Origin of the sequence: Paenibacillus herberti, from assembly GCF_002233675.1 — a bacterium.
Taxonomy (GTDB): Bacteria; Bacillota; Bacilli; order Paenibacillales; family Paenibacillaceae; genus Paenibacillus_O; species Paenibacillus_O herberti.
In genome coordinates this window covers 1,644,855-1,688,736 of record NZ_NMUQ01000001.1, presented here as the reverse complement: position 1 = coordinate 1,688,736, position 43,882 = coordinate 1,644,855, and the positions used below count along the sequence as shown (strand labels likewise).

Annotated in this window: 39 protein-coding genes and 2 pseudogenes; 28 read left to right on the top strand and 13 right to left on the bottom strand. The window is 50.7% G+C overall.

What is annotated here, in order from left to right; all coding sequences use genetic code 11:
• Window positions 1–144: 144 nt before the first annotated feature.
• A complete protein-coding gene (locus CGZ75_RS07750) occupies window positions 145–531 on the bottom strand; it encodes a YwhD family protein (RefSeq protein ID WP_425436477.1) in 387 nt (128 codons plus the stop codon).
• Between the two features lie 120 nt (window positions 532–651).
• Here CGZ75_RS07750 and CGZ75_RS07745 point away from each other — a divergent pair, with 120 nt between their 5' ends.
• Window positions 652–957, top strand: a complete 306-nt coding sequence (locus CGZ75_RS07745; protein ID WP_089523636.1) for an ArsR/SmtB family transcription factor — start codon at window positions 652–654, stop codon at window positions 955–957.
• A gap of 123 nt (window positions 958–1,080) precedes the next feature.
• Window positions 1,081–2,013 carry a zinc-dependent alcohol dehydrogenase family protein gene (locus tag CGZ75_RS07740; RefSeq protein WP_217900048.1) on the top strand — a complete coding sequence of 311 codons (933 nt, stop codon included), beginning with the start codon at window positions 1,081–1,083 and terminating at the stop codon, window positions 2,011–2,013.
• A 33-nt stretch (window positions 2,014–2,046) separates the two neighbouring features.
• On the opposite strand, the gene CGZ75_RS07735 is transcribed toward CGZ75_RS07740, so the two are convergent.
• The 3 genes from CGZ75_RS07735 to CGZ75_RS25115 form a co-directional block, all read right to left on the bottom strand.
• Complete coding sequence (locus tag CGZ75_RS07735) at window positions 2,047–2,595, bottom strand: hypothetical protein (RefSeq protein ID WP_089523634.1); 549 nt, start codon at window positions 2,593–2,595, stop codon at window positions 2,047–2,049.
• Window positions 2,596–2,872: 277 nt separating this feature from the next.
• The gene (gene asd, locus CGZ75_RS07730; protein WP_089523633.1) at window positions 2,873–3,958 is read right to left on the bottom strand and encodes an aspartate-semialdehyde dehydrogenase; all 1,086 of its coding nucleotides are present in this window, start codon (window positions 3,956–3,958) and stop codon (window positions 2,873–2,875) included.
• Between the two features lie 156 nt (window positions 3,959–4,114).
• The gene (locus CGZ75_RS25115) at window positions 4,115–4,285 is read right to left on the bottom strand and encodes a hypothetical protein (protein WP_176444723.1); all 171 of its coding nucleotides are present in this window, start codon (window positions 4,283–4,285) and stop codon (window positions 4,115–4,117) included.
• A 226-nt stretch (window positions 4,286–4,511) separates the two neighbouring features.
• On the opposite strand from CGZ75_RS25115, the gene CGZ75_RS07725 reads away from it, so the two are divergent.
• Window positions 4,512–4,922, top strand: coding sequence for a MarR family winged helix-turn-helix transcriptional regulator (locus tag CGZ75_RS07725; protein WP_089523632.1), 411 nt, complete (start codon window positions 4,512–4,514; stop codon window positions 4,920–4,922).
• Between the two features lie 189 nt (window positions 4,923–5,111).
• On the opposite strand, the gene CGZ75_RS07720 is transcribed toward CGZ75_RS07725, so the two are convergent.
• The 3 genes from CGZ75_RS07720 to CGZ75_RS07710 all read right to left on the bottom strand — a co-directional run bounded on the left by CGZ75_RS07720 (window position 5,112) and on the right by CGZ75_RS07710 (window position 7,317).
• Window positions 5,112–5,879, bottom strand: a complete 768-nt coding sequence (locus tag CGZ75_RS07720) for an RluA family pseudouridine synthase (RefSeq protein WP_176444722.1) — start codon at window positions 5,877–5,879, stop codon at window positions 5,112–5,114.
• Window positions 5,880–5,884: 5 nt separating this feature from the next.
• Window positions 5,885–6,748 (bottom strand): class I SAM-dependent methyltransferase, encoded by an 864-nt coding sequence (locus CGZ75_RS07715; RefSeq protein ID WP_089523630.1) that lies wholly within the window; start codon window positions 6,746–6,748, stop codon window positions 5,885–5,887.
• A 230-nt stretch (window positions 6,749–6,978) separates the two neighbouring features.
• Window positions 6,979–7,317 carry a helix-turn-helix domain-containing protein gene (locus CGZ75_RS07710; protein WP_342745654.1) on the bottom strand — a complete coding sequence of 113 codons (339 nt, stop codon included), beginning with the start codon at window positions 7,315–7,317 and terminating at the stop codon, window positions 6,979–6,981.
• A gap of 194 nt (window positions 7,318–7,511) precedes the next feature.
• Here CGZ75_RS07710 and CGZ75_RS07705 point away from each other — a divergent pair, with 194 nt between their 5' ends.
• From CGZ75_RS07705 to odhB, 3 genes are all read left to right on the top strand, one after another.
• Complete coding sequence (locus CGZ75_RS07705; protein ID WP_425436448.1) at window positions 7,512–8,960, top strand: aldehyde dehydrogenase family protein; 1,449 nt, start codon at window positions 7,512–7,514, stop codon at window positions 8,958–8,960.
• 338 nt (window positions 8,961–9,298) lie between these two features.
• A complete protein-coding gene (locus CGZ75_RS07700; RefSeq protein WP_089523629.1) occupies window positions 9,299–12,154 on the top strand; it encodes a 2-oxoglutarate dehydrogenase E1 component in 2,856 nt (951 codons plus the stop codon).
• Between the two features lie 6 nt (window positions 12,155–12,160).
• Entirely contained in the window at window positions 12,161–13,423 is a 1,263-nt protein-coding gene (gene odhB, locus CGZ75_RS07695) for a 2-oxoglutarate dehydrogenase complex dihydrolipoyllysine-residue succinyltransferase (protein ID WP_089523628.1), read from the top strand.
• A gap of 67 nt (window positions 13,424–13,490) precedes the next feature.
• On the opposite strand, the gene CGZ75_RS07690 is transcribed toward odhB, so the two are convergent.
• Window positions 13,491–13,763, bottom strand: coding sequence for a hypothetical protein (locus CGZ75_RS07690; RefSeq protein WP_089523627.1), 273 nt, complete (start codon window positions 13,761–13,763; stop codon window positions 13,491–13,493).
• Window positions 13,764–14,195: 432 nt separating this feature from the next.
• Between CGZ75_RS07690 and CGZ75_RS07680 the strand changes: the two genes are divergently transcribed.
• The 4 genes from CGZ75_RS07680 (at window position 14,196) to CGZ75_RS07665 (ending at window position 17,436) form a co-directional block, all read left to right on the top strand.
• A complete protein-coding gene (locus CGZ75_RS07680; RefSeq protein ID WP_089523625.1) occupies window positions 14,196–14,654 on the top strand; it encodes a Fur family transcriptional regulator in 459 nt (152 codons plus the stop codon).
• 189 nt (window positions 14,655–14,843) lie between these two features.
• Window positions 14,844–15,551 (top strand): metal ABC transporter ATP-binding protein, encoded by a 708-nt coding sequence (locus CGZ75_RS07675; protein ID WP_089523624.1) that lies wholly within the window; start codon window positions 14,844–14,846, stop codon window positions 15,549–15,551.
• The gene (locus tag CGZ75_RS07670) at window positions 15,497–16,393 is read left to right on the top strand and encodes a metal ABC transporter permease (protein WP_089523623.1); all 897 of its coding nucleotides are present in this window, start codon (window positions 15,497–15,499) and stop codon (window positions 16,391–16,393) included. The genes CGZ75_RS07675 and CGZ75_RS07670 overlap by 55 nt, the downstream gene beginning before the upstream one ends.
• Window positions 16,394–16,419: 26 nt before the next feature.
• Window positions 16,420–17,436, top strand: coding sequence for a metal ABC transporter substrate-binding protein (locus CGZ75_RS07665; RefSeq protein WP_089523622.1), 1,017 nt, complete (start codon window positions 16,420–16,422; stop codon window positions 17,434–17,436).
• Window positions 17,437–17,776: 340 nt separating this feature from the next.
• Here the strand turns inward: CGZ75_RS07665 and CGZ75_RS07660 are convergent, their stop codons facing one another.
• Window positions 17,777–18,862 (bottom strand): CobW family GTP-binding protein, encoded by a 1,086-nt coding sequence (locus CGZ75_RS07660; RefSeq protein WP_089523621.1) that lies wholly within the window; start codon window positions 18,860–18,862, stop codon window positions 17,777–17,779.
• Window positions 18,863–19,092: 230 nt separating this feature from the next.
• On the opposite strand from CGZ75_RS07660, the gene wsfD reads away from it, so the two are divergent.
• The 8 genes from wsfD (at window position 19,093) to CGZ75_RS07620 (ending at window position 28,413) form a co-directional block, all read left to right on the top strand.
• Window positions 19,093–20,619, top strand: coding sequence for a glycan biosynthesis hexose transferase WsfD (wsfD, locus tag CGZ75_RS07655; protein WP_089523620.1), 1,527 nt, complete (start codon window positions 19,093–19,095; stop codon window positions 20,617–20,619).
• Window positions 20,571–21,413 (top strand): GGDEF domain-containing protein, encoded by an 843-nt coding sequence (locus tag CGZ75_RS07650; protein WP_089523619.1) that lies wholly within the window; start codon window positions 20,571–20,573, stop codon window positions 21,411–21,413. Before wsfD ends, CGZ75_RS07650 begins: the two co-directional genes overlap by 49 nt.
• Entirely contained in the window at window positions 21,406–22,902 is a 1,497-nt protein-coding gene (locus CGZ75_RS07645) for a hypothetical protein (protein ID WP_089523618.1), read from the top strand. Before CGZ75_RS07650 ends, CGZ75_RS07645 begins: the two co-directional genes overlap by 8 nt.
• Before the next feature lie 4 nt (window positions 22,903–22,906).
• Complete coding sequence (locus CGZ75_RS07640) at window positions 22,907–24,169, top strand: glycosyltransferase family 2 protein (RefSeq protein ID WP_089523617.1); 1,263 nt, start codon at window positions 22,907–22,909, stop codon at window positions 24,167–24,169.
• A gap of 10 nt (window positions 24,170–24,179) precedes the next feature.
• Window positions 24,180–26,360 (top strand): cellulose biosynthesis cyclic di-GMP-binding regulatory protein BcsB, encoded by a 2,181-nt coding sequence (locus CGZ75_RS07635; protein ID WP_176444721.1) that lies wholly within the window; start codon window positions 24,180–24,182, stop codon window positions 26,358–26,360.
• 14 nt (window positions 26,361–26,374) lie between these two features.
• Window positions 26,375–27,457, top strand: a complete 1,083-nt coding sequence (locus CGZ75_RS07630; protein WP_089523615.1) for a glycoside hydrolase family 113 — start codon at window positions 26,375–26,377, stop codon at window positions 27,455–27,457.
• A 158-nt stretch (window positions 27,458–27,615) separates the two neighbouring features.
• The gene (locus CGZ75_RS07625) at window positions 27,616–28,161 is read left to right on the top strand and encodes a hypothetical protein (RefSeq protein WP_089523614.1); all 546 of its coding nucleotides are present in this window, start codon (window positions 27,616–27,618) and stop codon (window positions 28,159–28,161) included.
• A gap of 42 nt (window positions 28,162–28,203) precedes the next feature.
• Window positions 28,204–28,413, top strand: coding sequence for a hypothetical protein (locus tag CGZ75_RS07620; protein ID WP_089523613.1), 210 nt, complete (start codon window positions 28,204–28,206; stop codon window positions 28,411–28,413).
• Window positions 28,414–28,895: 482 nt separating this feature from the next.
• Here the strand turns inward: CGZ75_RS07620 and CGZ75_RS25745 are convergent.
• A pseudogene (locus tag CGZ75_RS25745) lies at window positions 28,896–29,063 on the bottom strand (zinc ribbon domain-containing protein); the annotation flags it as partial.
• A gap of 14 nt (window positions 29,064–29,077) precedes the next feature.
• On the bottom strand, window positions 29,078–29,341 hold the full coding sequence (locus CGZ75_RS07610) for a serine hydrolase (protein ID WP_089523612.1): 264 nt from the start codon (window positions 29,339–29,341) through the stop codon (window positions 29,078–29,080).
• 356 nt (window positions 29,342–29,697) lie between these two features.
• On the opposite strand from CGZ75_RS07610, the pseudogene CGZ75_RS07605 reads away from it, so the two are divergent.
• A pseudogene (locus tag CGZ75_RS07605) lies at window positions 29,698–29,892 on the top strand (NUDIX hydrolase); the annotation flags it as partial.
• Between the two features lie 120 nt (window positions 29,893–30,012).
• Here CGZ75_RS07605 and CGZ75_RS07600 read toward each other — a convergent pair.
• Entirely contained in the window at window positions 30,013–30,267 is a 255-nt protein-coding gene (locus tag CGZ75_RS07600; protein WP_089523611.1) for a hypothetical protein, read from the bottom strand.
• A gap of 228 nt (window positions 30,268–30,495) precedes the next feature.
• On the opposite strand from CGZ75_RS07600, the gene CGZ75_RS07595 reads away from it, so the two are divergent.
• From CGZ75_RS07595 to CGZ75_RS07585, 3 genes are all read left to right on the top strand, one after another.
• Window positions 30,496–30,762 (top strand): DNA mismatch repair protein MutT, encoded by a 267-nt coding sequence (locus tag CGZ75_RS07595; protein ID WP_245850740.1) that lies wholly within the window; start codon window positions 30,496–30,498, stop codon window positions 30,760–30,762.
• A gap of 120 nt (window positions 30,763–30,882) precedes the next feature.
• A complete protein-coding gene (locus CGZ75_RS07590) occupies window positions 30,883–31,794 on the top strand; it encodes an ABC transporter ATP-binding protein (RefSeq protein WP_089523610.1) in 912 nt (303 codons plus the stop codon).
• Window position 31,795: 1 nt separating this feature from the next.
• Window positions 31,796–32,548 (top strand): ABC transporter permease, encoded by a 753-nt coding sequence (locus CGZ75_RS07585; protein ID WP_089523609.1) that lies wholly within the window; start codon window positions 31,796–31,798, stop codon window positions 32,546–32,548.
• A 474-nt stretch (window positions 32,549–33,022) separates the two neighbouring features.
• On the opposite strand, the gene CGZ75_RS07580 is transcribed toward CGZ75_RS07585, so the two are convergent.
• On the bottom strand, window positions 33,023–33,586 hold the full coding sequence (locus CGZ75_RS07580) for an acyltransferase (RefSeq protein ID WP_089523608.1): 564 nt from the start codon (window positions 33,584–33,586) through the stop codon (window positions 33,023–33,025).
• 210 nt (window positions 33,587–33,796) lie between these two features.
• Here CGZ75_RS07580 and CGZ75_RS07575 point away from each other — a divergent pair, with 210 nt between their 5' ends.
• The 6 genes from CGZ75_RS07575 (at window position 33,797) to CGZ75_RS07550 (ending at window position 43,045) form a co-directional block, all read left to right on the top strand.
• On the top strand, window positions 33,797–34,384 hold the full coding sequence (locus CGZ75_RS07575) for a GNAT family N-acetyltransferase (protein ID WP_089523607.1): 588 nt from the start codon (window positions 33,797–33,799) through the stop codon (window positions 34,382–34,384).
• Window positions 34,385–34,522: 138 nt separating this feature from the next.
• Complete coding sequence (locus CGZ75_RS07570; RefSeq protein ID WP_176444719.1) at window positions 34,523–35,362, top strand: DegV family protein; 840 nt, start codon at window positions 34,523–34,525, stop codon at window positions 35,360–35,362.
• A 240-nt stretch (window positions 35,363–35,602) separates the two neighbouring features.
• Window positions 35,603–36,913, top strand: coding sequence for a small-conductance mechanosensitive channel (locus CGZ75_RS07565; RefSeq protein ID WP_089523605.1), 1,311 nt, complete (start codon window positions 35,603–35,605; stop codon window positions 36,911–36,913).
• A 20-nt stretch (window positions 36,914–36,933) separates the two neighbouring features.
• Window positions 36,934–40,917: an ATP-binding protein gene (locus CGZ75_RS07560; RefSeq protein ID WP_176444718.1), complete on the top strand. Its 3,984-nt coding sequence runs from the start codon at window positions 36,934–36,936 to the stop codon at window positions 40,915–40,917.
• A gap of 291 nt (window positions 40,918–41,208) precedes the next feature.
• Window positions 41,209–42,357, top strand: coding sequence for an IS4 family transposase (locus tag CGZ75_RS07555; protein WP_089522625.1), 1,149 nt, complete (start codon window positions 41,209–41,211; stop codon window positions 42,355–42,357).
• 211 nt (window positions 42,358–42,568) lie between these two features.
• Window positions 42,569–43,045 (top strand): hypothetical protein, encoded by a 477-nt coding sequence (locus tag CGZ75_RS07550; protein ID WP_089523603.1) that lies wholly within the window; start codon window positions 42,569–42,571, stop codon window positions 43,043–43,045.
• The last annotated feature ends 837 nt before the right edge of the window (window positions 43,046–43,882 follow it).

The window sequence follows — 43,882 nt, the reverse complement described above, 5'->3', positions numbered from 1 at the left end:
TTGGATTTCCGAGCCACAATTCCGCTTCTCAAGTAACTTCGACTACTTGCTTCGGATTTCCGAGCCACAATTCCGCTTCTCAAGTAACTTCGACTACTTGCTTTGGCTTTCCGAGCCACAATTCCGCTTCTCAAGTAACTTCGACTACTTGCTTTGGCTTTCCGAGCCACTTTCCCGCTTACTCCAACATATCCAACAAAAAATGGTGTCCCAAAGGCAGGCTGCAGCCTGCAGCCTGCTATTAGGACACCATTTATTTATGCTCCCAGCTAATCCTCCAGTGTCTGGGAGAATGCTGCCACCACTCACTGTGGTGGGAAATGAGCAGTTCGCGTAGTGTCTGCTTTTCCTCGTCGGAAGCCCATCCAATACGAAACGACGCTTGATCGCGTAGTCGAGATTGTTGACATGCTGCGCGAGAATCTTCCAGCCGCGTTGCACCTCGGTGTCCACGAGCATCGGACAGGCTGTCACCCCCGCACAAAAAGACCCCTCATCGTCCCGGTCGACCGAGACCCAAATGATCCACACCGGACGGCCGTTCGGCACGTCCTCTTTGTTAGGAATGAACTTGATGCTTTTTCCACTTTGTTCTGCTGCTCAAAACAAAGATGACATTGACATATCGGAAAATTCCGATATAATCAAGTTATGGACCTACTCGAAATATTCAAAGCTCTCTCTAACCGTACACGCCTTGAAATCTTGAAAGGTTTGAAGGATCCCGCGAAAAACTTCCCTCCGCAGGATGAAGGTGACGTTCTTACAGTGGGAGTCTGCGTCAGCAGTATTCAAGAAGGCGTCGGATTGTCGCAGTCAACGGTGTCTGATTATCTTGCAACTCTGCAACGAGCGGGCTTGGTTGAAGTCAGACGCATCGGTCAGTGGACCTACTACAAGCGGAACGAAGCAACCATCCGTGCTCTTGGTGAGATTATAGGGAAAGGAGGTTTGTAATTTTTTTTACCACACAATATCGAAAATTCCCGATATTTCTTTTTAACGAAAAGAGGAGGATTTACTATGAAAGCGATCATACTTAAATCATTTGGCGGCCCGGAATCGTTCGAACTTTGCGACGTGCCCAAACCTGTGCCGCACGCGGGGCAAGTCCTGGTCCGGGTACATGCAACCTCCATCAATCCGTTGGATTACCAGGTCCGACGTGGCGATTATCCCGACTTGGTGCCACTGCCAGCCATTACCGGACACGACGTATCTGGCGTTGTTGAAGAAGTCGGGCCGGGTGTAACAATATTCTCTCCAGGAGACGAAGTCTGGTACACCCCGCAAATATTTGACGGGCCAGGAAGTTATGCTGAGTACCACGTTGCTGCCGAAAGCATTATCGGGAAGAAGCCTTCCTCGCTGAGCCACCTTGAAGCGGCAAGCCTGAGCTTGGTTGGCGGGACGGCGTGGGAAGCGCTGATCGTTCGTGCGGGGCTAAGAGTGGGGGAAAGCATTCTCGTACACGGCGGCGCGGGAGGAGTCGGTCATGTGGCGATTCAGCTCGCAAAAGCCATGGGAGCAAAGGTGTTCACGACCGTGCGCGAAGCAAACTTTGAGTTCGCTCGGAGTTTGGGTGCCGATGTAGTCATCGACTACAAAAAGGAGGATTATGTCGACGTCATCATGCGGGAAACGGGCGGCCTCGGAGTTGATGTCGTGTTCGATACCATCGGCGGCAACACATTGTCGCGCAGCCCCGATGTGCTCGCACAACTTGGCCGCGTGGTCACGATCGTGGATATTGCACAGCCACAAAACCTCATTGAGGCTTGGGGTAAAAATGCGAGTTATTACTTCGTCTTCACAAGACAAAACCGCGGCAAGCTGGATGAGTTGAGCGCATTGGTAGAGCGCGGTCAGCTGCGGCCGCATGTTGGCGCCGTCTATTCGCTTGCCGACATTCCGCTCGCCCATGCTCGGCTGGAGAGTCCCAACAACGGAGTCCAAGGAAAAATCGCGATTGCAGTCGAACCGTCGGCTCATCTGGTAAGTGCGTACTCTTAAATCGTTGAACTTACGTTAAAGGAACGCCATGATTTATTTGGGATAGGCTCTTAGTCTGCTCATGAATAAAATCCGTTGCAAATAACGTGATTTCAGTTCTTCAAATGCTTGTCTTAGTTGAGTTATTTCCTGATCTTTTTTAAGCTGCTTAGGCAGTGTGTCTAGAATTAGAGTAAGATCTTCATTGATTTCGCCAAGTCGCTTTTTATCGAGGTCGTTACCGCTAAGTTTATCTGCAAGGACCACATATGAGAAAAGTTTCGCATTATTTAAAAGAGGATGAAAGCTCTCGTAAGGAATATCTTTTCGCTGCAAAAATTTTATCAGGCTAAGATAATCCATGTAGGAATCATCAAGATATGCACTGGCTTGATGCAGCAAAAGCTCACTGTTTTGATTCTCTTGAAGTGCTAGTGAAATGTTGTTTCGGGCAAAAGCTATTCGTCCCATCATAGGCTCATAGGAGATTACCATTTCTTTTACCGTTGTCTTAGTGTTGTTTTTTACTTTTTCTGTCACCAAAATAATATTCAGAAGTAAAAAAATAATCAATATAAAAGTAAAAAACCTCCTGCATGTCATCTAAGTTCCCCTTCTCTAGTACGGTAATTCTTTGTGCTTGGAGCTTCATCATATCTCCTCATAAAAACAATAGTAACAAGTAATTTTTACCATGTGGCGAACCAACTCAATGGGAAAAGAACGCTACGCAATGCGAGTGGGCGGTACGTAATCCGAGCGAAGGTATCCTGTCCATAACGCATCCATAAACGAAAAAACAGCCCGCCCCAGTTGGGGGCGGGCTGTTTGGGTTCATCGCGCTATAAAGCGCTGGAAGAACCGCTGATCAACAATTACATTAGCGTGCGACGATGTAACCTTCCGCTTTGAGCAGCTCGGCGATCAGCACCGCGCCGCCAGCAGCTCCGCGCAGCGTGTTATGCGACAGGCCGACAAACTTGTAGTCGTACAAGGAATCTTCACGAAGGCGGCCGGCAGAGATGCCCATACCTTTTTCGATATCGCGGTCGACGCCCGTTTGTGGGCGATTATCTTCCTCGAAATACGTGATGAACTGCTTTGGCGCGCTTGGCAGCTCAAGCTCTTGTGGGCGGCCCCTATAGGCGTTCCAACGATCGAGAATTTCCTGTTTGCTAGGTTTTTTCTCAAAGTTAACGAACACAGTCGCCAGATGGCCGTCAGCAACCGGAACGCGGATGCATTGGGTCGTAATAAGCGGAGTTTCCGCTTTGACGATGACGCCGTCTTCTACTTTGCCCCAGATGCGAAGCGGCTCCTGCTCGCTTTTCTCTTCCTCGCCACCGATGTAAGGAATCACATTATCGATCATTTCTGGCCACTCCGTGAAAGTTTTACCGGCGCCGGAGATCGCTTGATACGTGCTGGCGACAACTTGGGTCGGACCGAATTCTTTGAGTGCGTTCAACATCGGCACATAGCTTTGGATCGAGCAGTTCGGTTTAACAGCGACGAAGCCAGTTTCCGTACCGAGGCGTTTACGCTGATGCGCGATAGCTTCAAGATGCTCCGGATTGATTTCGGGAATGACCATCGGGATGTCCGGAGTCCAGCGATGAGCGGAGTTGTTGGAAATGACCGGGACGCCAGCTTTCGCATACGCTTCTTCAAGCTCCTGAATTTCGTTTTTTTTCATTTCGACGGCACAGAAGATGAGATCCAGTCCAGCAGCGACTTCCTCGACCTTTGAGGCGTCCTGTACCGGAATTTGTTTTACGCTGTCCGGCATAGGCGTATCAAGCTTCCATCTGCCCTTGACGGATTCTTCATACGTTTTGCCTGCGGATTTTGCGCTTGCCGCGATGGCGGTTACTTCGAACCAAGGGTGATTTTCCAGCAGGGCGATGAAGCGTTGGCCAACCATTCCAGTACCCCCAACGATACCGGCTCTGAGTTTTTGTGTCATGTAATTACTCAACCCTCTCTCTATCAAACGGAATAAATGTATTGATTATACCAAGCAAGTCAGGCAAGGTTCAATGATTTATGCAAAAAAAGACGGCCCAAATGCCGCCGGCATCCAATTTGGAGGTTTCCAGCGGCAGCGGATCGCAGCTTTAGCTCAGTCATATGGACGGTCATCTGTGGGTTCAAGCCGGTCGATAACCTGCAGGATCGCATCGAGCAGCACCCACAACGGAACGGGCTCATCCGGTTTTTCCAGCAACAGCGGATCCTTGATGATGCCATAAGCCCGGATTTTGCGGATGACGGATTCTTTATGCCCCTCCACGATTATCACCCTTTCGCCTTATCTCGAACATCTATGGTGCAGTCTATGTCAGCATCTGTCTAAAGGTTCGGAATTGAATCGATTAAGGTCTATAATTATTAATCTAATTAACCTTTCTTTCGACAATTTCGGATGGTATAATTAGGAATTAGATGGAACAGCCGCTGGGGATAATCGGTCTTAGAACCGAACACATAAGACTAATCTGAGAAAGCAGGTGCCAGCATTGATAACCGAGGATTTTGCCAGACTGTGGATGAAAATTTCAAAAGATTGGAAAAGTCATCTGGAGGACGAGCTGTTGCCTAACTTGACGGAAGGCCAGCTGAACGCATTGGAGCTGCTGCAAAAGTATCAGCCGATGAAGCCTTCCGAGTTGTTGAAGTATTTGCAGACGACTCCAGCAGCGATCACGACGCTTCTGGATCGGATGGAGAAAGGCGGCTTGATCGAGCGTAGCCGTGATTCCTCCGACCGCCGCATCGTGTGGGTGACGGTAACGGATCATGGAGAGAATGAAGCCAAGCGCGGAATCGAGATTCGGGAATTGTTCCTGCAAGGAGCGTTGGATCGAATTTCCTCCCATAACCAGCAGCTGCTCGTGTATCTGCTTGGCAAAGTAGCTAACGCCGGCTGATCTCGCAGAACGATAACCGCTTGCTCGTCAACGTACAAGAAGCGCCCATTCCGCCAAATGCGGACAGGGGCGCTTCTTATTTTTCGTACTGGAATCGATTTTTCGCTGCTGCTTAGCTTCTCATCGTCCCACGGCGGATTCGCCCAAGAGGGCGGTTGCCGTAATACTTGTCCAAAAGGATTAGTTCGCTCAGATCGGCATGTCATCCATAGAAAGTCCTGTCGAAGCTTGCTCCAGCTGTTCCAGCGTCCAAGCTGTCCAAGGCTGAAGGTTCGGCGGCATCGACTGGAATTCCATCCATTCTTTCGTCACGGGATGGGGGATACCGGCTCGCGCCGACCAGAGGGCGATATCGCCATGAACCCCTTTAGAGGTAGATCCCCCTCGATCGGATGCGCCGTACTTGAGATCGCCGATCAGCGGGCAACCGATGGCAGAAAACTGCACGCGAATCTGATGTGGACGACCCGTATGTAGCTGCACGGCAGCGAGTGTCAACCCGCCCGGGCTAGGCCCAGTACGGTAACTCAGCCTAGCTTCTTTGGCGTCAGCAGAGGGGTGATCATAGGCGGTAACGATATTACGCCTCGAGTCTTTGACCAAATAGTGCAGCAGACTGCCTTCGCTAGGCTTAGGTGCTTTGCTCAGCACCGCCAAGTAGGTTTTGCGGAAGTTCCTCGTGCGAACTGAGTCCGACAGCCGGCCAGCAGCCTTTGAGGTTTTGGCGAAGAGCATCACTCCGCCGACAGGACGATCCAGACGATGCACAAGCCCGAGGAACACATTGCCGGGTTTGTTATGCCGCAGTTTGAGATCCTCTTTGAGCAGCGTCAGCATGTCGGGATCACCGCTCTCATCCTCTTGGGAAGGGATGCCGGGCGGCTTGACTACAACAAGCAGATGATTATCCTCATACAAAATCGGGATCGGCGGAGTTTCGCCGCTGCGACCGCCCATTTGCATCAAGCCTCCCAGCGTCCCAAAATTCCACAAGGAAGCGCTAGTTCGGAAGCGCTGATCGGCAAGCCGATCTCGCCGCAATGGATGGAGCCGCCGAATCGTTTGCCGGCGGTCATATGCAGCAGATTATGCAGCACCTGTGGAGACAATCCGGTTGTATAGGAGTTGATCAGCATGAACAGCGGTTTTTCGCTGAGAATGTCCATGCAGGATTCCAGGAATGGGAACAGGCTCGACTCGAGCTTCCACATTTCGCCTCCAGGGCCACGGCCGTAGGACGGCGGGTCCATAATGATGGCATCGTACTTGCTGCCGCGGCGCTGCTCGCGCTGGACGAATTTGAACACATCGTCGGTAATATAACGAACGGGACGGTCGGCAAGGCCAGATAGAGCGACATTCTCTTTCGCCCATTGAACCATCCCTTTGGCTGCATCCACATGGCACACTTCAGCTCCTGCAGCAGCTGATGCAACCGTTGCTCCGCCAGTATAGGCGAACAGGTTCAGCACCTTGATCGGGCGTCCGGCGTTGCGGATTTTGTCCATCATCCAGCTCCAGTTGACCGCTTGCTCAGGGAACAGGCCGGTATGTTTGAAGTTGGTCGGTTTAATATGGAAGCTGAGCTCGCCGTAGCGAACTGTCCAGCGTTCAGGCAGAGCTTTGTTGTAATCCCAGTTGCCGCCTCCGGCGCTGCTGCGATGATAATGTCCGTCTGCTGAAGTCCAGGCATTGCGGTCGCCGCGGAATGGCCAAATAATTTGTGGATCTGGGCGGCGCAGTGTAACACTGCCCCAGCGCTCTAGCTTGTCTCCGTCACCGGTGTCGATAAGTTCGTAGTCTTTCCATTGGTCAGCGATATACATGAATAATTGTCTCGGTCCCTTCCTAGTGCAATCGTCCATTTATTATATCGGGAGATAGAAGGGGAAGCAATGAAGGAAGAAGCAAAAGGGGAAGTTGAATATTGAGAGTAAAACTGCACTTGAAAAGGGGGAAACTAGTGGAAAAGTGGAGTTTTGAGAGTGCAGCAGCGTCTACAGCGGGAGCTGGAAGCACCCGCCTGCTGTGTCTCAACGCTTGAGATCGATTGAGCCTAACCGGCTGATTCGGTCTGTTTGAGCAGATCCATCATTTTATCAATCGATTTTTTTCGCTTATCCGGCTCCATGCGATTCAGCTTATGGATGAGATCAAGCGTCTCAGAGGAAAGAAGATTATCGTTTTGATTTTGATCTCCGCCGATCATATAATCCAGAGAGACCTCGAAGAAGGCAGCCAGCTTCATGAGCGTTTCATAAACCGGCTGGCGGTTATTGATCTCATAATGGCTATAAGCGGAGCGGGTAATTCCGATATTGCGGGATACCTCCTCCTGGGACATGTTTTTGCTGAGACGAAGCTCTCGCAGTCGGTCTCCCATAGTCATATTCATGTCGGTAGCTCCTTACTTCAGACTGAACCTATACCGGTTCAAATGCGCCATTAAAAACAAGCGCTTATATCAAACTTTATGATACAAATTGTATCATGTCAAGCGGCCGAAGATACAAAAGAGTAGATAAATGCTCGAAATATTCTCGATTCTCAGAATTAATATCTCCATAGCGTTATAGAGGAGGATACAAAATGTCGCAGGAAATGAAGTTATGGATCAATGGCGATTGGGTTCCCGGAGCAAGGCGTGTCAAGCTGCATAACCCTTATAACGGAGAGGTACTTGCCGAGGTGGGATATGCTTCTGTGGAGCAGGCTGAGCTTGCCATAGAGACGGCTGCAACTGCATTCGAGTCGTTTCGTAGTGTCCCGGCGCATAAAAGAAGCTCCATTTTGTATCAGGTTGCGGACTTGCTGGAGCGCAGAAGCGATGAAGCGGCGCACATTATAGCACTGGAGGCAGCCAAGCCGATCCAAGCGGCGCAGGCGGAAATTGCCCGCACCGTGCAGACGTATCTATTCGCTGCGGAAGCTGCACGCGGCATTCGTGGCGAGACCGTGCCAATGGATGCAGCGCCCCGCGGAGAAGGGCGAACAGCATACATGACCCGTGAGCCGGTCGGAGTTGTGAGTGCGATCACTCCGTTTAATTTTCCATTCAACCTCGTTGCCCATAAAGTCGGCCCGGCGATCGCCGCCGGCAACACGATCGTCCTCAAGCCGGCGGAACAGACGCCGTTGTCCGCACTGTTTCTTGCCGAGCTGTTCGAGGAGGCGGGACTTCCCGCTGGCGTGCTGAACATTATCCCGGGAGAAGGGAAGGAGCTCGGCGAGACGCTGGTATCGCATCCTCGCGTTGCTTTTGTGACTTTTACCGGTAGCCCAGACGTTGGCAAACAGATCCGTGCGATGGCGGGATTGCGTAAAGTGACACTGGAGCTCGGCAGCAACGCTCCGCTAATCATCGATCGGGGGTTCACCGAAATGGAGCTTGCTAAAATCGCGGATGAAGCGGCGATAGGTGCTTTTGCCTACAACGGGCAAGCATGTATCTCGGTACAGCGAATTGTGGTGCATGAGGAGCTTGCTGAGCCCTTCGCTAAGCTGATGGCAGAGAGAGCGCTGGCACTGCAAACCGGAGATCCGCTCCATGAAGGGACGGCAATCACCCCTCTTATCAATGAAAAAGCGGCGGACAGGCTTAAGGGCTGGCTGCAAACCGCTGTTGAAAGAGGCGCTGCATTGCACTGCGGCGGCGAATTCAAGAACAATCTGATGACGCCAGCTGTACTAACAGGCGTTCCGGAAGATGCGGAGCTTAGCTGTGAGGAGGCGTTCGGACCGGTGGTCGCAATTAGCTCCTTCACGGATTGGAGAGAGGCGATGGAGCAAGCGAACCGCTCACGCTATGGCTTGCAGGCCGGCGTGTTCACCAAGGATATGGAAAAGGCGCTGATGGCAGCCCGCGAGTTGCAGGCAGGAGGCGTTTTGATCAACGATATTCCGACTTTCCGCCTCGATCATATGCCTTACGGAGGATTGAAGGATAGCGGGACTGGCAGGGAAGGGGTGCGGTACGCGGTGGAGGATATGACAGAACCCAAACTTGTCAGCTTCAGGAGCGGTTTTTACGAGATTTGAACGGGTTGGCATTGATAATTCACATAGCGGTAAAGTCGGATTAAACGCGGAATTTCCTTAGTCGACCAAAATTGTGAACACATCCGACACAAATTTAAGAAAGGGTTTTCGTGAAACGTTGAATAAGCGCTTTATTTTCTTTATACTAGAAGCACAATCGAAGCCGAACCTGTTCAATGACCTCGAGAAGAGTCGCTTAGACGGACTTCTCGCCTTCATGCTGTTATTGTCAGGCCGCCGGTATAAATACCGGCGGCCTTTTCACGGGCAGGACAGCGAATCGACTTCATTGTTATCATCCGTACCAACCTTTTTCACTTAACGGAGGTAGTTGGCAAATGACCGACGAATCAAACACGAGAAGGCAATGGAAAGATTTTTTCGGACCTAACCTGGGTTACATCCAGGAGCAGTACGAGCTCTTCAGCACCAACCCGGAATCGGTAGATGTCTCTTTCCGCGAGCTGTTCGCTGAACTTGGAGCACCACCGGCAGAGCTAGCGCCTGAAGGTTCCCGCACGACAGCTGCACCATCTGGACAAGTTGCTGTTGATGCTTCGCTGCTCAAAAAACTGGTTGCCGCCGAAAAACTGGTTGGCAACATCCGTACTTACGGCCATCTGGCCGCCAATACTGATCCGCTCGGCCTGCGTGCATCTTCAGATACACGTTTAGTTGAGCCTTCCACTTTTGAGCTGAACGAGTCGGACCTAAGTCGATTCCCAGCTTCCATTCTCTGGGACCATGCTCCCGCCAGCGTTACGAACGGCTGGGAAGCGATCCAGAAGCTTCGCAACTCCTATACCCAATCCATCGGATTCGAGTTCAGCCACGTTCATGACGAGACAGAACGCGATTGGCTAAGCTCGAAGGCTGAATCCGGCATTGCCAACGCCTCCCTGAACCCGGAAGAGCGTAAAGCTCTCCTTGATTTGCTCATTCATGTCGAACAATTCGAAGCTTATCTGCATCGCACATTCGTCGGCCAAAAACGGTTTTCCGTTGAAGGTGTCGACATGCTCATTCCGGTTATCGACGAAATCGTCCGTCAGGTTGTTCAGGACGGCGCTAGTCATATCCTGATGGGGATGGCGCATCGCGGTCGATTGAATGTGCTTGCGCATGTACTCGGCAAGCCTTACGAGAAAATTTTCTCTGAGTTCCACCATGCGCCAAACAAAGAGCTTGTACCATCTGAAGGCTCAGTAGGCATCAACTCCGGCTGGGCAGGCGATGTCAAATACCATCTTGGCGCGGACCGTTCCGTATTCTCGGGAGCGCGCGTCCTGCTCGCCAACAACCCGAGTCATTTGGAATATGTTAACTCCGTCGTGGAAGGTTTCTCTCGCGCGGCGCAGGAAGACCGCACCAAGCCGGGTTATCCACAGAGGGATTCAAGCAAGTCGGTTGCGATTCAGGTTCACGGCGATGCGGCTTTCCCAGGCGAGGGTATTGTGGCGGAGACGCTCAATTTCACTCAGCTCGAAGGCTTCACTAACGGCGGTTCCATTCATATCATCGCGAACAACCGAATCGGCTTCACGACCGACAGCAAGGATTCCCGCTCCACGCATTACGCGAGCGACCTTGCCAAGGGTTATGAGATTCCGATCGTACATGTTAATGCCGATGATCCGGAAGCTTGCATCGCGGCAGTCCGTCTGGCCTGCGAATATCGCGACAAGTTCAAGAAGGACTTCCTGATTGATCTGGTCGGCTATCGTCGTTATGGCCACAATGAGATGGATGATCCTGAAGGCACTCAGCCGCTCGTTTATGAGAAGGTGCGCAAGCACAAAACGGTGGCTACTTTGTATGCCGAGCGTCTGAAGGCGGAAGGGGCTATGAGCGCCGCCGACATCGATAAGATGATTCAAAATGTTCAGGCCGAAATGCAAAATGCGTACGATGCGATGAAGGAAAAGGCTTCCGTAGGCAAACATCTGAACCAAGGTCCGATTCCTGTCGCCCCAGAGACGACCGAGACCGCTGTTCCGCTTGAGAAGCTGAAAGAAATCAATGCTGCGCTGCTGAACTATCCAAAAAGCTTCACGGTTTATCCGAAGCTGCAGCGTATTCTGCAACGCCGTGGCACGATGCTTGACCAAGGTGAGAAAGTGGACTGGGCGCTTGCCGAAACGCTTGCGTTCGCGACGATTCTTGCTGATGGCAGACCGATCCGCATGAGCGGGCAGGATGCGGAGCGTGCTACGTTCTCGCATCGTCATATCGTGCTCAATGACCATAAAACGGGTGAGAAGTTCTCTCCGATGCACCATTTCCCGCAGGCTAAGGCAAGCTTTGCCGTTTACAACAGCCCGCTTACAGAAGGCGCAGTGCTCGGTTTTGAATATGGTTATAACGTGTTCTCGCCAGAGACGTTTACGATCTGGGAAGCGCAGTACGGCGATTTCGCCAACTCGGCGCAAGTTATTTTTGACCAGTTCATCTCTGCGGGTCGCACAAAGTGGAAACAGCGTTCCAGCTTAGCGATGCTGCTGCCGCATGGTTATGAAGGTCAAGGACCGGAGCATTCCAGTGCACGCCTTGAGCGCTTCCTGCAGCTGTCCGCCGAGAACAACTGGACTGTGGCTAACCTCAGCACCGCCGCGCAGTACTTCCATCTGCTTCGCCGCCAGGCTGCCTGGACGGAGCATGAAGGAGCTCGTCCACTCGTGCTGATGTCGCCGAAGAGCTTGATCCGTAATCCGCGCGTTCTGTCTCCTGGTGAGGATCTCGCTACGGGTACGTTCAAGTTGGTGCTTGAGCAGCCTGGTCTTGGTAAGAAGGCAACTGCTGTGCGTCGTTTGATTCTGTGCAGTGGCAAATTAGCCATCGATCTTGAAGAGGCGCTTGAGTCCGCTGGTGAGAGAGATATGAGCTGGCTGCATATTGTTCGTGTGGAGCAGCTTTATCCATTCCCGGACAAAGAAATTGCCGAGATCATTTCCCGCTACAACAAGCTGGAAGAGATCGTCTGGGTTCAGGAAGAGCCGAAAAACATGGGCGCATGGACGTTCATGGAGTCGCGCATCCGCGAGGTTGCCGGCGGCAAATCGGTTCATTACATCGGTCGTCCAGACCGTTCCAGCCCAGCAAGCGGCCATCAAGATGTTCACGCTGCTGAACAACAATCCATTCTTTCGCTCTCGCTGCAGCAAAAAGCGTTGAACACGATTTTACTTGGGAGGTAGAAGCAAGTGTCTGATATTAAAGTTCCAGATCTAGGCGAATCCATCTCAGAAGCAACAATTACTAAATGGCTCAAGAAAGAAGGGGAAGCGGTAAGTCAAGGCGACCTGCTGCTTGAGCTTGAAACAGATAAAGTAAACTTGGAAATCAGCTCGGAGTCCAGCGGCGTTCTGTCCAGCATTCTTAAGGGCGAAGGCGAAACTGTACTCGTTGGCGAATCGATCGGCATTATCGGCGAGGGCGGCGCAGCAGCTGCTCCTGCCGCTCCAGCTCAGCCTGTTCAGACGGAGGCTCCAGCTGCTCCAGCAGCCGCTCCGGCTCCAACGGCTTCTGCCGCTGCAGCTCCAGTGAGCCCAGCTTCCGAAGGCAGCGCTATCGCGTCTCCATCAGCGCGCAAAATGGCTCGTGAACTTGGTATTGATCTGAACCAAGTGAAAAGTTCCGATCCGAACGGCCGCATTTACAACCAAGATGTTGCCAGTCACAATTCGGCTCCAGCAGCCGCTCCGGCACGTCCAGCGGCAGCACCTGCTGCGGCATCCAAGCCTTCCTTCTCGGAGCAGCCTGGCAAGCCTGTCGAGCGCACCAAAATGTCCCGTCGTCGCCAGACGATCGCTAAACGTCTCGTAGAAGCTCAGCAAACCGCTGCGATGCTGACGACGTTCAACGAAGTCGACATGACTGCCATCCTCGATGTGCGCAAGCGCCGCAAGGATGCTTTCAAAGAGAAAAACGACGTTGGCCTCGGCTTCATGAGCTTTTTCACCAAAGCCGTTGTAGGCGCGCTTAAGAAATTCCCGCTGCTCAATGCGGAAATCGACGGCGACGATCTTATCATCAAAAAATACTATGACATCGGCATCGCCGTAGCCGCTCCAGACGGCCTGGTTGTACCAGTCGTACGTGATGCGGATCGCCTCGGCTTCGCTGGTATCGAGAAATCGATCACTGAGCTGGCTGGCAAAGCTCGCAAAAACTCGCTTACTCTGTCCGATCTGCAAGGTGGAACGTTCACAATTACGAACGGCGGCGTGTTTGGCTCACTGCTGTCCACTCCGATTCTCAATGCGCCGCAGGTTGGTATTCTCGGTATGCACAAAATCCAGCTCCGTCCTGTCGCTATCGACGAGACGCGCATGGAGAACCGTCCGATGATGTACCTCGCGCTTTCTTACGACCACCGCATTGTTGATGGCGCTGAAGCAGTACGCTTCCTCGTCACGGTCAAAGAGCTGCTCGAAGATCCGGAATCGCTCCTTCTGGAAGGTTAATGGTTCCAAATATGCATGGACAAAACAAGCCCGGGATCCGCAGATCCTGGGCTTGTTTTGCGTACGCCTACATGCTTCGATTACAGTAGAACAGCAGGATGACATAACCACAGCCAATGAGCACAAGCAGATAGGACAACTCGGGGAGATTAATGATGCCGACGAAAAACACAATAACGCATGCAATCAGGTTATAAAGAGAGACGGTCCTGAACAGCTTGTCGCGGTTGCGGACTTTACCGGGCGCAAAAGCGGAGAGCAGCCAAGACGTTCGCTTGACGCCGGTGAAATAGGCGATAAGATACATGAACAAAGCGAGCAGGATCAGATAGATGTTCATGAGGGTCTCCCCTTGATATGAAGGATGTGTTCGTGAAGGCACTTTTAACTAGTATACGTTCAAGTGGCAGGAAGTGGGAGAGCTATTTTTCAGCAATTTCGGTCATAAATGGAGCATGACTTGAATAAGCCTGATAAGGGGGAAGCAGATCCGCTATACACTCATGGGAGAGGAAGCCGGCCGATAGAAGCCCACGCTTCAGGAGGCGGTTTTCATGAGTACGGAAACGTTGATTGCCCTGCTGGCGCTCGTCATTTCGATGATTCAGCTGTCCAAGGGGAACGGAAAGTAGTAGCGGGAAGAACCCTAATTGAACCGGTTGGCTCTGTGCCAGCCGGTTTTTGCTTAGCCGCTAACCCGATTTCGAATGCGCCTGCTAATGTGGTACAATAAGGGATGATTCTTATATGCGGCGCAGAAGGAGATTGGATTATGGCACATACCCATACGGACGACGCAGCGAAGCAAATGATCGAGGCGATGGCTCGCGGAGGGTGGAGAATTACCGAGCAGCGCCGCAGGCTGGCAGAAATTTTCGCCGGCAGCGACGGCTACTTGTCGCCCAAAGATGTTTATGAAGCGATGGTCGCTTATTATCCCGGTGTAAGCTTTGACACGGTTTACCGCAATTTGCGGTTGATGAGTGAGATGGGCGTACTGGAGCAGTTTTATTCCATGGACGCGGGCCTCAAATTCAAGGCTGCTTGCATTCATCATCATCATCATCATTTGATCTGCACCAATTGTGAGAAGACGCTTACGTTTGAGTATTGCCCGATGGAGCAGGAGATGAAGCTGCCCGGTAACTTCAAAATTATGAACCATCGCTTTGAGGTATACGGAATTTGCGAAGCTTGCCAAAGGGAACGCGCAGGTGTTGTAGTTGAATGATCAGCACTACTCGTGCTGAGTTCCTTTCATCGTAATTATTATCATTGACAGAGCCTAATAGGCCTGTTACTATACGTTAAGTGTAATGATTACAACTTTCTTCGCTGAACTGTTGTGCACAGGGCGGCGTTTTTATTTATAGTCAAGGAGTAAATATTACGATATAGATCAGAGAGGAGGGGATGGCCTATGCTGCTGGCCTCCTTGAAAGAGGTAGAGTTCGGATACAATGACAAACCAAGTCTCCATAATGCGACGATTGAGGTGCGCAGCTCGGAGTTTGTGGCGGTGACCGGGCCTAATGGTGCATCCAAGACGACGCTGTTGAAGCTGATGCTAGGATTGGTGAAGCCATGGAAAGGCAAAGCTTATCTTGCCCCAAAAAGAGAGGACGGCCGCAAGCTGACGGTGGGCTACGTGCCTCAACAGATTGCTGCCTTCAACGGAGGATTCCCGAGCAATGTTCATGAATTCGTGCTGTCAGGCTGCTGGAACCGCGGCTCCTGGCTGCGGAGGATAACTGCCGATGATCGGGCGCTGGCAGAGAAATCGTTGCGCCAAGTCGGCATGTGGCAGCTCCGTGAGCGGCGGATCGGTGAGCTGTCCGGTGGACAGAAGCAGCGTATCTGCATTGCCAGAGCGCTTGCGCAGAGACCGGATCTGCTCGTTATGGATGAGCCTACAACTGGTATGGATGAGGAGAGCCGTAAAGGCTTTTACGAGCTGATGCGCCATATGGTCGAAATACACGGCATGAGCATCGTCATGGTGACTCATGGATTGGAAGAATGTCGGCCTTATCTGGACCGCATTATCGAGCTGGAGAGAAAGGGGGAGGGAGGATGGAAATGCTGCACTACGACTTTATGCAACGAGCATTCGGAGCCGGTGCTCTAATCGCTATCGTTGCCTCGGTGCTCGGCGTTTATCTCATGCTGAGGCGTCAAGCGCTCATGGCCGACATGCTGTCGCATGTGTCGCTGGCCGGCGTTGCAGCCGGTGCGTTGCTTGGCCTCAGTCCAACTGTCTCTGGCTTTCTGACGGCAATCGTTGGTGCGGTTGCAGTGGAATATGTGCGCCGTTTCTATAAGACGTACAGCGAGATGTCGATCGCTATCATTATGGTCGGAGGCCTGTCGACGGCCGTTGTGCTTATGAGCCTGAACAAAGAGACGAGCAAAAGCTTCACCTCCTATCTGTTTGGTTCCGTCGTAGCTGTGGACAAAGCACAGCTTGTACTGATGCTCTGCGTTACGGTAGTTGCGGCACTCTTTTTCTTCTTCCTGCGCCGGCCGCTGTATCAGATGACATTCGATGAAGAGACCGCTAAAGTAAGCGGCTTGCCAACGGGTCTGATCTCGATGCTGTTCAGCGTCGTGACGGGTATGATCGTAGCGGCAGCAATGCCGATTGTCGGCGTGCTGCTCGTCTCCTCCCTGATCATCCTGCCAGCAGCTCTGGCGATTCGGCTGACATCGCGTTTCAGCGCGGCGCTGCTGCTGGCGGTTGTAATCGGGCTGACCGGTGTGTTCAGCGGTTTGACCGCTTCCTATGAGCTTAGCACGCCGCCCGGCGGCACGATTGCGCTCGTTCTGCTCTTTTTGCTGGCGGTTGGCGTTGTTGTGCAGAAGCTCGTCCGCTTTATTCGCGCCAAGACGAAGCATTCGGCGGCCGAGGATACAGAGATGCATTCCTACGGACCGATCCCAAGGCTCAGTGACGATACACATACCCATTAAGTTGTCAAAAGGAGTGTAGATATACGATGTTGTTCAGGAAACCCTCCATCCCCGGCGTCCTGTTAACCGGTTGCCTGGCGCTTGTACTCAGCGGCTGCGGGAGCGGTAAATCAGGAAGTTCAACCTCGCCTTCACCGGCAGAACAAGCGGGTGGGGCCGACAAGTTGCAGGTTGCGGCGACGATTTACCCGATGGCTGAGTTTGCCCGCCAGGTTGGCGGCGATCTCGTCGAAGTGACTCCGCTCGTGCCAACGGGCGTGGAGCCGCATGATTGGGAGCCGAGCGCGAAGCATATGGCCGCTATAAGCAGCGCGGATGTATTTGTCTACAACGGTATTGTGGAGAGCTGGGCGGAGCAGGCGCTGAGCAGCGCGACTAATTCGGAGCGGGTCGTGGTGGAAGCGAGCAAGGGGCTTGCGAAGCTGGCTAGCGAGGATGACGGCCATGGCCACGGGGAAGAAGCTCATGGGCAAGAGGAAGAAGCACATCATGAGGCTGAGGGCGAGGGGCATGGAAATCTGGTCGATCCGCATGTTTGGCTCGATCCGCTCTTGGCACAGCAAGAAGTACGCGCCATTATGGCCGGTCTGCAGCAGGCCGACCCTGACCATAAGGATCAATACAAACAGAATGCCGATGCCTATATCGCCAAGCTGGACGAGTTGCATAAGCAAATGAGCAGTGAGTTGGCGGCATCCAAACGCAAAGACTTTATAACTTCTCATGCTGCTTTTGCTTATTTAGCAGACCAATACGGACTGGAGCAAGTGCCGATCAGCGGCCTGTCGCCGGATCAGGAGCCGTCCCCGGAGCAAATGGCTGACGTCATCAAGTTTGTGAGGGAGAACGGCGTTACAACGATCTTTTTCGAGGCGCTGATTGATTCCAAGCTGGCCGACACCATTGCAGCAGAGACCGGTGCTGGCACCGATGTGCTGAACCCGCTGGAAGGATTGACCAAGGAGCAGGCAGCAGCAGGCGAGGATTACATCAGCGTGATGAAAAGCAATTTGCAGGCGCTGGTCAAAGCGCTGAACAGCTGAACTTAAATAGTTAACAGCGGAATTCGCTGCGCGAACCAATCCTTCTTCCGATCGCTGTTGTAGTAGGATTCCTTGATTTCCCTAGCCCTGATAAGGGGGGAATCCGCCTACAAAGGCGAACGCTCTGCTTCTCCAGAAGGGTTGGCTCTCTCCGCTTAATCGCTCGTTTCTCAAGTTCAACTTAAAATATCGAATACTTATCGTACAGGCTGGTTTACTCCAGCCTGTTTTTTGTTGTTTTCAAATTACAGACTGCAAGCTTCAGATTTCAAATTTTACATTGTCAGCTTTGAAACTCAGCTACGACCTATCTGCGACGGTAACATTACAAGGCAACCCATCATCTCAAACTCCCGGCAAGAGCAGCCCAGCTTTCTTGCAGCTGCTGCTCGGATAGTCCAGTGCCGATCAGCACTATATAAGGTTGCCCCGGATAGGTGGAGGGCTGCCATTCGGTGCGTCCAGCGGCATGCTGCACCAATAATGTTTGCGCCCTGCTGCGGACATATCCCTTTGCGCGGATCAGCGAGCTGCCTTGCTGTAGCAGGAAATGCTCAACCTGTTCCTTCGTCAGATCCGTCTCGACGGAAGCCGTAAGCGTCACGGAGCGCAGCGCTCCGCCGGAGAAGCCATTGCCGGATTCAGAAGCCATGCGGAATGGAGACGGGTTATCGATGTTGGTTGTGGCAAGTTCTGGAATGGCTGCAAGATCTAACTTTTGAGTCGCAAGTGCAGAGATGGTCGAGCTCGGGTTCTCTTTAGTAAGCGGTTGCTCAGCAGCGCTAGTGCTGCTGGTTGATGTCCGCGGATGAACGCCATGAAGCAGCGACCGGACGTCGATGTTGCAGCGGATCGTTTCCAGCAACGCCGCCGAGTTGTTCTGCTTGCGGATGGCCCGGCGAACCTTGAGGATTGTGGCCGAGTCTGTGGTATCGGCTTTGTTCATTAGTATGAGATCGGCAGCCGTAACCTGGCCCCGCAGCGTGCGTACTAGTTCGCGGTCCGAGCTGAATCGACTGTTATAAGCGGAAAAGGTGCCTGCATCAACGACGTTCAGTACCGCAGCAAGCTGCAGTCCGGCTGCAGCAGCTGTGCTTCCCGGCCTCAGCAGCCCTCTGAGCTCCGCTGGGTCGGCTACGCCGGTAAGCTCAAGGAACAGTACATCAGGCTTGCCAGCTGCCAATCGCAGCAGACTGGCTTCCACTTCGCTTTTTTTGGTGCAGCAAATGCAGCCGTCCAACAGCTTTTCCACCGGGAGGCGGAGCTGCTCTGCGACCATGCTTCCATCAACATCCACTTTTCCAAGCTCATTCATGAGCAGAGCGGCCCCGATTCCCCGTCTCGCGGATTCCTCCAGCAGCCGGAGCAGAAGCGTCGTTTTGCCACTCCCCAAAAAACCGGAAACAATAAACACGGGAATGTCCATAGTCCATAACACCTCCTGGTCCTATGTATCGGATATATGGCTGCTATTGACCGTCTAGTACTGGCAGTGGATGTACATTTTGGAAAACGGGTCTTTTGCCTTGTCCGGAAGACCTGTTTTGTGCTGAGATAGATAATGAATGATCCAAATGTGGTGCACTCGCGTTAATATAGGGTACGGAATTAAGTGACTTATTGACGCAATTTCAAAAGAGTCGGGAGGAGCATGGATTGCATGGCCGTTTGAAAAACAATGTAAAGCCCGCATCAATTATCGCGGCCGTGGCTGTGTTAGCTGCGGCGCTTGTCGTCATCGTGGCGTTATTCGTGAAGCCATACCTCGGAATGGCAGACAATGGAGACTTTTTCCGCGAAATTCACAATCCGGGCTTGTACTATTTGAATGATACGTATGAGGATCGCCATTTCGGCTACTTCAATCGCGAGTATGGCATACGAGAATATCCATACGAAGCCGGCGCGACGTTCATCTCATCCTTGTCTCTTTTTATCCGTGGCGCAATCGGACTTGATCTGCTGTTTACAGGAGACAATCGGTTCGACCTGCGAGTTTTGGCTGTTATCTACACGCTGATGTTCCTGGCGGCCATCTATCTAATTGTCCGGCAGGCGGCGGAGCGTATGCCGGCGCTGGCTGCTTGCGGCGCAGCAGCGCTGGCCATTGTATTTTTTGCCGATTCGGGCTACATCGCGTACTTCAATTCCTTTTATGGGGAGCCGGCTTCCTATGTGGCGTTGTTGCTGACGATGGCGCTGCTGATGCGCTTGCCTGATCTGGAGAAGGGGTCTGTCCGGCTGCTTGTGACCTGGGTTGTGGCAGCTTCGTTGTTTGCGGCTGCGAAGCAGCAAAATGCTCCATCCGGACTGCTGCTGGCGCTGCTTGGCGTCCGGTTAGCTTTTCTCTATCGTCCGGTGCGCATGCGCCGGCTGGCGCTCGGCGGCTCGGTTGTAATTGCGCTTGTAAGCATCCTGACGTATGTGCTCATGACGGATGATATCAAGCATATCAACCAATACCATGCTGTCACGCGCGGCATTTTGGAGGGCTCGCTAAATCCGGAGCGAGATCTGGAGGAGCTTGGGCTCGACCCGAAATTTTCCGTGCTGGCGGGCACGACCTACTATGACAAATACAAGTTAGAGCCAGTGGAGTCCGAGCTAATGCAAGAGGAGTTCTATTCGAAGTTCGGCTACCTCTCGATTATGCGTTATTATGTGCTGCATGCTGACCGGGCGCTCCAAAAGCTCAATCAGGCGGCAAGCCAAGCTTATTATATTCGTCCGCAGGCGATGGGCAATTACGAGCAAAGCGTCGGTAAGGAGTTCGGGGCCAAAACGAGCTATTTCTCCTTCTGGAGCAGCATCAAGCCCCATTTATTCCCTGGCAGCTTCCGCTTTATCGTGCTGTTCTATTTCATCTTTTATGGTGGACTTGTTTATCATTACGTGGCTGCCTGGCGGGGGGGCAGAACGGGTGACCGCTTCCGACTGGAGGCGCTGGCGCTGCCCGGCTTGATTGGCCTATCACAGCTTGGTGTCTCCTTTCTCGGTGCAGGCGATGCTGATTTGGCTAAACATTTATTTCTGTATGATGTCTGTTTTGATCTAATGTTCGGGATCATGGTTGTATATGCGTTGAATAGTCTCAATCTTAAGCTCAAGCTCCGCAGGAAGGCAGGGAATCAACCGTGGAAGTCAAAAAGCTCGACATCTGGATCATCGTCCTTGCCATCCTGACCTATGGGGTGGTCAACTGGTTCGTCCTTCTCCCGAAGGATAACTATTTGGAAAATACTTTGCTGCTGAGCGCGATGTTTGCGATCGCTGTTCTTTCGTATTTGACCGGCTTGATGATTGCGCTTTGCGCCTCGGCCGTCTGTATTTTTTTCTATGGCAGCTATGTCATGTACGGCAGCGTTATGCTGGGCGAAGGCATAGAGTCACATGTTTATTACTGGCTGGTGCTGCTGCCTTTAATCGCGGTCATAACGGCTTTTATCGGCAATCTGATCCGCACAATCCAGAAGGAGAACTTGCGGATGCGAGAACGCTATTCCGACTATGTCACGATCGACGAGAATACAGGACTGGAAAATGCGCGCGTTTTCTATGCGGTGCTGGGGCAGTATATCAGTCTTTCGAAAAGATACGAACTCCCGCTCAGCGTGATGCTCGTGCGTCTGGATTACTATGACGATATTCGCGGCATTGTCGGCAATGAAGCGATGAAGGATGTTGTCGCCTGGATCGGCAAGCGGCTCGGAGAGAGCACCCGCAATGAGGATTCCGGCTACATCCTTGAAGACGGCCGCACGTTTGCCTTGCTGCTGCTCGGCAATCCGGACGGCGCTCATGTGGTCAAGAACCGGATTAAGGAAAATATTTATGAATACGATTTGCAACGGGCGGCTAAAGTGGTGACAGTGAGGCTGGATATGCGCATCGGTATAACCGCCTATGACCCGGAGGAAAATCCGGATGCTCTGTCGCTCAGACGAGCTGCCGAAAAGGATATGGAATTCGATGTTTAAAGCTGTGACGCGCTTAGCTGCCATCGGCATCCTGCTCAGCGGTTTGCTGCTGGTGACGGTTGCCCCGGCAGCCGCCTATTCCGTCATCAAGCCTGATGCAGCCTCGCCGGGATCCGGCAGTAATGCTGGCCCCGGCCCGGTCGCCAGCGGCGCGATCTCGAACAGTTCGAATGAATCCGGCGGCAAATCTGGTCCCGGCTCCGTTGCTGGAGACGCGGCTTCCAAGAGCCAGGATGGCGGCAGCTCAGCGCTGCTCGTTTACGGCAAGGAATGGCATAGCCAAGAAGGCCGGGAGCGGCTGATGGAGCTTTATCGGATGCTGCGCGGCACGTATCAGTCGGTAAGCTTGGTACGAGGCGGCGACCAGAGCGAGCAACAGCTGCGCGAAGCGGAGTTGGTCGTTGTGGCAGGTGAAGAAGAGGAGCCTTTTGTGAAGGAGTTAGCAGCGGGCGTGGAAGAGAGCGGCCAGCGGCTGGAGCTCCTGTCTTCGGAAGGCGGCCTTGCCGGCGCAGCCGAGCAGTTGAGCAACATGCTGGACACTTCAGGGAAGGTAGCTCCAGCTTATTTAATCCTGACCGGGATCAGTCCTTTTCTTGACCAAGAGGAGCTTCTCCGTAAAGGCGAGTGGCTGAGAGATCGCGGATTCCCGTTCTGGATGGAACTGCGGCCGATTTTTGTTAATACAGAGATGAAATCAATGACCGGCTACTTCGAGGCGCTCCGGGAGCTTCAAGGATATGGAGGGGCGGCGCTGCTTGGCACGCTTGGCGGCTGGAACGCGCCTGATGAGTGGGAGGCGTTCGAGTCAGGGTTCGAGGTGAGCGGTGTTACGGACACGACAGAGCCGGAGCAACTCACCGGACGAGCCTGGGTCTCCTATGTGCAGCAAGGTGTTTATCCCGCCGGATTATCCGGCCCGCCTGATCTGCTGTTCGATGCGGACTGGAACGAGGTATTGAAGCTTAGCGACCTATTCGTCGAGAATTCCGAGTGGAAAGCTTATTCGCGTGATACGGAGTCTGGCGCAAGGTGGAGAGGCAGTTATGTGCCGCTGGCCGAGGAGGCGGGCACAATCGGCGGCAGCCTGCTTCCTGCAGCTTCTTCGCGGGTGTCGGCAGTTGATGCTTCCCTTCCTCTGGAAGCGTTCCAGCAGGCGGTGGAGGCGGAGCTGCGAGCTGGCGCGGCCTTCGCTGATCCGGCTTATTCCGACAGCTCAACGTCATGGGACGGCCAGCAACTTTTTCGGCAGCAAGGCGAGTTCAGCCTCAACGGCGTTCCTGCTGTTTGGCAGCCTCCGCCTGCCGCAGAGCAACCCGCCCCGCAGCCGGAGCAGCCCAATGGGGCGTCCGACGACGGCCTGACCGTCGTCAACAAAGGCATCAAGATGACGATGTCGGTATTGTTTGTCATATCCGTTCTTGTTGTAAGCTTTTTCGTCGCGGCTTTTGTCGTCGGTCGCCAAATCAATCGCAGAAAACATATGAGGTGAACCGATGGAGCAGCAGCTTGGCCTCGTGGACTACTTATTTTTATACTGCATGATCTGTATTTGGCTCATGCTGCTGATCAATATTGTACTGACTTTTGGCGGCTACAGGTATTATCTGAAAACATTGACCATGAGAGTGGAAGAGCCGTTGGAGGAGTATCCATCGGTATCCGTGCTAATTCCTGCTCACAACGAGGAAAAAGTAATCGGGCAAACCGTCAGCGCCATCATGCAGCTTGATTATCCCTCGGACAAGCTGGAAATTATCGTCATCAACGACAATTCCAGCGACGGTACAGGCGAGATCCTGGCCGAGCTGCAGCGCAGCCGCCCGGAAATCAATCTTCGTGTCCTGACGACCGACGCCGTCACAGGCGGCAAAGGCAAGTCCGGGGCGCTCAACAACGGTTATGCAATCAGCAAAGGTGAAATTTTGGCCGTTTATGACGCTGACAATACACCGGAGCGCTCCGCGCTGAAAATTTTGGTCCATACATTATGTCGCAACGACCGTCTTGGAGCTGTCATCGGCAAGTTCCGCACCCGCAACAGCAGCAAAAACTGGCTCACACAATTCATTAACATTGAGACGCTGGGCTTTCAATGGATGGTACAGGCCGGCCGCTGGCAGCTGTTCGGGCTGTGCACGATACCGGGGACAAACTTTGTCGTGCGTCGCAGCCTGATCGAGCGTATGGGAGGATGGGATACACGGGCGATTGCCGAGGATACCGAGATCAGCTTCCGGATTTACCGTTTTGGCTATAAGATCCAGTACATGCCTCTGTCGGTCACCTGGGAGCAAGAGCCGGAGACAATTCCCGTGTGGATGAAGCAGCGCAGCCGCTGGGTTAAGGGCAACGTTTATGTACTGCTGAAAAATATCCGACTGCTCTTTTCTCGCGAATCCAAGTATATCCGCTTTGATTTGATCTATTTCTGCTCAGTTTATTTCCTGTTTCTAAGCTCGGCGGTGCTCTCCGACGCGATCTTCATTCTCGGCATCCTCGGACTGATCGAGTACAACATCGCCGGCAACACCGTGTTGCTCTGGATGATGGCTTTCCTCGTGTTTGTGCTGGAAATGGCGATTGCTCTCAGCATGGAAAAGGGCCAAAGTCGGCCTCGTAATATCGGGCTGGTCGCGATTATGTATTTCACCTATTGCCAGCTGTGGCTGATCGTTGCCGTCAACGGGTTTTACCAATTTATCCGCGATGCCATTCTCCGACGGGAAGCAAGATGGTACAAGACGGAACGGTTCTGAGGAGGATGTTATGAAAAAATGGATTTCCGCCACATTGGCGTTAATGCTGCTTGGAGTCAGCTTGGGCATCGCTGTGCCAGCCGCTGTCGCGTCTGCCTTGCAGCAGCCCGTTGGATCGGCAGCTTCGGTTAAGCAGCCTTCGGCAACGCCAGCTGAAGCTGCAGAGCCGCCGTCCACGGGGAAGGCAGGTCAGAGCATCCGGCTTCCCTACAGCCAGGATGTGAAGCTGCAAGGGTACTATGCGGCTCAATCGGCATTTTTTACGCTAGGTGAGCATTGGCAGCTGCGCTCTGGCAAGCTCCATCTGGAGCTGCGCGCAAGCAGTCTCTCCCAAGCATCGGCGCTGACGATCGAGGTTAACGGCAAACCGCTCCACTCGATGAAGCTGTCTCGGGTAGGCGAGTCCGGCAGCAAGCTGGACCTGGCCATTCCGGCAAGGGATCTCCTGGCGGGCAGCAATGAAGTGAGAATTTCGCTAGGGTATCCGCAGGGCGAGATCGGATTATGCGCCGATGATCGTTCCGATGAGAACTGGTTGCTGGTTCGTAAAGGTTCTTACTTCGAAGTGCAATATGACAGCGAAAAGCCGACTCTTGAGCTTCGCCAATTCCCTTACCCATTCGTTCCGGACGCTGGAGATATTACGGGCAAAGGAACCTCAATTATTTTGCCGGATATGCCGTCCAATGAAGTTGTTGCGGCCGCATTGCAAACTGCCGCTGCGCTTGGCGTCTCGGCTGCCGAAGGGCTCAGCGGCCTGCATATGGGCACTTACAGCGAGGTGTCGAGCGGAGCAAGACGCGGGGATCATCTGATCTACGTCGGTCCTGCTGCCGCCATGCCAGAGGAGCTGCGCAAGGCGGCTCCCTCCGAGATGATGGCTCAGTTGGAGCAAGGTCCGGTGTTGTTCCGGGCGTTGTCGCCGCTGAAGGGGGGCAAGCTGCTCATGGGCATCGTCAGCGGCAGTGATGACGCCTCGCTAGATGGGGCCGCTCGTCTGCTCCAGAATCCAGAGCTGGTGAGCCAGCTTGTAGGCAGCGAGGCTCTTTTACCGTCCGGTACGAATGTGAACCGTGCGACAGAGGATGCAACTCGGGAGCGCTGGACGTTGAATCAGGTCGGGTTCCCGCAAGGACTCAAGGTCGAAGGCCCTTTTCGCCAGCAAGCGAATTTCGACTTGAAGCTGCCTTCCAACAAGCTTGTACTGCCGGGTGCAAAAGCGAATTTTAAACTGAAATATGCGAAAAATCTGAATTTCAGCGGGTCTCTTGCTACCTTGTATGTGAACGGAATTCCAGCCGGCAGCAAAAAGCTTGATGCCAGCACAGCCGATTCGGATGTGTGGGAAGTTCCAATTCCAAGCCAAGCCGCACAATCCGGCTACCTGGCGATGAGCGTGGTTTTTGACCTGCAAATGACCGACTACAACTGCGCTCGTCCCGGCGAACAGACGCCTTGGGCGTACATCGAGCCTGATTCTACGATCAGCCTGCCGGCAGAGGATGAGCGGGCGTTGCTGCTGGAGCATTATCCTTGGCCTTTTGTCAAAAACGGTCGCTGGAATGAAGCTGCATTCGTCGTACCTGCGCCATCTGCGAACCAAGACTTCAGCTTGCAGGCGCGTATGGCTGCTCGGCTCGGTTCCTTCCTTACGGACAACAGCGCTTCGCTTCAGGTGCGCACTGACAAGGCATGGGGAGCGGCTGAGCTGGAAGGGCTCAATCTGATCGCTGCCAGCACGGCGCAGGACAGTCAACTGTTGCGTTCGCTCAGCAGCGAGCTCTGGTTCGGTTATGATTCAACTTTTGAGCGATTCGTCGGTAATGAAAAAAGGAGGTTGCTGCCGGAATTCGCCAGCCGCTTGGCATCGGTGCAATTGATTTCATCGCCAGCGGGCGATGGGGCCGGAATTTTGGCCGTGACTGCCCCCAATGCCGAGAGTCTAGCTCAAGCAGAGAAATACGTGGAAGAGCGCAGCTACGGCTCCGGGCTGGTCGGCAATGCAACTTTAGTTGACCGCTGGGAAAAAGCGTTGCATCATTATTTTGCGGAGGATGACAGCTACTCGGTTGCGGAGAGAGTTAATCTGAGCTCCGGGCAAGTCAAACTATTCGCCGTGCTGCTTGGCACGATGTTACTAATGCTGCTGCTCGGTATCGTATTCATTTGGAGAAAATACCGCAAAAGATAATGGAGGGTTGCCTAATGGCAGGCCGCATGTCCAACTTCCAACGGACCGCGCTCAAAGCGGTCTGCCTAATCGTTGTCGCTTCCGCCATTGTATGGTGGAGCGGCAATGAACGGGCTACAGACAGGGAACCGGAGCGCCGTTCGCTGCTTCAAGGAGAGATCCGCTCTGGCAATTTGTCCACGGACTACACCATTGAGCAAGCTTTAGCAGATGCTAAACAGTTGTCGCTGAATGCGGTCAACGTTCCAGTAGCTGTGAACATAGGGGATCTGACGGCGAGCGACTTCGAGCTTGATTCAGCCAGTCTGGAAAAAGCGAAGGAGCTCATTCCGAAGCTTCATGCACGCGGTTTACGCGTCCTGTTGGAGCCATATCCGTGGATTGCTGAGGGCAGCGAAGTGGAGACGAAGTGGGCGCCGGGGGATGGGGTAGCTTTTTTCCAAAATTGGAGCGTCAAAGTACTGCAACCTCTGCTAAGTGAGCTTGCAGAGCCGATGGGGGTGGAGGCCGTTATCATTGCTTCTAACCTGGTTCATATGGAGGACAACAGTGAGGAATGGATCAGGCTGCTGAAAGAAGCGCGCAGGAGTTATAGCGGACTCATCACGTATAAAACTAATTGGTGGTATACGGCCTCTTGGGATGAGGACAGCCGGGTGGAATTCCAACGCAAGCGGGATAACCCGCTATGGGGAGAGGTTGATTTCATTTCGGTGGCGGCTTATTTTGAGTTAACGGATCGCCCTGTGAATACGGTTGATGAGCTTGCCGCAGCGCTGCGCCGGACAGAGATTAATGCAAGAGAGCAGGACGTTGTCGCAGAGCTAGAAGAGATGGCAGAGCTTTGGGACAAGCCGTTTTACTTTGCGGAGCTAGGTTTCCCTGCTCGAGAGTATGCGGCCCGCGAGCCATGGAATCCTTCACCTTCCGAGAAAGTGGATGGGGCGGAGCAAGCTCGATTGTTCGGGGCCTACCAGGAAGTATTCCATGGTCGGTCTAGCTTTCTCGGCTACTCGGTGTTCGCCATAGGCGAGAACAGCTCGGACAAACATTATTATCCTTCGGAGGAAAGCGCAGCCGTAATCCGTTCCTGGTAGCAGGAACGGATTTTTGGTTGTTATGCGAATTCAGAAGGTTTGGCTCATTACCGATTCAAGTTCGACGGAAAACAACGTATGATAGACGTGTACTATATTTAGAGCTTTTTGCTAAAATTAAATTAATTTGCATCAGCTCCAGAGGGGGATTCAGGCTTATGTTGTTAAAGAAGAAACTTTACATTTCATTTATCATAGTATTGATTGCATTGTTCACATTTTTTTATTTAGACAAGCCAAAAAAACTATATGGAAATGATGAAGAATCCATAAAAGAAGTTATAACTTCAATTAAGGATTACGAAAACGAATTTATTGAGATTTTAGAGATAAAAGATATCTATGATTTAAGGGTGGTAGGATTTTTATCTAATAATAGTCCTGCTTATATTCAATTTAATAAAAATCAAAAGGGTAATTATGAATGGAATAAAGCAGCGAAAAGTCTCAATCAATCATTTGCTACATTCCCAATTAATGAGTTGAACAATGGAGCTGAATTAATGGATTTTATGATAGTAACAAATCAAGATAATGATATTTCTAAAATGGAATTAAATGTAAATGAACAAGTGATACAACAGGAGTTTGATGTCAATGAGAAGTCTGTCACTTGGATCGACTTACCTGCATCAAAGGATGAACAGTATGAATTTAGATATAAATACTATGATAAGGACGGTAAGGAAATTGGAGATAGTTAACAACAAGGGTAATCGTTTGTTGATCTTGAGTATTATAAGTTAATGATTAAAGAGGCTCCGTGGAATATTGATGTAGCGGAGCTAGGCTTCCCTGCGGCCCGCGAGCCATGGAATCCCTCACCTTCCGAGAAGATAGACGGGGCGGATCAAGCTCGATTGTTCGGGGCATACCGGGAAGTATTCCAAGGTCGGTCAAGTTTTCTCGGTTACTCGGTGTTCGCCATAGGCGAGAAAAGCTTGGACAAACATTAGTATTCTTCGGAAGAAAGCGCAGCCGTAATCCGTTCCTGGTAGCAGGAGCGGATTTTTGGTTGTTATCGTTTTCTCTACAAAGGATGGAATGGTTCATGTCTTGGGCATCGCTGACAGTACAACGTAACTTCTTGAATACTTGTTTTTGTAATCCACTTCGAGATGGTAATTAATTCTTCTTTCTTTTTTAAACCTTGAGTTTCAAAGATTACTTCTACACACAGTCCTACTGGAATTTCTTCTCTGTATAGCGGACAGTAATGTCTCGACATAACCCACCTCTTTAATTTGACTACCCTCTACTTTACAGGCAACGAGGCTTATCCGTTAATAATGCAGCCTCAATCCTCAATTGCAGCTATAACGGCATTATTGATTGAACACTCCCGCCACCTGTGGAGGTGGGGGATTCTTGCGAACAGAGAAGCAACCCTTCCCTTTATTAGCAAGCGATCCCTGCGGTTCCCGCAGTTCAGTTGGCGTCACCCAACAAGCAAACGAAGTCCTTCGTTCAAGATGTTCAAACTAGCATTATGATCACGGTCATGCTGTGTGCCACAATCGGAACAGCTCCATTCCCGTATGCCCAGCTGTTTGACTTCGGGATTGCGGAATCCGCAAACATGACACAGTTGACTGGATGGATAATTTTTCGCTATGACACTTATATCATGGCCGCTGTAGCCGTAATCGGTTTTGAAATCGACGCGAGCGGGAAAATCGTATTCCTCGATAGTGGAGCCGCTTCTACGCCTGGGGATGCGGCACCGTAAGCTTGATGGCTAACGATAATACCCTTACGAGCTACGACGATGATAAAAGCTTGAGATACTTTATTATTCGCCCATTCTTCTACCATTTTCTCCATGCGAAAAATCTTTTTCGAGGACAGCCCTGCTTCTTCCGGTGTGCCTTGCCTAAGCTTCATACATTCCAACTCCTTTTTATGTTTCATGAATTACTAAAAAGGCTGGTATATAATAGAAAGAGAACATAAGTTCTTCCCTCGGTTCACATAGCGCTAGTAAATTCTACAACTACCAAGATAAATCCTTTATTCCGCTAACGTAAATAGAATCTAATCTGATAAGGGGTCGAACTCCATCTCTAACTCTGGTGTTCGCTTTTTTATTGGCTCCAGCATCTCCAGAGTTACCGACTATCTTAAATGAGGCTGCTAGACTATCGTGACCTCATTAAGCTAACGTGCAGGTAAGTAAAGAAGGATATGCCATCTTTCTAAGCGAAGTTGACTATAAAACGGAAAATAAGGTGGTCCAACAAATGTTTTACGTAAATGTAGAAGGAGCTGTTTTTCAAGAAGATAAGTGGCTAATAATTGGACGCAGTATGAAAGAGGGGCATGCTGGGGGACTTCTTTCTCTTGTTGGAGGTACAGTTGAAAATGAGGGGAACACCAAAGATATATTAGAAAGAACCCTCAAAAGAGAACTCTTTGAAGAGGTGGGATTGAACCTCCACACGGATGAATCCGTGGGATTCTTAGCTCGTTTACGGACGCAGGCCGTTTCCGTTTTGTCCAGCGGCTAAGTTAAGGGCGAGTTCATTCGCCCATCCTAGTCCAGAGCATCTAGCTGACTAGGCTGTTCGACTATGACCATCAATGTCCTTTTTGGATTTCTGGTAGATGCTCTTCGCATCACGAATAAGCTGATTCTTAATCGCGGATGGCAGATTTGCTTGTACTGTCTTGGAAGTCAGCTTAGGGAATGAACCTTGCCATTCGGCTTGTTCGGTTAAGCGATTGACGGTGTTGATATACTCGTTACCCATTTGTATCAGCAGAGCAGGATCGCTCGGATAAATGCGAATCTGAATCGTTATAGGTTGCACGTTGTTCACCCCCTTGGTTTTTGACCTTCGACAGAACGCTTCATGGTTTCATTCGGTTATGTTCGCTGCGAGAAACGCGTCCATAGCAAAGGTGGTAGTGAATCAGCTCGTTTTGTTGTTCTACATCCGTTTTCCATAATTCTATTGTATCCGTTTACTTTATTTACTGCAGCAAATAGAATCAAAAAAGGCAAGACGATTAAGGTAGGGTGAAACCTCCCTCTCGTCTTGGAGTCTATTCATCCCACGGCTGAAGCCGGGGGCTTTCTAGCCTCGGATTTTGTTAGAAACACCTCGTTTATTTTAGACAATGGTAGTGAAGTTATTGATATTGTTTTCCTTTGCGAGTTTGACAAGGGTGAACCTTATGTTAAGAGTCCAGATGAAGTTGATGCTGTGTACTGGATGACAACTGATGAAATACTGGATAGTCCAATGGCTCCTATCTGGCTAAAAGAAAGTATACAAGAGGCAGAGTTACTACGTAAAAAATAAATTTCATATTAAGCTAACGCGCAGTAGAGCGTGGTGGAAGCCAGTTATAAACATACGATCGGTTCCGTAAGATGTGTATAGACAAAAGAAGAGCACAAAATCGTAGGAGGAATGAAATTTATGAAAAAATTAGCCATTCAATTGGAACATGTAACAAAGGAATATAAAGGAAAAAAGGCAGTTGATGATTTGTCACTGAATGTGGAAAGTGGAACAGTAGTGGCGCTGCTTGGTCCCAATGGAGCAGGAAAGACAACAACTATATCGATGATTCTTGGTTTGCAGCTTCCGACAAGCGGGAAGGTCAAGTTGCTCGGAGAAGATCCGCGTGATATTAAAGTGCGCAATCGAATTGGCGCGATGCTGCAGGATGTAAGTGTAATCGATAATCTGAAGGTTGCGGAGACGATTAATTTATTTCGTAATTATTATTCCAATCCACTTTCGCTGGAGCAACTGCTCCATATCTCGGGATTGGAAACAGAGATGAATAAAATGGCGATATCGTTATCGGGTGGGCAGCAGCGCAGGTTAGGATTCGCATTAGCAGTTGCAGGAGATCCAGAAATTATTTTTCTTGATGAGCCTACGGTGGGGATGGATATTACTTCGCGTCAGCTTTTTTGGGAAACGATTCGGACAATGGCTGGGAGAGGTCGGACGGTTGTATTAACGACCCATTACTTAGATGAAGCGGACAATGTAGCCGATCGCATTGTCGTCATCAATAACGGGAAGCTAGTGGCAGATGGTACGCCGAGTGAGATTAAAGCTGGAACAACAGGGCGCGTCATCTCGTTTACAGCTGGAGCATCTGTTACAACAGAAACGTTGCAAGCTGTCCCGGGAGTTGCGAACGTGGAGTGGAGTGGACGCAGAGTTAAGCTTGCAAGCAGTGATACGGATCGATTGATAGTTGCTCTAATAGAAAAGAATATCGACATGTGTGATATTGAAATTAAAAGCGGTGGTCTGGAAGATGCCTTCCAAGCACTCGTTCAAAATACAAATGAATTAAAAGGAGCGGTTTAGGGTGAATACAAAACTTAATGCGACAATAGCCCAGTGTAAAGCGGAGCTTTTGAGGACGATACGGAATAAACGGTTTGTTTTTTTCTCGGTGGTTATGCCGGTTGCCTTCTTTTTTCTTTTTACCAGTACAATGGATAGTGGTGCGAAAATAAATGGTACGGATTGGGCTACTTATTATCTAATGTCGATGACGGTATACGGTGTGGTAGGTGCAGGTTTAACTTCGTTTGCTCAAAGAATTTCTAGAGAGCGTTCACAAGGCTGGATCCGCATGCTGAAAATTACACCGCTCCCTCCTGGATCATATATCCTTTCTAAAGTGGTGGCGCAAGGCTTGATTAACTTAGCTATTGTTTTATTGATGTTCATTATTGGCGGATTTGGTAAGGGAATTCATTTATCTTCTACAATTTGGATAGAAAGTGGGCTTTGGATCTGGATTGGCGGATTCTCGTTCATGGCGTTAGGCACGTTGCTTGGTTCAATCAAAAATGCTGATGCGGTCCAGGTTCTTGCGCTAATGGTATACATGGGGCTTTCAATTTTGGGTGGTCTTTGGTTTCCGTCAGCTTCTATGTCTAGTACAATGCAAACAATTGCTGAATTCACACCGACCTACCAATTGGGGCATGGTGCTTGGAATCTGGTTGGTGGAACGGCAATAGACTGGAATGGCGCCCTTATATTAGCTGCCTATGTGATCGTGTTTATGTTATTGTCAACGTACATTATGAAAAAACAGGAAGCGATTTAATCGATGGGTAAATGAGATGCGCGGGCCGAGGCATGGGACGCCCTTCTATATTACGTAACGGAACTGAGAAGCCTTATTTCGGGAAAATCGAAGGATTTCGAGGCGTAACGGAACTGAGAGACGCTATTTCGGCATTATCTTGGGGATATTATCATCCCTGACCCGAATAACGCGTCTCAGTTCCGTTAACTAGCATGAACCCGTGTTTGATGGGAAATAAGCTCTCTGAGTTCCGTTAGCGCATGAATGGTCAGGCTGATGGGTGAGGAGTAGTTTAGTTAGTTAGTGTTGGGAACGATTCAATAGTAGCTTTTACAGAAAAGATGGGAGAAAACTGAGTCAAGCTCAGTCTTCTCCCATTTTTTCGGCACACTTCTTCTCTCTTTGTATTCTGCTCAAAATAAAAACGGAACAGCAGCGTTCCACCGGCTAGCTAGCTGTCCAGCTATTCAGCTGCCCAGAAACGACCGCAAGTCAGCCTCTAACCCAGCCTTCTGGAATATTCAACTGGCGGATAACCTTAGCTGGCGTTCCGCCAGCAACTGTATTCGCGGGAATATCGCGAATAACCGTACTGCCAGCGGCGATGACCGCGCCGTCGCCAATCGTCACCCCGGCGAGAATGGTGCAGCGGGTGCCGATCCATACATTGTTGCCGATTGTGACCGGCTTGGACAGGTCGCTATAATTCGTATCCGCATCCAGCCGGTGGTAGTCGCTATCCATGATGCTTGTCCTGGGACCGATGCGCACATCGTTGCCAATCCTGATTGATTTTGTGGCGGCGATGCCGCAGCCTGCGTTGATGAACACATTGGAGCCGAACTCAAGCTTGGCTCCCTTATCGACCGTAAGCTGGCTATGCCAGGGCCTGCCCACCATAGAGAATCTTTTGCCAATGATCAGCTCGCCAAAATGATTAACATACACCTTGCCTCGGATCGATGGAGCATCGCGAAATGAATAACCTCTTCTGCCTAATTGCATGATGCCTCGCACACGTCTGATGACGAGAGTAAACTTCTGTTTTAATCCCATGATGAACACTCCAATCTCTTTATGTCGAATAAGTTATTTAATATGAATAATTATAAAGGAGATTAAATCATAATGGAACTCCGCCAGCAATCGGAAGAAGGATTGGTTCGCGCAGCGAGCTTCGCCGTTATATTCCCAGGTTCAAACTTATATAGCCGAAACTTCCAAGATCAGTTATGATGGGAACATTCTTTCTTGGAGGTCGATAGGATGAGCGAGATTAATCCGGTTATGATTGATTTTGATGATTCGTTTGAGAGCAGCCGCCTACTGATTCGAGCTCCACGCTTCGGTGACGGCCCGGCAGTGAATGAAGCGATAGTGGAAAGTTTGGATCAATTGAAGCCGTGGATGCCGTGGGCGCAAAGCGCTCCTACTGAGGAGCAATCCGAGATAAACATTCGTCAAGCGTCACTTGCTTTTCAGGAACGCTCCAACCTACGGCTAATGCTCACAGACAAGCATTCGGGAAGATTGATCGGCAGCAGCGGTCTGCATCGGATCAACTGGGACAACCGCAGCTTTGAGATTGGATATTGGGTGCGTACGAGCGAAGCCGGGAAAGGTTATATAACGGAAGCAGTCCACGCCATTACCGAATTTGCTGCAACTCAGCTGGCCGCGAACCGGATCGAGATCCGTTGCGACAGCCTTAATACGCCGAGCGCCAATGTCGCCCGTCGTTGCGACTTCACCCTGGAAGGCATCTTGCGCCAGAGTTGCCGCAACACACAAGGAGAGCTAGAGGATACGATGGTGTTCTCCAAAGTCCGCGGTATAGAGCTGGACGCCCGATAAGCACCCGCGTCATTATGTGACATATTTTTGTCCGCAGCGCACTTGTTAACACATATATTCGATTTTGACAAGTTATAAATGTTACTACTGACTAGGTCTGTTTCTCGGTATAATGGCTTGAACGAAAGGAGCCCTCTTATGCCGATCAAGATTTTTACAGATAGCGGTTCTGACATCCCTAAACATATCCAGGCTCAATACGGCATCGAAGTGATTCCGCTTCCGGTTCTGTTTTCCGACGGCCCTTTGCCCCAGGAATCGAGCATTGAAGACTTCTACTACAAACTAAAAACTTTTGATAAACTGCCAACAACATCTAGTCCTAATCCATCTCAATTTCTGGAAGCTTATAAGAGAGCAGAGCCCGGGAGCGACTTGTTAGTCATCTGCATGTCGGCTAATGTAAGCAGCACCTATCAATCTGCGATAATTGCCCGTGATATGCTCCTTGATGAGGGCTTTGACGGCAAGATCGAAGTGCTGGACTCCAAAACGTTTTCCGGCGGATTGTCGCTGATCGTATCGACTGCTGCCAAGTGGTCGGAAAGTTGTACAAGCCTTGAAGAGCTGACAACGAAGCTCCAGCAGCTTATTGACGACACGAGAGCATATTTTACACTGGAAACGCTTGAAAATATAATCAAGGGCGGCCGTCTGAACCGTCTGGCTGGAGGCGTTGCCTCCGTATTGAACATCAAGCTGCTGCTTCGCATCAACGAAGAGGGCACGATTGAAGTCGTGGAGAAAACGCGTGGCTTCCGTAAGGCGGTTAACAGCCTGATCGCCAAGCTGGATGAGAAACAGCATGATTATGAGAATGCGGCAATTGCCATCGTGCACAGCAATAACGAGAAGTTGGCGCTTGAGGTCAAGGAGCGCATTTTGGAAAAACATCCGTTCCACGAGGTATATCTGTCCTGCATGGGTCCGGTCATGGGAACTCATGCTGGAGAGGGCGGAATTGGATTCGCATTTTAAATCGTATAGTAAAGCCCGGAAGCGCTTTGTCTGAGTATCAGGCACTGCGCTTCCGGGCTTTTTGCTATGAGTAAGAGTTTTATTGAAAGAATTAGGTCGAAAAGGTAAAATAATACCAATAGAAGTTCGACGATAGTAGTGTTGATTTTTCAAAATAAATACATATAGAAAAGTAGATTACAGCCCAGAGATTGACTCTCAGGTTCGAACATCAATTCACAAAACCGAAGGGGGATTTAAATGAAAAAGACTCTATCAAAACCAGCCATTCTAATTGGAACTTCATTTTTAATTTTTGTCCTGCCGCTAATCGGCAGTATTGTTCGCTGGGGTAAGTTACCGCCCGGTTATGGTAGCTTTCCGGCACAAAAAACGGTAGAACCGCCAGGCTTCAGCCCCGGATTTTTCATTTTTGCATGCGCTGTGGCGCTGCTGATTATGTTATTCCTGCTCGTACCTCGCTGGTTCGGCTTCCGTAGTGGCGCAGAGCATGCGGTAGATGAAGGTGGTTCTGGCGTGACTGCGCCAGGCTCGGGTTCTGCAGTTAGTGTCAGTGACATGCCTCGGAGCGCAACGGATGCTTCCAATTTTTCAGCTGCGACTGCTGAGCATGGGATCGATGATCGAACGGCAGCAGCACCTAGCGGTTATCCGGTCTGGTTCTGGTGGAGCTTGCCTGTACTGGTCATAAGCTGGCTGTTGATGTGGGTGCGCATCCCCGCTTTGCCGCTGCTTAATGCATTTAGTTTTGTACCGCTGTGGTGGTCATTCATTCTTCTGCTGGACGGCGTCGTTTACAAGCGAAGCGGAGGCAATTCCATCGTGGCCAAAAAGCCGCATTTGATGCAAATTGTTGCTATCGTTTCCTGCTTCAGCTGGTTTGTTTTTGAATATCTCAACTTTTTTGTACTAGCGAATTGGTATTATCCCAACAATACGATTTTATCCGACTTCGGCAATGTGTTCTGGTTTTCCCTGTCTTATACAACCGTTCTGCCGGCGATTTTTGAATGGTACACGTTGCTCCTCACTTTTCCCGCTTTGCGCAAACGTTACGCCAACGGGCCGAAGCTGAAGTTATCACGCCAAATGCTGCTGCTGTTTTATGGAGCTGGCGTTATTCTGGCTTTTGGCATGGGGTATTTTCCATCCCAGCTATTCTGGGTGTTATGGGTCGCCCTAGTGCCGCTGCTGTCGGCGGCTATGGGAATTGCGGGATTATGGACTCCTTTTACTCCTCTTCGCAACGGCAATTGGACACCGATTCTCCTTATCGCAATCGCTACGCTATTAAACGGCTTGTTCTGGGAGTTATGGAACTTCGGCAGCGGTTATTTTAATTCCGAAACCATCACGAATCCTAACTTCTGGAAGTACTCGGTTCCTTACCTGGACAAAATCCACCTCTTCTCGGAAATGCCGATCCTTGGTTACTTCGGTTATCTTTTCTTCGGCGTCAACTGCTGGATCATGTGGCTTGCAGCTGCCTATATATGCAAATTTGATCCCGAGATCGTACCCGGAACCTCTGGTTCATGGGGTAAGCGTTGATGCTCGCGCAAGGGGGTTGTGTGCTGAACGAAATCATAACTTCCTCTTCTCGAACGATCGTGTACCGCGGCCTCCAGGGTGTAACGGGGCGACCGATTATCGTCAAAAAATTTCAGCCATGGGCGGGCAATTCCCTTGATGTAATCCGGCTGAAACAGGAATATTTGCTGCATGAAGCGCTGAGCAAGGAGTTTACCTGGGCGGCACGCCCGATATCTTTTGAGTCGGCGGAGGGCTCCTATAAGCTCGTTTTGGAAGACGCAGGCGGAGATTCTCTTGATAGAGTTATACAAAGTGACAAGCTTCCGCTCGGTACAAAATTGAAGTTATCCCTTATGATTTGCGATCTGTTAAGCGAATTGCATGAGGTAAATATTGTCCACAGGGACTTCAGACCATCCAATCTGCTCTGGAATCGGCAACAGAACCACATCCAGTTGATCGATCTGAGCCTTGCGGCCAAAATAACAGGCAAAGAGCCCCCATTTAGCAGCGAGGATCAGCCTCAAGGAAGTTTTCCTTATCGCTCCCCGGAGCAAACGGGACGTCTGAATCGCAGAATCGATCATCGATCTGATTACTACTCGTTCGGCGTTTTTCTATATGAATGGCTGACTGGAATGCCAACTTATCGAGAGCAGGGACTGGCGGAACAGATTCATTGTGTCCTGACCAAAGAGCCGGATTCACCTTTCAATGTCACGGGAGGGGCGATCTCGCCCTTTTTGTCTGATGTCATAATGAAGCTGCTCGCCAAAGATCCCGAAGATCGCTATCAGAGCGCTCTAGGCATCAAGGCTGATCTGATTCAAGCTTACGAAGGACGGACCTATGGCAAGCCAGGCCAAGCGGAGCTGCGGGGCCAATTCCGCATTTCGCAGCGGCTGTTCGGACGACAGGAGGAGCTGGATCTGCTCCAGGCTGCTTTGCGAAGCAGTGCTGTAGGATCTCCCATGTTCGGCCTCATTCACGGAACAGCAGGGTGTGGCAAAACGGCGCTCATCAACGAGCTCAAGTCCGCCGTTTATAGTTGGCCGGGCGGCTATTTTCTGGAGGGGAAATTCGATTCTAACCATCGTGATCTGCCTTATCTAGCGATTGCGAATGCCTTCCGCGGATGGTTCGTACGGATGATGGGCGGTTCTGGAAACTTGCAGCTCAAGGAAGCTGCGCCAGCGTTATTGGAAAGTTTACAAGGCAGCGGTGCTCTCATCACGGCACTCATCCCAGAACTGGAGCAGTTAATCGGAGTGCAGCCGGCTGTTGAACCGCTTAATCCAACGGAGGAGTCCAATCGATTCTACTCCATATTCGTCCGTTTCATTACGGCTTTAACGGCGGATGGGCCGCCTGTAGTTCTCTTTCTGGATGATCTGCAATGGGCGGATTCTCCGAGCTTGTTATTGTTGGAAAAGCTGGCTTCAGCGGAGCAGTCATCTCGTCTTTTAGTGTTGCTGGCATACCGGGAAGAGCAGCTTGAATCAAGCTTTGCAGCAGGGTTGGCACGATTGTCGGCCACTCCGCGTACATTCGACATTCGCTTGGAACCGCTGGAACAGATCGATGTTGCGGCGTTAATCGGTGATAGCTTACCGATGAGCGCAGCCGAACGGGAGAGATTAGCAGCAGCGCTAATCGTCAGCACGCAGGGCAATGCCTTTTTTGTTCATCAGCTGTTGGCTGAGCTGAATCGCAGCGGCGGTCTCTATTTTGACCCTCTGCTGAATAAGTGGCGGTGGATAGAAGAGTCGCTTGATGAGTTTGCGGAGAGCGGGGATGTGGAACATTTTTTGGCTGGCAAGCTTCACCGCTTAACGTCTCGGGTATCAGATGTCCTGTCTTTAGCCTCAATCATTGGCCGTGAGTTCGATTACGAGCTGCTGTTGCAGACAGGCAGATGGAGTGGAAAAGAGTTGCTAGAGGCGCTCGAAATCGCGCTTGAGGAAGAACTGATTAGCGCTTGCGAGACAACTCGTGAGCTCATGCAATATGGGGCAGAACTGCTGGAGGGGGACGCTGAATCGATGCAGCTCCTATCCAAGCTGCTGTATCGATTCCGCCACGATCGTCTGCAGACGGCTTTTTATGAGCGATTGAGCGAGGACGAGGCTGACATTAACCATTTGCGTCTGGCTCAACAGCTCATGACGCGGCTGGACAACGAGCCTTTCGAAGATAGTCTGGTCAGTCTTGCTATTCATCTCAACTATGGCCTGTACGCGCTTGCGGATGCGAATGAGCGGATGAATGCGATTCTGTTAGTCGTCCGGGCAGCTCACAAAGCCAAACAAGCTCACGGATATGACACGGCCTTTCTGCTGCTGGACCGAATCCGTCCGCTGCTTCCCGCATCTGGCTTGACTCAGACGGCGTGGCTGCGTCCGCTCGTTAATCGGTTATATGCCGAATGCGGCTATTTAACTTGGCGGGTTCAGGAGGCTGAGGATGCTTGTAGGGAATTGCTTTGTGAGGCAGCAAGCCCCTACGCGGCAGCAGAAATTCGTGCGATGCAGGCTTCCTACTATATGTATCTAGGGATGCTGCCCGAGTCTATGGAGGCAGGCCGGGTAGGACTCCAACTGTTAGGTGTGTCGCTTCCCGACAAGCCGACAAAGCTGCATGTTATGAGGGATCTCATTAAGACGAAGTTAAAGCTACGTGGTAAAACCACCGATGAGCTATTGTCCGGACCGATCATGCGAGATGCTACGGTGCTGCTGAAAATGCGTTTGTTGATCAATATGTTTCCTTCCGCATTTATATCTGGGCAGGCGGAGCTGTTCGGCTTGCTTGCATTAAAAAAGGTCGGCCTTACCCTTCAGCACGGTGTCGCGACTGAGTCCTCCTTTGCCTTCATTGGATATTCCATGTTGCTCTCGGGTATTGGCAACAAGGAGCAGGCTTATACATATGGACAGTTAGGTGTGCGGATTAACGAGAAGTTCAACGATGTTCAGTGGCGCGGACCGGTGCTAACGCTTTATTCCTTGTTCAGCCACGGGTGGAAGCAGCCTTGGGATACTTTGCAGGATTGGTTCCAGCGAGCGATGTTCTCCAGCCAGCAGGCCGGAGATCCCATGTATCAGTCCCATGCGGCTTATTACCGCAATTTATGGCATCCGTCGATGACTCTCCCTGAGCTTATTCGAGATATAGAGGCAAGCATAAGTCAAATCCGGCAAAACCAGTATAAAGCTTCGCTCGATACAGCTGAGCTGGCTCGACAGTACTATCTGAATCTGGCAGGCAAGCTGCCCGATCCTAACTCGTTTGACGGAGTGGGCTTCCGTGAAGCCGATTATTTGGAAAGATTGAGGGCGAGCCAGTATCGTTCCGGCATCGCTATTTATCATATTTATCGGATGAAGCTGTTGTATCACCGGGGGGAGCTGGAGCTCGCTCAAGGAGCGGTCATGGATGTGCAGGCTGTGATCGGCTCGCTTGCGGGCTCGCTGTTTATGGAGGAGTATGTGCTTTTCTCTTATCTAATACTTAGCGATCGGTATGAGGGGCTAGGTGTGGGAGGTAAGCTGCAAGCTCGTCGGCTTATGAGACGCGGTAAGAGGATGGTAGTGGATTGGGCGAAGGCCAATCCAGCCGTGTTCTCGCAGCATCTGTGGCTGATGAAAGCAGCAGATGCGGAGCGCGGATGGGGCGGGAGCCGAAGCGGTGAGCGCCGGGGTAGCGAGCGTGGAGGCAGTGGGCACGAGCGTGAACGCAGTGGGAGTGAGCGCCGAGGGAGCGAGCGTGGACGCAGGGGTAGCGAGCGTCGAAGCGGTGAGCGCAGAGCTGCCCGCTGTTATGATTTGGCGCTTAGCGCAGCTAAAGCTAGCGGGTTTATCCGCTATGAGGCGCTGGCTCATGAGCGCGCCGGTGAGTATTACAAGCGGGCGGGCTCGGAGGAGTATGGGGCTTACCTGCTTAAGCAGGCAAGTGATTGCTATGCTCTGTGGGGGGCGGAGAGTAAGGTGGAGGGGTTGGGGATGAAAAGGGATTTGGGGTGAGGCTGTGTGGTGTTGCGATTAGAGCCAGAGTGTCTGTAATTGTATTCTGTAAATCCACGAATTTCGTGAATATTACGTTATAAGAAATTGGCGCAGAGAATATTAAATCATGAAAAAGTTGGAGGATAACTCATGGATGTGCTAATTGAAATATTTAACCCCACTAGCGTTGCATAAATGTTTTCGAAACTTTCGAAATATTGAGTTATCTCATCGTACATGCACAAAAAAATCCTTTACAATAGATATGGGAGGTAGTACCTGTCCATAATCCACTGAAAGGATTAGCGCATGGATAAGGATACCCTATTTTCTTCATTTGGTAAATGGATTGCACCCATTTTTACGAAAACGTTCACAGATCGAATCGCCGAAACTCGCCAGGATGCGTATGTTAAAAAGCTCACGACGACTGCATATCTCAAGCTGTTTTTGCACGCTCAACTGCATCAGCGGGAGGGCCTTAGGAGCATTGCAGATGATTTGCTGAGTCAAGCCTTCCAGCACGAACTCGGATTTGAGTCCATCTCGTCCAGCCAACTTTGCCGGAAAAACAATGGGGTCGATCCGGAGCTGCTTCGGCATGTTTTCGAGCAATTGGCCAAGAAGATCGTATCGAAATACACGGCTCTTGGAGACCGGCATGCGATCAAAATCATCGATTCTACGACGGTTTCGCTTTGTCTGCAGACGTATAAGTGGGCGCAATTTCGCAAAACGAAAGCGGGCATCAAGCTTCATCTGCGTCTAGCTTTTGTTGGCGAAGACGACGTTCTTCCTGAATTCGCGACGATTACACCCGCCAAGAAAAATGACCGGACCCAAATGGACTCGCTCATCGATGAGGAAGGCGTCACTTATGTGTTTGACCGCGGTTACGTGGACTACAAGGCGTTTGACTCGTACAGTGAGCGCGGGATTCATTTCGTGACACGGCTGAAAAACAACGCTGTTATTGAGCCGATCGAGTCATTTGAGATCCCAACTGGCAGTTTGGTGACAATGGACGAACGTGTACGGATCGGCTCCTCACAAAAGCGAGCCAAACATGAATTCCGCATGATTGAAACTTCCGATTCAGAGGGAAATCAGCTGATTCTCGTTACGAATCATTTTGATCGGACAAGCGATGAAATTTCGGCGATGTACCGGAGCCGTTGGGTGATAGAAACGTTCTTTAAATGGATGAAGCAGCATCTGCGAATCAAGCGGTTTTACGGAACAAGTGATCGTGCTGTGCACAACCAGATTTGGATCGGGCTGATTGCCTTTTGCCTGCTGGTGCTGGTGAAACAGGACACGAAGACGCCACATTCTCTGCTGCAGTTAAGCCGGTGGCTAAACGTATTGTTGTGGAAACCGAGTGAGCACTGGCTGAATCGAATCCATCGTCCACCGAGTCGGAAGTCAACGGGTCGTAAACGAAGCGAATCGTCGTAATCGCAAGAGCCAGAAAACAGGTTTGTCGGAACTCATTTCGTATATACATAAATTACCAAATGGACAGAGCTACCTCTAAGGAGAGTTCGACCTTTTGGTTTTGTTGACATCGATAGTGTGTTTGAATATTCAATTTATTTTATAGTGAAGGTTTATGCAACGCTAGTGAGTTTAAATAAACTGAAAAGGTGTTTTCATTAGGAGGCTGAATATGGGATATTTAGTTTGCAGTGATTACTCTAGAGTATTTAGTTTTCTAGGAAGTTCATTCTTTATAAGAGATACTATTTTGTTTGAATCTATTTGGAACGATATGTTCAATGAAATATTGCGTTTTAAAGAAAGTAACAAGCATTATCCAATAAATAGTATCGAAATGAATCTAACTAACTCCAAAAAGGATATCTTTAAAGGTTCGGAATGGATAGACTATACTTCATGGTGGGATGTTGAAGGAAGAATGAACCTTGAAACATTCGGGGATGAGCTAATAATTAAAGTTGGTGAAGAACTCAGGAAGTCATTTAAAGAAATAGATTATGATATACTATTCATTTATGATAATGCAGGCATGGAAAAAATGGAAAATCACATCATAATGGATCATAACACTTTTCATATACAGCCCATAAGTATCGAAACGAACTATCTTGAAGTTGTTAATAGAATCAAAAAAAATATAAAATAATAGGTTTTAATAATACTGCTCAAGTCCCGTTACTAACGCGGTTTACAACTGGTTCATTAGCTTCCCTATGATTTGTCGACCTTCCATATTGTCTCTAGTATTCCCGATTCACGTTGGCTGTCTTCGCAGACGCCCGATTACCGGGGCTTCAGCCGGATAACCAGAATCGCCAACTTCGATTTGGCTGCCGCCACCGGTGCGCCGATCGGGGAGTCGGGCTTCACTCAGAAAACCGGGAGATCAAGCGGGTTTTCACTGGGGGTCAATTACTAAGCCATGGTTTACCCGGAGAACCAGGCTCGCTGACTGTAGCTATTCGAGCTGACCGACGGCGCGCTAATCCACGAAGCCGGGCTTCATCCAGTAAGCCCCGAAAACGCGAGCTGCATCTGTTCGAGCCAACGTGCCTACCGGGCGCATATAAAAAAACAAAGCACGAAGACGTCGTCTTCGTGCTTTGTTTTTTAACGAACTGGAAAAACCAGTATTTGAATCGAACTGTCTCCTTCAAATTCCAGAAACGCTGCTGCAGTTGGCGAACTTGTCCAAAGCACAACGCGTTTCGTTTCTCTGTCTGCCTTGATAGTTACTACTTAGGTACGACATTTTGATTTACTTTGAATCTTGAATACCACATGTTGTGTTTCGGACCTCATAGGCATGTGAATTTCACATTATTAATGGGTAACGCTTCTAGGGGAGAATCAATATATAGTAGCTCATCCGTTGATTTTACTCCAAATGCTCTATATAGGTACCTAAGTAGTAAGAGCGACCGAGCCTAGGTTGAGTAACTTAGCAGGTGGAACCCCTGCTTGGAAAGGCAAAGCCATGCCA

What these genes read in the sequence shown, in the direction of transcription:
- CGZ75_RS07745 (WP_089523636.1), top strand. Translation starts at nt 652, where the DNA reads ATGGACCTACTCGAAATATTCAAAGCTCTCTCTAACCGTACACGCCTT.
- CGZ75_RS07735 (WP_089523634.1), bottom strand. Translation starts at nt 2,595, where the DNA reads ATGACATGCAGGAGGTTTTTTACTTTTATATTGATTATTTTTTTACTT.
- asd (WP_089523633.1), bottom strand. Translation starts at nt 3,958, where the DNA reads ATGACACAAAAACTCAGAGCCGGTATCGTTGGGGGTACTGGAATGGTT.
- CGZ75_RS07720 (WP_176444722.1), bottom strand. Translation starts at nt 5,879, where the DNA reads ATGGGCGGTCGCAGCGGCGAAACTCCGCCGATCCCGATTTTGTATGAG.
- CGZ75_RS07715 (WP_089523630.1), bottom strand. Translation starts at nt 6,748, where the DNA reads ATGTATATCGCTGACCAATGGAAAGACTACGAACTTATCGACACCGGT.
- CGZ75_RS07710 (WP_342745654.1), bottom strand. Translation starts at nt 7,317, where the DNA reads ATGAATATGACTATGGGAGACCGACTGCGAGAGCTTCGTCTCAGCAAA.
- CGZ75_RS07705 (WP_425436448.1), top strand. Translation starts at nt 7,512, where the DNA reads ATGTCGCAGGAAATGAAGTTATGGATCAATGGCGATTGGGTTCCCGGA.
- CGZ75_RS07700 (WP_089523629.1), top strand. Translation starts at nt 9,299, where the DNA reads ATGACCGACGAATCAAACACGAGAAGGCAATGGAAAGATTTTTTCGGA.
- CGZ75_RS07690 (WP_089523627.1), bottom strand. Translation starts at nt 13,763, where the DNA reads ATGAACATCTATCTGATCCTGCTCGCTTTGTTCATGTATCTTATCGCC.
- CGZ75_RS07680 (WP_089523625.1), top strand. Translation starts at nt 14,196, where the DNA reads ATGGCACATACCCATACGGACGACGCAGCGAAGCAAATGATCGAGGCG.
- CGZ75_RS07675 (WP_089523624.1), top strand. Translation starts at nt 14,844, where the DNA reads ATGCTGCTGGCCTCCTTGAAAGAGGTAGAGTTCGGATACAATGACAAA.
- CGZ75_RS07670 (WP_089523623.1), top strand. Translation starts at nt 15,497, where the DNA reads ATGGAAATGCTGCACTACGACTTTATGCAACGAGCATTCGGAGCCGGT.
- CGZ75_RS07665 (WP_089523622.1), top strand. Translation starts at nt 16,420, where the DNA reads ATGTTGTTCAGGAAACCCTCCATCCCCGGCGTCCTGTTAACCGGTTGC.
- CGZ75_RS07660 (WP_089523621.1), bottom strand. Translation starts at nt 18,862, where the DNA reads ATGGACATTCCCGTGTTTATTGTTTCCGGTTTTTTGGGGAGTGGCAAA.
- CGZ75_RS07645 (WP_089523618.1), top strand. Translation starts at nt 21,406, where the DNA reads ATGTTTAAAGCTGTGACGCGCTTAGCTGCCATCGGCATCCTGCTCAGC.
- CGZ75_RS07640 (WP_089523617.1), top strand. Translation starts at nt 22,907, where the DNA reads ATGGAGCAGCAGCTTGGCCTCGTGGACTACTTATTTTTATACTGCATG.
- CGZ75_RS07635 (WP_176444721.1), top strand. Translation starts at nt 24,180, where the DNA reads ATGAAAAAATGGATTTCCGCCACATTGGCGTTAATGCTGCTTGGAGTC.
- CGZ75_RS07630 (WP_089523615.1), top strand. Translation starts at nt 26,375, where the DNA reads ATGGCAGGCCGCATGTCCAACTTCCAACGGACCGCGCTCAAAGCGGTC.
- CGZ75_RS07625 (WP_089523614.1), top strand. Translation starts at nt 27,616, where the DNA reads ATGTTGTTAAAGAAGAAACTTTACATTTCATTTATCATAGTATTGATT.
- CGZ75_RS07620 (WP_089523613.1), top strand. Translation starts at nt 28,204, where the DNA reads ATGATTAAAGAGGCTCCGTGGAATATTGATGTAGCGGAGCTAGGCTTC.
- CGZ75_RS07610 (WP_089523612.1), bottom strand. Translation starts at nt 29,341, where the DNA reads ATGAAGCTTAGGCAAGGCACACCGGAAGAAGCAGGGCTGTCCTCGAAA.
- CGZ75_RS07590 (WP_089523610.1), top strand. Translation starts at nt 30,883, where the DNA reads ATGAAAAAATTAGCCATTCAATTGGAACATGTAACAAAGGAATATAAA.
- CGZ75_RS07580 (WP_089523608.1), bottom strand. Translation starts at nt 33,586, where the DNA reads ATGGGATTAAAACAGAAGTTTACTCTCGTCATCAGACGTGTGCGAGGC.
- CGZ75_RS07575 (WP_089523607.1), top strand. Translation starts at nt 33,797, where the DNA reads ATGAGCGAGATTAATCCGGTTATGATTGATTTTGATGATTCGTTTGAG.
- CGZ75_RS07570 (WP_176444719.1), top strand. Translation starts at nt 34,523, where the DNA reads ATGCCGATCAAGATTTTTACAGATAGCGGTTCTGACATCCCTAAACAT.
- CGZ75_RS07565 (WP_089523605.1), top strand. Translation starts at nt 35,603, where the DNA reads ATGAAAAAGACTCTATCAAAACCAGCCATTCTAATTGGAACTTCATTT.
- CGZ75_RS07555 (WP_089522625.1), top strand. Translation starts at nt 41,209, where the DNA reads ATGGATAAGGATACCCTATTTTCTTCATTTGGTAAATGGATTGCACCC.
- CGZ75_RS07550 (WP_089523603.1), top strand. Translation starts at nt 42,569, where the DNA reads ATGGGATATTTAGTTTGCAGTGATTACTCTAGAGTATTTAGTTTTCTA.